Raw genomic sequence first — 56,407 nt, 5'->3', positions numbered from 1 at the left:
GAGGGCTTCGAATTCCTCCATAGATGCGTTGTGAGCCATGTGGTCTCGGGTTCCTTTATACGGTTCTATTCGGGCCGTGCGGTTGTCTCCGCCGGTCTGGAGTGATGCCCACCTTGGTGGGACAGGCTTCGTTGGTCAGGCGAATCGCAAAACGCTGAAAAGGGCCCGATTTTCGGACCCTGCTCGATACTTTCAGGTCTGCGGCGGAAAACGCCTTGGTGACAGACGCGCGTATATGCCCAAATGCCCTGAATGACAAGGGCGCGCCGCTTTAGCCGCCGCGCACGCGCTCCACCTCGGCGATCGCCGTGGCCACCGCCTGCTCGATCGTGAGCGTCGAGGTGTCCAGCAGGATCGCATCCTTGGCCGCCGCCAGCGGCGCAGAGGCGCGGGCGCTGTCGCGCGCGTCGCGCAGGCGCAGATCCTGCAGGACGTCGTCATAGCTGACATCGTGGCCCGAGCCCGTCAGTTCCGCAAGGCGGCGCGCGGCGCGCACATCGTCGGTGGCGGTCACGTACAGTTTCACCTCCGCATCGGGGCAGATGATGGTGCCGATGTCCCGCCCGTCCAGCACCGCGCCGCCCGACCGGCGGGCAAAGGCGCGCTGAAAGTCGATCAGCGCCTGGCGCACTTCGGGGATCGCGGCCACCCGGCTGGCCGCCTGACCCACTTCGGGCGTGCGCAGGTCGGGCGCCTTCAGATCCTCGGCCTTCAGGTTCTGGGCAGCCTCGACCGCGTCCAGCCCGTCCAGCGTGCGCCGCCCGGTCGCACGATAGAGCAGCCCGGTATCCAGATGGGCAAAGCCGAAATGCGCGGCCAGCAGGCGCCCCACCGTCCCCTTGCCCGCCGCTGCCGGCCCGTCGATTGCGATCGTGAATGTCATATGCGCCTCGCCGCTGTCTGTCCGCATGGGTAGAGCAAGGCGCAAGGCGGCTCAAGTCGCGGCATGCATTGCGGGCCGCAGGTTTCTTGCATTGGCCGGGCGATCCGGGTGATACTGCGGGCCTGATGCGCGTGGCGCATCCTGTCCTGCAGGCCTAACTTGAAAGTCCAAAATGACGATGACCCCGCCATGGTCCGGCATCTTTCCCGATGACGGGCGGCCGTTCGTCAAGATGCACGGGCTGCGCAACCATTTCATCATCATCGACGGGCGCGCTGCCCCCTACGCCCCGTCCGCCGCGCAGATCGCGCGGATCTGCGACGTTCAGATCGGCGTGGGCGGGGATCAGCTGCTGGTGATCGAACAATCGGCGCGGGCGGATGCACGGCTGCGCATCCTCAACATCGACGGGCGCGAGGTGGGCGCCTGCGGCAACGCCACCCGCTGCGCCGCCTGGCTGCTGATGGAGGAGGCCGGCACCGACGCCGTGACGTTGCAGACGGGCGCCGGTGTGCTGGCCTGCACCCGCGCCGCGGCGCTGGAGGTGTCCGTGCAGATGGGCCGCATCACCCATGACTGGGAGGCATTTCCGCTGACGCGCGCGGTGGACACGGCAGACCTGCCGCTGGTGCATGGCCCGCTGTCGCGCGGCATCGCGTCCTGGATCGGCAATCCGCACGTGACCTTTTTCGTCCGTGATCTGCCCACGCTCGACGTGGCCGCGCTAGCGCGTCCGGTCTTGACCGATCCCTTGTTTCCCGATCAGGTGAATGTCGGGCTGGCCGAGGTGCTGGGCCCGGCGCTGATGCGTCTGCAGGTCTATGAGCGGCCCGGCATCCTGACCGGCGCCTGCGGCACGGGGGCTTGCGTGGCGGTGCGGGCGGCGCAGATGCGCGGACTGGTGGACAAGGGGCCCGTTCGGGTTCAGATGGGGGCAGGCGCCGTAACGGTCGAGATCGGCGAGGACGGCAGGACCCTGATGACCGGGCCGGTGGCCTATTCCTTCAGGGGCCGCCTGCCGCGCGATATGGAAAGGACAGCATGAGCGAGCCGATGATCGTCATCGAGAAGGTCAGCAAGACCTATCACATGAAGGGGCGGGCCGATGTGCGCGCGCTGGACAATGTCAGCGCCACCATCGACCGGGGCGAGGTTGTCGTCATCATCGGTCCGTCCGGCTCGGGCAAATCGACGCTTCTGCGCGCGCTGAACGGGCTTCAGCCCGTCGATAGCGGACGCATCGTGATCGACGGGGTCGAGGTGACGTCGAAAAAGACCGACATCAACCGCCTGCGCGCCGAGGTCGGCATGGTGTTCCAGCACTTCAACCTGTTTCAGCACAAGACCGCGCTGGAAAATATCGTCCTGCCGCAGATCATCGTCGCCAAGCGGGGGCGCGCCGAGGCCGAGAAGATCGCGCGCGACCTGCTGGCCAAGGTCGGCCTGCCCGATCAGGAAAACAGCTATCCCGTCATGCTGTCGGGCGGCCAGCAGCAGCGCATCGCCATCGCGCGCAGCCTTGCGATGAAGCCCAAGGTGATGCTGTTCGACGAGGCGACATCGGCGCTCGATCCGGAAACGGTGGGCGGCGTGCTGGAGCAGATGCGCGCCCTTGCCGCCGAGGGGATGACGATGGCCGTCGTCACGCATGAGATGGGCTTTGCCCGCGAGGCGGCTGACCGGATGATCTTCATGGACGGCGGCGCCATCGTCGAGGAAAACACCCCGGCCGCGTTTTTCGACAACCCGCAGACGGACCGCGCCAAGGATTTCCTGAGCCAGATACTATAGACTGAAAAAAGTTCACCAAGGAGGAGAGACCAAATGAACCTTAAGAACCTGACTGCCGCATTGGCTGGCGGCGCGGTCATGGCCGCAATGGCCGCCGCGTCATGGGCCGAGACGACGATGGAAAAGATCGTGCGCACCGGCGAGATGACCATCGCCGTGCAGACCCAAGGCCCCCCCGTCAGCTTCATCGACAAAAACGGCGAGCGCACGGGCCTTGCCGTGGAACTAGCGCAGATGATGGCCGATGACATGGGCGTCAAGCTGGTCGTGCAGGATTACGACTGGAAGGGCCTGATCCCCGCGCTGACCTCGGGCAAGGCCGATTTCATCGCCGCCGACATGACACCGACCGCCCAGCGCTCGATGCAGATCATGTTCACCGAGCCGGTTTTCTTCGCCGAGACGGTCGCCTTCGTCAAGGAAGGCTCGGACTACACCAGCTGGGAGGATCTGAACAAGGCGGACGTGTCGCTCGCCGCGACGCAGGCGTCCTCCTATGCCTCCGCCGCGCGCAAGTTCCTGCCCGAGGCCGAGCTGAAGGAGTTCTCCGGCGGCACCGCGCAGGCGGTGCAGGCGGTGATGTCGGGCCGCGCGACGGCCGGTGTCACGGACAAGGCCACGCTGTCGGGCTTTCAGTCGTCGATTGAGGGGATCAAGCTGCTGGAGGGCGAGCTGAACCGCGAGCCGCTGGGCTTTGCCGTGCGCCCCGATTCGGTGCATCTGCTGAACAGCCTCGACAACTACATGCGCCTGATCCGCATCGACGGACGCCTGGATGAGAAGATTGCCTACTGGTGGAATTCCACCGATTGGGAAGCCGATCACAAGTAAGCGCAGCAGGCGGAGGGCGCCCCGGCGCCCCCGCCCCACACCTTCGAGCATCACAAGCAGGACCGCACCGCGCCGATGAATTGGCTTCAGGATTACTTCAATCTCCGGCTGGTGTCGGAATATGCGGATGTCTTTGCAGAAGGCATCTGGCAGACGCTGTGGATCTCGGCCGTCTGCCTTGCGCTGTCGCTGATCTTCGGCACGCTGCTGGCGCTGGCGCGCATGTCGAAAAATCCGCTGCTGTGGCGCCCGGTTGCGGGCTATATCCAGTTCATCCGCGCCACGCCGCTGCTGGTTCAGATCTACCTGGTCTATTACGGCCTGCCTACGATCATGCCCTCGGGGATGCTGTTTGACGAGGTGCAGTCCGGCATCATCGCGCTGACGCTGCACACGTCCCCCTATATGGGCGAGATCATTCGCGCCGGCATCGGCTCGGTCGCGCGCGGACAGATCGAGGGCGCGCTGTCGGTCGGGATGACGCCGCGCCAGACGATGCGTCATATCACCCTGCCGCAAGCCATCGCCAACGTGATGCCGCCGCTTCTGGGCCAGACGGCGGTGCTGATCAAGGATACCTCGCTGCTCAGCATCATCGCGGTGTTCGAGCTGCTGGGCGCGGGCCTTTTGATGTTCTCCGAAACGGTCGTCGCGACCGAAAGCTATGTCACCGTCGCTATCTGCTATCTGGCGATCTACGCGATGATGCTGGTCCTGTCGGGCATCGTGCAAAACCGTCTGGGCGGCAGCGCCTGGCAGGCGAATTGAGGGGGGCGGCGCATGGAATGGATCACTGACAAGTGGGACATCGTGGTTCAGCTTTATCCCTTCCTGCTGAAGGGGCTGTGGCTGACCTTCCAGATTTCGATCATCGCCATTCTCATCGGATCGACCATCGGCTTTGTGCTGGGCGTGGCCAAGACCACCGGCTTCAGGCTGCTGAACGGGGTGATCAATCTTTATCTGCACCTGCTGCGCGGCTCGCCCTACCTTGTGCAGCTCTACATCGTCTATTTCGTGCTGCCCGCGACCGGCATCGCGTGGCTGTCCTTCGACAGCTACATGGCGGCCATCGTGTCGCTGTCGCTCTATACCTCCAGCTACGTGACCGAAATCGTCGCCGCCGCGATCAATGCCGTGCCCAAGGGTCAGGCCGAGGCCGCGCGCTCGGTCGGCATGACGCGGGCGCAGACCTATCGCCATATCGTCGTGCCCCAGGCGCTGAAACTGACGATCCCGCCGATGGCCAGCATCTATGTCATCGTGATCAAGAGCACGGCGGTCCTGTCGGTGATCGGCATATCCGAGCTGACCCGTCAGGGCGAGGTGGCGATCATGCGGATGCCCGGCGACATCATGTTCATCTACAGCCTGATCGCGGTCTTCTATTTCATCTACTGCTATCCGATGCTGCGCCTGTCGAAATGGGCCGAAGGGCGCTTTGGCACCACGGGCGGCGGCGATACCTGACGGCCGCGATGCCCGTCGCGATGCCCGTCAGGCGCCATCCTCCATCGGCAGGTCCAGCGTGACGATCAGCCCCTCGCGCTGCCAGTCGAAGTTGAGCGCGCCGTTAGACGCCGCCACAAGGTTTGACACGATCCCGGCGCCGCTCTGGCGGGTCGGCTCGGCCACTTCGGGCCCGCCGCGTTCGCTCCAGATCATGTGGAACACGCCATCATCGGGCACGGTCCAGGTCAGATCGACATGCCCCTCGGCCGATCCAAGGCTGCCGTGTTTGACCGAATTTGTCGCCAATTCATGCAGCAACAAGGTCAGCGATGTGACCACCGCGCCCGAAAGCGATACCTCGTCGCCATGAAACCTCACCTGCCGCTCGCCCAGGGGCGCATAGGCCAGCAGTAGGGTTTCCGCCAGCTGCGCAAAGGTCAGCGCGGCGCCCGGCTCTGCCGATAGCGTCTGGAAATGCGATTGCCCCAATGCCTGAAGGCGCCCGATCACCTTGTCGCTGAAATCCTCGGGATTCTCCTCGCTGCGGCCGGTCATCTTGATGATGACGCTCATCACGTTGACGATGTTCTTGAGCCGGTGCAGCAGTTCGGACGTCCGCAATTCCGCCTCGCGGCGCTCGCGCTCGCGCGTGACCGAGATGTCCATCTGCGAGCCGAAGCGAAAGATCAGCTCGCCATCGTCGTTGTAAACCGGGCCCAGTTGCAGCGCGTTGATGAATTTCTCGCCATTCTTGCGATAATTCACGATCTCGATCATCGTCACCTCGCGCGCGTCCAGCGCCGCGCGAATGGCCTCGACGCTTTCGCGCGTTGTCTCCGGGCCTTGCAGGAAACGGCAGTTCTTACCGATGAAATCGTCCTCGTCATAGCCGGTCAGATCACAAAATGCCTGATTGGCGAAAACGATCGGCTCGTCCGGCAGGGTCGGATCGGTAATGCACAGTGGCAAGCGGCTGTGCTTGATCGCGTTGGCGAAAATGTCATTCCGGCGCAGCGTGTCAGGCGAAAGGCTGACCGCCTCTTTCAGGTCAAGTGACATACCGTTGGCCCATATCCGTTGGCAATCAGGCATTTATATGACGAATCGCGAAACGGGGGCAAGCGGCCGCTTGACAGCCGCCTGCTGTGGTCGCTCAGGTCGCCGCATCCAATGCCTGCTCCAGATCGTCGATCAGGTCCGGGGCATGCTCGATCCCGACGGAAAGGCGCAGAAGCGCCGGATGCACGTCAAAGCCGGGGCCCGACACCGTCTTGCGATGCTCGATCAGGCTTTCGACACCGCCGAGCGACGTCGCGGGATAAAACAATCGGCACGCCAGCGCCGTGTCGATGGCGGCGCGCTCGCCGCCCTTTACGATGATCGACAGCATGCCGCCGAACATGCCGTCCGTCTGACGCCGGGCGATGTCGTGGCCGGGATGGGACGCAAGGCCCGGATACAGCACCGCCTCCAGCCGCGGATCCCCCTCGAAATGCCGCGCGATGGCCAGCGCGTTTTCCGTCTGCCGCTCCACCCGCAACGTCAGGGTGCGCATCCCGCGGATCAAAAGCCACGCATCGAAACTGTGCAGGACCGTGCCCTGCAGCTTGCGCACATCGGCGATGGCATCCCACAGCGCGCCTGCCCGGCGCACCGAAAGCGCCCCGGCGGTCACGTCGGAATGGCCGTTCAGATACTTCGTCGCCGAATGGAACGAGATGTCGGCCCCCAGCTCCAGCGCGCGGGTGCAGCAGGGCGGCGTTGCGGTGCAGTCGGTAATCAGCCGCGCGCCTGCCTCATGCGCGATGGCGGCGGCGGCGGCGATGTCCGTCACGGTCCAGTCGGGATTGTTCGGCGTCTCGACCCAGATCAGCGCGGTCTGGCCGGGGCGGATGGCCGCCTTCATCGCGTCCAGATCGCCGGCGGTGTAATGCGTGATCGCAAGGCGCCCGGTGGTCTGGTGCTTTTGCATCTGTTGCAGCACGCCGTGATACATCACGCCCGGCGCCACCACATGCGCGCCGGACGGCAGCGCCTCCAGCACCGCGCCCGCGGCGGACATGCCGGAGGCGAACAGCAGCGTTGCCGCCGCGCCTTCCAGATCGGCGATGATCGCCTCGGCATGCTCGGTCGTCTCGTTGCTGTCGCGGCGGTAGATATAGGGCTGGCGCGGCGCATAATCGGCGCCGCGCGCATAGGTGGCCGACAGCTGGATCGTCGGGGTCAGCGCGCCGGTCCGCTCCTCCACGTGATGCAGCGCCTGGGCAAGGCGCGTGGCCGGGGACAGCGGGCGATTTTTGCGGTCGCTCATGGACGGTGATCCTTTCAGACGGCGCGGCTCTGGCGCGGCGGTCTCATGCGCCGCGCTTGCCATAGTAAAGGCCGACGACATGCTCGGCCTCGGCGAAGAAAAGCCAGCGCGAGGCGAAGATGCCCGCCACGTGACACAGCACCGCCAATGCCGCCGCCAGATGCGGCAAGGGCAGGCCCAATAGCAGGATCGGCAACACATAGCCAAGCGCGAAGGCGATGCTGCGCAGCTTTTGCGCATGGCGGCGCCCGACCACGTGGATGAACTCGCGCGTCAGATAGTTCGTGCCTGTATGCGGCGGCTCGAACGCGCGCAAGGTGCCGGCCCCGCCCAGCCCCGTGGCCGTCGCCAGGTCCGTGCCGGACCGCCCCAGCGCCCGGTCACCGCGCAGCCACCATGCGATCTGAACAAGCGCCGCGACCGGCAGAAGAACCAGCGCCAGAACCGTCTGCCCCGACAGCAGCGCACCTCCCGCCAGCGCCAGCGCAAGGAAAAGCGCGGGCGTCAGCCAGCTGCGCCAGCGCGGCACCGTGCGCATCTGCGCGTAGATCATCGAGGTGATGCCGACCACCCCCAGACACAGCGCCGCCCCCAGCCAGCCCAGCGGCGCCCAGCGCTGATCGAAGAACACAAGCCCCGCGCCATAGAGCGCCATCACCACCAGCGCCGCGACCGACACGCACGCCTCGCGGCTCAGCCAGCTGGTGCGCCATTGGGTGAATGCCTTGAGCGCGCGTTCGGGGCGCCCCAGATGAAACGCCGAGGCCATCAGCCCGCCCACCGCCAGCAGGTAGGCGATGACAAAGAAGGCGAACGCGACCCAGCCGGTCGGCACCAGCAGGCCCAGACCCAGCCAGACCAACAGGCCAAAACCAAGACCCGACAGCGTCGTGAATATGATGACGGACGGCGCCGGATGCATCTCAAAGCGCCTCCAGCGCGCGATCCAGCCATGCGGCGAACCCTCGCGGCTCCTCGGCGACGGGCTCAAGGAAGGGCGCCAGAATGTCTGTCTGCTCCAGAGTGTCGCGCGGACGGGGCGGCAGGTATTTGTTGACCGGCTTGGTGCCCTGCTCGGGCATCAGGTCAAACCCGCCGCGCTCGACGGTCAGGCGGCTGACATGGCTGCCGGGGTCGGCGAAATCGCCGAAATGGCGCGCGCCTGCGGGACAGGTGCGCACGCAGGCAGGCTCGCGGTCGATCTCGGGCAGGTTCTCGTTATAGATGCGATCGACGCAGAGGGTGCATTTCTTCATCACGCCCTCTGCCGCGTCCATCTCGCGCGCGCCATAAGGACAGGCCCAGGCGCAGAGGCCGCAGCCGATGCAGTCGGTCTCGTTCACCAGAACGATCCCGTCCTCCGCGCGTTTATAGCTGGCGCCGGTGGGGCAGACGGTGACGCAGGGCGCATCCTCGCAATGCAGGCAGGATTTGGGAAAATGCACCAGCTGCGCCGCCGGATGCGGCGCGGCGGAGGTGGCCAGCGGCTGCAACTCGTAGCTGTGCACGCGGTTGAGGAACGTGCCGCTGGGGTCCGCGCCATAGGGGCGCTGATCGCTGAGCGGCGCGCCGTAATTCTCGGTATTCCAGCCCTTGCAGGAAATGACGCAGGCATGGCAGCCGACGCAGGTGTCCAGATCGATGACAAGGCCCAGCTTGCGCTGGGTGGTTTCGGGAAGCCGGGTCATGATGCGCGGCCTTCGTGCAAGATGGCGCAGGCAGGCCGGGGCGCTGCCCCGGACCCCGGAGTATTTGCGCCAAGATGAAGACGGGCGCGCCTCATGGCCCCACCTTCCACGCCAGTTCCCCCGGCCCCTGCCCGACAGGCGACGCGATGCGCGGCATCGCCGGATAAGCCTGATCCGGGGCGGCGACCTTTTCGATCTTCACCCGCAGGTCGAACCATGCGGCCTGCCCCGTTACCGGGTCGGAATTGGCCCAGCGCAGGCCATCGCCCTTGGGCGGCAAAAGCTCGTGGATGATGTGGTTGAGCAGGAAGCCGCGGGTCCCCTCGGGCGCGCCGTCCCTCAGCGCCCAGGCGCCCTTGCGCTTGCCGATGGCATTCCATGTCCAGACAGTGTGCGGGTTGAGCGCGGCCATATGCGCGACCGGCACGGTGATCTCGCCATGGGCGGACGTGACGCACGCCCAGTCGCCATCGCTGAACCCGTGTTTCTGGAACAGGTTCGTCGGCAGGTAGAGCGGATTGTGCCCGTGGATCTGGCGCAGCCACGCGTTTTGCCCTCCCCAGGAGTGATACATCGCCATCGGACGCTGGGTGAGGGCGTGGATCGGGAATTCCTCGCCGTCCACGTGACCGTCCTCCAGTGCGGGATACCAGATGGGCAGGGGCGCCATCGTCGCCTTGATGCGCCCGCGCAGGGCATCGGGGGGCTGGTGCGCCCCGTGCCCTTCGGCGGCCAGCTGGAAACGGCGCAGCGGCTCGGAATAAAGATCGAAGATATAGGGCTGCGGCGTGTCGAAGATCCCGGTGCGCACGGCCCAGTCCTGATAAGCCATGTTCCACGGCTTGTAATATTGCGCCTCATCCGGGATGGGCAGCACGCAGAAGCTGCCGTTCTTGATATAGCTGTCCAGTTGCGCCGCGTTCGGCGCACCGCGCCCGTGGGTGATGCCATCATCGCCGATGCGCCAGCCCGCCAGCGGGCCGATGCCCGGCTTGCGCTGGTGGTTCGTGATGTAATCTGCGTAGTCGGCGTATTTCTGGCCGCCATCCTCGGTCACGAAGCCCGGCAGGTTCAGCCGCGCGCCCAGCTCGCACATGACCGACTGGAAGCCGCGCACATCGCGGTCCGGCGCGACCACCGGCCAGCGGATCGCGTCGGCGGCGGCGTCCGGCTCGCTGATCGGGCGATCCAGCAGCGAGATGCAGTCGAAACGCTCCAAATAGGTGGTGTCGGGCAGGATCAGGTCGGCATAGGCGACCATCTCGCTGGAGTAGGCATCCGAATAGATGATGCGCGGGATGACGTAATCGCCGTTCTCGCCCCTATCGGTCAGCATCTCGGTGACGCCGCCGACATTCATCGACGAATTCCACGCCATGTTCGCCATATAGAGAAACAGCGTGTCGATCCTGTAAGGATCGCCCGCATGGGCGTTCGAGATCACCATATGCATCAGGCCATGCGCACTGAGCGGGTTTTCCCACGTAAACGCCTTGTCGATGCGCGCGGGGCTGCCATCAGGCCGCAGGCACAGATCGTCCGGCCCTGCGGGATAGCCCAGGTGCGGGCCATCCAGCGGCGTGCCGGGGGCGCATTTGCTGTGCGGCCGGGGATGGGCGCTGACGGGCTTGGGATAGGGCGGCTTGAAACGCATGCCGCCGGGCACCTCGACGCTGCCCAGAAGGATCTGCAGAACGTGCAGCGCGCGGCAGGTCTGGAACCCGTTGGAATGGGCGGAAATCCCGCGCATCGCGTGAAAGCTGACCGGGCGGCCGGTCATTGTCCGGTGCGTCTCGCCGCGGAAATCGGTCCATTCCCGGTCCAGCGTGATCGCCTCGTCAAAGGCGACGCGGGCCAGTTCAGCGGCGATCGTCTTGATCTTTTGCACGGTCAGGCCGCAGCGTTCGGCCACCGCTTCGGGGGCGTATTTCGGATCGAGATATTGCTCGGCCATCAGGTGCATGACCGGCCGGTGCGTGACGCCCGCGGCGCGGTGCGTCGCGTGCAGATCGGGGCGGATGCCGGGCGCATCGAAGGCGGCCAGCTTGCCGGTGTTGCGGTCGATCACCAGCGGCTTGCCGTTCTCATCGCGCAGGAACAGGCCGTGGTCGGGCGACTTGGCATCGCCATTCACCAGCACCGGCGCGTTGGTGTAGCGCGACAGGTAATCGACGTCGATCTTGCCCGCCTTCATCAGCTCGTGGATAAGGCTGAGGATGAACAGCCCATCGGTGCCGGGCGTGATCCCGACCCAGTCATCGGCAACCGCGTTATAGCCGCTGCGCACGGGATTGACGCCGATCACCCGCGCGCCGCGCGCCTTGAGCCGGCCGATCCCCATCTTGATCGGGTTGCTGTCATGGTCCTCGGCCACGCCGAAGAGCATGAACAGCTTGGTATGCTCCCAATCGGGCGTGCCGAATTCCCAGAACGCGCCGCCCATCGTATAGATCCCCGCCGCCGCCATGTTGACCGAGCAGAACCCGCCATGCGCCGCGTAATTGGGCGTGCCGAAATTCTGCGCCCAATAGCTGGTGAAGGACTGCGACTGGTCGCGCCCGGTGAAAAACGCCAGCTTCTCGGGGGCCGTCGCGCGCAGCGGCGCCAGCCAGTCGGTCGCGAGGCTCAGCGCCTCGTCCCAGCTGATTTCCTCGAATTCGCCCGATCCGCGCGGCCCGACCCGGCGCAGGGGCGCGCGCAGGCGGGCGGGCGAATTGTGCTGCATGATGCCGGCGCTGCCCTTGGCACAGACCACGCCCTTGTTGACCGGATGATCGCGGTTGCCCTCGATATAGGCGACCTTGCCCGCCTTCATATGCACGTTGATGCCGCAGCGGCAGGCGCACATGTAGCAGGTCGTGCGGCGCACCTCGTCCGAGACGGGCGGGCTAAGGTCAAGCTCGGGCTGATGCTGCGTCACGGCGTTGCGGCCTTCCATCGGGCGGGCGGGAAATTGTCCTGTCCTTTTGCGAGGTAAGCAGAACTCGGTCCCGCTTGTCACCCACATTCTTGCAGCGCGGCGGCAATCAGGGCGATCCCGGCATTGATGCGCCCCGGCGGGATCGACGAATAGGCAAGGCGGTAGTAATTGCGCGGCGGCGCCGCGCCGTGAAAGAAGGACGCGCCCGGCTCGATCAGGACGCCCTGCCCGCGCAGCGCATCTGCAACGGCGCCCATGTCCACGTCTTCAGGGGCGCGCATCCAGATGGATGATCCGCCATGCACGCCGCGCCCGGCCACCGTCAGGCCATGCTGCGCCAGCGCCGCCTCCATCACGCGGCGCCGCTCGGCATAGGCGCGCGACATCCGGCGGATCAGGCTGTCGTAATGCCCCAAACTGAGGAAATAGGCCGCCGTGCGCTGCATCAGGCCGGGCGGATGGCGCAGAACGCTGGCCCGCAGCGCGCGCGCCTCGCGGATGAAGGGGCGCGGGCCCACCAGATAGCCAAGGCGCAGGCCCGGAAAGATCGACTTGGAAAAGCTGCCCACGTAAATCACCCGCCCGTCCCGATCGAGCGATTTCAGCGACGGGGACGGCGCGTTCAGGAACGCCATCTCGAATTCGTAATCATCCTCGACGATCAGCGCGTCCATGTCCCGCGCCGATGCCAGCAGCGCGCGGCGTCGCGCCATCGGCATGGTGGCATTGGTCGGGCATTGGTGGCTGGGCGTGGTAAATATCACGTCCGCATGGTCGGGCAGCAGATCGGGCGGCAGGCCGCGCGCATCCACCGGCACCGCGGCGGTATGGCAGCGCGATTGCGTCAGGATATCGCGCAAACCGTGATAGCACGGATCCTCGACCACCGCCGTGCGCCGCTGGGTCAGCAGCACCTGCGCGGTCAGCCACAGCGCGTTCTGCGCGCCCATCGTCACGAGGATCTCATCCGGCTCGGCCAGTATGCCGCGCCGGGGCAAGGTGTGGCGGGTGATGAATTCGATCAGCTTCGGGTCGTCCTGATCATAGTAATCGGTGGCCTGCGCGTGGAAATCGCGCGTGCCCAGCGCCCGCAGCGCGCAATGGCGCCAGTTGGCATGATCGAACAGCTTCGGATCGGTTTGCCCGTAGAGGAAGGGATAAGGGTAATCCGCCCAGTTCAGCGGCCGGTCCGGCGTCGCGCCCCCGGTAAAACGGCGCCCCAGCGCGCGCGACCAGTCGATGCGGTCCTCGCCGGCCGGGCGCGAGGCAAAGCGCGGCGGCTCGGGCGCGTTGGCGGAGATGTAATAGCCCGAGCGATCGCGCGCCGACAGATAATCGCTGGCCTGAAGATCGGCATAGGCCAGCGTCACCGTCATGCGGCTGACACCCAGATGCGCCGCCAGACTGCGCGACGACGGCAGACGCTCGCCCTTTTTCAGCCGTCCCGACAGGATGCCTTCGGCGATCATCTGCTGGATGCGCGCCTGCAAGGTGCCCTCGCCATCGGGGCCGAGGAAAAACGTATCAACCGGAATTGCCATGTTCCGACGCTAGACCGGACCTATGCCCGGCGCAATCTGGCCCGATGCCGGCGCCGGATTTTACGCGAAAAGCGTCAGCCCCAGCCGTCCGTGTATTCGTCGAACTTGCGCTTCTCGCGGCGCGACCAGTATTTCTTCCACCGCGCCCAGATGCCCCAGGCAAGGGCGGCAAGCAGGGTCAGCAGGATGATGTTGAACCACGGGATGATGCGCACATCCGGCCCCGCGACGGGTCTGACCGAAATCGCGTTCGGGAAGATCGACAGGAATTCGTTGCGCCAGCCGTAATGCGTGATCGACACCCACTGCGCCGACCCCGCGCTGCGCTTGGACATCAGATCCGACGCTTCGGCCTGCAGGTTCGAGGTGTCGAACTTGAAATAGGGCGGCCAGCCCCAGCCGGTATCCTCGTTGCGATAGATCATCGGCTTGTCGTTGGTCCGGAACGCCTGGATGAAAAAGACGTCGCGATTGGTTGGCGCGGCGGCGTTGCCGCTGTCCGAATTGGCCCAGAAAATCGAGTTTTCCCCGAAATCGACGCGTTTTTCATAAGTGTCCGTGATGCGCGCGATGTCGTGCTGAGGCAACGTGTAATGCAGGAACGCGATGACCGCGACCCAGAACACGCCCCAGAAAACCCATTTTACATAGACCATTCGGGCCCCCTCAATTGAAATTCGTAAAATACACGATGATCGCGATCACCGATACCGGCACCACGTAAACGCCCAAGATCAATTTTCGACGCAGCGAGCTGTCATATTCCTTTAGACCCCCCGCGACAAATGCCTCCTCGTCCCCCGGTCGGCCCGCGATCAGCCATTCGGCTTCCAGCTCGCCGCGCCGCACCCGGCGCGACCAGATCGACAGGACAACGTAGATCACCGTCAGGACGACGCCACCGATAACGATCAGTTTCAGCAATGCCAGCACGGGCGCGCCTTTCCTAGTCTGGTCCAGTCATGTCTATCGTCTGCGTCAGGATTGTCCATGATTCAGCGTTCGCGCATCGACCCCGGCCTCCTGTCCGGCGCGCGTATTGCCCGCTGATAATCCGTGACAGATGCCGCGCGCGTGATAGGCTGTCGGCATCAGCCATTCTCCAAGGAGTTCCGCCATGTGCAACGCCTGCCTTATGAACGCGGTCAAGGACCGCATGCTTTCGCGGCGCAGTTTCTTCACCGTCGCTGCGGGCGCGGGCGCTGCCACTGCGCTCGGCAGTGCGATCGCTCCGCCAGCCATGGCCGCGGGCCACGGCACGGTCGAGGATATGACCCACACGCTGAGCGATGCCTTTCCCACCTTCGACGGCGTGCCGGGTTTCGCAATGGACCAGCAATTCAACTTTGCCGATGACGGGTTCAACCTGTTCAACCTGCGGATTGCCGAACATACCGGCACGCATATCGACGCGCCTTTGCATTTTTCGGCCGACGGCGCCTCGGTCGATGAAATTCCCGTCAGCAGTCTGGTGGCGCCCCTATGCGTGATCGACATTGCCGCGCGCGCCGCCGAAGATGCGGATGCGCAGGTGACGCCGGACGATCTGAACGCCTGGATTTCCGCGAATGGGGACATTCCCGACAATGCCTGCGTTGCGCTTTATTCGGGCTGGGGCGCCAAGGTGGACAGTGACGGGTTTCGCAATTCGGATGGCGAAGTCATGCACTTTCCCGGTTTTCACGTCGAGGCGGCGCAGATGCTGATGGAGCAGACCGGCGCGCGCTCGATCGCGGTCGATACGCTGTCGCTGGATCATGGCGCCTCTACCGATTTCGCCACGCATTATGCCTGGCTTTCGTCGGGGAGGTTCGGAATCGAATGTGTCGCCAACCTCGACAAGATGCCGCCAAAGGGGGCCACGCTGATCATCGGCGCGCCCAAGCATGCCGGCGGCACCGGCGGCCCGGCGCGCATCATGGCAATGGTCTGACCGGCGGGCCCGCGGGCCCGCAATGACACGTCTGGGTTAATGAAAACAGGCGGCCCGATGCGGGCCGCCTGTTGTGTTCCGTCGCGGCCGGTATCTTACCCGACGACGTTGAAATCCGGGCCATAGGGATAGCCGGTAAGATCCTCGTTGCCGTCCTCGGTGATGATCAGCACGTCATGCTCGCGGTAGCCGCCTGCGCCGGGTTGATCGTCGGCGATGGTCAGCATCGGCTCCATCGAGATGACCATGCCGGGCTCCAGCACCGTGTCGATATCCTCGCGCAGCTCCAGACCCGCCTCGCGGCCGTAGTAATGCGACAGGATGCCGAAGCTGTGGCCATAACCGAAGGTGCGGTATTGCAGCAGCTGGCGCTCTTCCAGGAACTCGTTGATCTTGTGCGTCACCTCGGCACAGGTCGCGCCCGGCTTCAGCAGGCTCATGCCGTATTCATGCGCGGCGATGTTCGCCTCCCAGATCTTCAGCGATGCATCATCCACCTCGCCCACGAACATCGTGCGCTCCAGCGCGACGTAATAGGCGCTGATCATCGGAAAGGTGTTCAGCGACAGGATATCGCCATGCTCCAGCTTGCGGGCGGTGACGGGGTTGTGCGCGCCGTCGGTGTTGATGCCCGACTGGAACCAGACCCATGTGTCGCGGTATTCCGCATCGGGGAATTCCTTGGCAATCTCCAGCTCCATCGCGTCGCGGCCCGCGATGGCCACGTCAATCTCGCGCGTGCCGACCTTGATCGCGTCCTTGATGGCGTAGCCGCCCACGTCAGCCACCTTGCAGCAGCGACGGATCAAATCCAGCTCGGCCTGGCTCTTGTGCATGCGCTGCACCATCGTGGTGGGCGCGATGTCGACCGATTTGGACGGCTTGAGGAAGCTGTCCATCTTGGATTTCTGAAGCAGCGTCAGGTGATCGCCCTCATAGCCGATGACGCGCCCCTCGCCCGAGACCGACAGGATCGCGCGCCAGTAATTGTCGCGCTGCCAGTCGGTATAGGTGATGTTGTCGCCATGGCTGCGGCGCCAGGGCTGACCTGCGTCGATGCCGGCGCTGATGGTCACGTCCTGATCGGCCGTGACGACAAGGCCGTAGGGGCGGCCAAAGGAGCAGTAGAGAAAGCCGCTGTAATACGCGATGTTGTGCATCGAGGTGAACACGGCCACATCGACACCCAGATCCGACATGCGCGCGCGCAGTTTCGACAGGCGGGCGTCGTATTCGGACGCCTCGAACTGAAGCGGGGCTTTTTCGCCGTTGTGGAAACGGTACATTTCGGGACGATCAGTCATAAAAACCTTCCTTGAACAGAAAGGTCCCGGCGTTCAGGACTGTTGTGATATGCGGCCTTGGCCCGATCGGGGATCCCTGATTCGGGCGAGCGGCGCCACCGCTCCGGCCTGAGGCCGTTCTTGCCGATCCGGCGCAATCTGGCAAGATGTTTTGCACGCAGCAGGAGACATGCCAATGACAGCGCGCCCCGGACCGCTCAACCTGATAACCGACGTGGCGGGGCTGCGCGTCGGCAACGCGCAGGACGGCGCTCTGAAATCGGGCGTGACGGTGCTGACGGCGGATGCGCCGTTCACGGCCGGCGTGCATGTCATGGGCGGCGCGCCCGGCACGCGCGAGACGGATTTGCTGGCCCCCGACCGCACCGTGCAACAGGTGGACGCGCTGGTGCTGTCGGGCGGCTCGGCCTTCGGGCTGGATGCGGCATCGGGCGTGGCGGACGCGCTGCGCCGCGCCGGGCGCGGGTTTGCGGTGGGCGGCATGCGCGTGCCGATCGTGCCGGGGGCGATCCTGTTCGATCTGCTGAACGGCGGCGCCAAGGGTTGGGCGCAGAACCCGTATGGCAATCTGGGCGCGCAGGCACTGGCCGTCTGCGCCACCGCGTTCGATCTGGGCAGCGCGGGCGCCGGGACCGGCGCGCTGACCGCGACGCTGAAAGGCGGGCTAGGCTCGGCGTCCTGCGTTCTGCCATCGGGCCACACCGTCGGCGCGCTGGTGGCGGTCAATGCGCTGGGATCGGCCACCGTGGATGGCGGCCCGCATTTCTGGGCCGCGCCTTTCGAGATGGCGGGCGAGTTCGGCGGGCTGGGCCCGGCCCGCACCTTTGGCGACGTTCATCTGCCCCGCACCAAGATGGGCGGCGGCAGCACGACCATCGCCATCGTCGCCACCGATGCCGCGCTGGACCAGTCGCAATGCACGCGCATGGCCACCGCCGCGCATGACGGCATGGCGCGCGCCCTTTTGCCCTCGCATACGCCGATGGACGGGGATCTGGTCTTTGCCGCCAGCACCGGCGCGCGCGACGCGGGCGGCGCAGGCACCCTCCTGCTGGGCCACGCCGCAGCAAACTGCCTTGCCCGCGCCATCGCGCGCGCGGTCTATCTGGCACGCCCCGCCCCCGGCGACACCCTGCCCAGCTGGTCCGCGCGCTTTCCCGGTTAGCGCCGGACGCGCAGCAGAGACTTGCGCCAAGCGCGCCAAATCCCGATAACGCGTCCATTCTGGCAAAAAAAGGGAGGCCGCACGCCTTGCCGACATATCGCATTCGCATACTCACCCGGACGCTGGCGCTGATCGCGGCCCTCTTTCTGGGCGCGCTGCCCGGCTGGGCGCAAGATAGCTCAGACAGCGCCGAGCCGTCCGCCGGCCCGCTGGTCATCGCCACCAAAAACGCGCCGCCCTTCGCCTTTGTCGATCCGGACGGCGCGTGGGCCGGGATCGCCATCGACGCGGTCACCGCCATCGCCGCCGATCTGGGCCGCGTGGTGGAGTGGCGCGAGGATACGCTGGACGGAATGCTGGACGCCGTGAAGGCGGGCGAGGTGGACGCGGCCGCAGCCGCAATCACCATCACGCCTGCGCGCGAAGCGGATCTGGATTTCACCTTTTCCTACTATACCACCGGGCTGGGCATCGCCGTTGACCCGGACGCCAGCGGCGGCTGGTTTCAGGTGGTGCGCAACCTCTTCACCTGGCAGTTCGCGGTCGCCATCGCCACGTTGTCGGCAGTGCTTCTGGCCGCGGGCGCCGCGGTCTGGGCGTTCGAGCGGCGCAGCAACGAGGAATTCCCGCGCAACCCGGCACTTGGTCTGGGCGACGGTTTCTGGTGGGCCGCCGTCACGATGACGACCGTCGGCTACGGCGACAAGTCGCCGCGCACATTGGGCGGGCGGATCGTGGGCGTCATCTGGATGTTCACCGCCATGCTGATCGTGGCCAGCTTTACCGCCGCCATCGCCGCCTCGCTGACCGTCGGCAGCCTTGGCGCCCCGATCCAGAGCTCGGCCGACCTGAAGAACTACCGCGTCGGCGTGGTCACCGGCACCACCGGGGCCGAGGAAATGGCCCGGCGCGGCGGACGCCTGACGCGGTTCGAGACGATCAACGAAGGCTTTGACGCCCTGCTGGAGGGCCAGATCGGCGCGGTCGTCTATGACAAGCCGCTGATGCAATGGATTGCCGCGCAGGACTATGACGGCGACGTGCGCATTCTGGAGGATACGCTGGGCCGGCAGGATTACGGCATCGCCCTTCCCACGGATTCAGACCTGCGCGAGCCCATGAACCGCGCGCTTCTGAGCTATCTGCGCAGCGAAGCCTGGGCGCGCGTGCAGTCGCGATATCTGGGCGATAACTGACCGGCGCGGCGCCGCAGATCTGGACAAGCGCGGCGCAAGGTGCTTTGGCTGCGCATAAATACAACCCGAAAGGATGCATGACATGAGCAAGACCGATCTGAAATCCCTGCTCAAGGATCCCGAGCTTCTGGCCGACAAGGCCTATGTGAACGGCAAGTGGGTCAGCGGCGACAAGACGTTCGACGTCAAGAACCCCGCGCGCGGCGACGTGATCGCGCAAGTGGCCGACCTCAGCCGCGATCAAGTGGCCGAGGCGATCGCCGCCGCCGAAAAGGCGCAGAAGGAATGGGCCAAGTGGACCGGCAAGGAGCGTGCGAACGTCCTGCGCAAATGGTTCGACCTGATGATGGAGCATCAGGACGATCTGGGCACCATCCTGACCGCCGAGCAGGGCAAGCCGCTGGCCGAGGCCAAGGGCGAGGTCGCCTACGGCGCCTCCTTCATCGAGTTTTTCGCCGAAGAGGCCAAGCGTGTCTACGGCGAGACGATCCCCGGCCACCAGCGCGACAAGCGCATCACGGTCATCAAGCAGCCCATCGGCGTTGCCGCCTCGATCACGCCCTGGAACTTCCCCAACGCGATGATCACGCGCAAGGCCGCGCCCGCACTGGCCGCCGGCTGTGCCTTTGTCGGACGCCCGGCCGCTGAAACGCCGCTGTCGGCCACCGCCATGGGCGTTCTGGCCGAGCGTGCGGGCATCCCGGCGGGCGTGTTCAACATCGTCACCTCGTCGCGCTCGTCCGAAGTGGGCAAGGAGTTCTGCGAGAATCCCGCCGTGCGCAAGCTGACCTTTACCGGCAGTACCGAAGTGGGCCGCATCCTGCTCAAGCAAGCCGCCGATCAGGTCATGAAATGCTCGATGGAGCTGGGCGGCAACGCGCCCTTCATCGTGTTTGACGACGCCGATCTGGATGCCGCCGTCGAGGGCGCCATCATGTGCAAGTTCCGCAACAACGGCCAGACATGCGTCTGCGCCAACCGGATCTATGTGCAGGCGGGCGTCTATGATAAATTCGCCGAGAAACTGAAGGCCGCGACCGAAAAGCTGAAGATGGGCGACGGTCTGGAAGAGGGCGTCACCCTCGGCCCGCTCATCAACGCCGACGCAATCACCAAGGTGCAGGAGCATGTCGCCGACGCCAAATCCAAGGGCGGCAAGGTCATCCTCGGCGGCGGCGAGCCGGCCCAGCGCGAGGGGCACTTCCTGCCCCCGACCATCATCACCGGCGCCACGCAGGACATGCAGTTCGCCACGGACGAGACATTCGGCCCGCTCGCGCCGCTGTTCAAGTTCGACGATGTGGATGACGTGATCGCCATGGCCAATGACACGATCTTCGGCCTTGCCAGCTATTTCTACGCCAAGGATCTCAGCCGCGTCTACAAGGTGGCCGAGGCGCTGGAATATGGCATCGTCGGCGTGAACACCGGCATCATCTCGACCGAGGTCGCGCCCTTTGGCGGCGTCAAGCAGTCCGGCCTTGGCCGCGAGGGCAGCCATCACGGCATCGAGGATTACCTGGAGATGAAATACATCTGCATGTCGGTCTGATGCAGGCCGGTCCCGGAAAATTCGCAGAATTTTCGGGACCGGTTTTCTTCGCGAGGAAAACAGCGCGCCCCGCCGGATATCCGGCGGGGCGCTTGCGTCTCAAGGCGTTTCGCTCTCGCTGATGGCTCAGGTTGAAAGCGACACGCTTTAGTTTACCGATTTCGCGTCAACGACATCCTTGTCGCTTGCGCCGCTCGATTCGATCGCGATGCGGCGCGGCTTGAGCGCTTCGGGCACTTCGCGCACCAGATCGATGTGCAGCATGCCGTCGGCATGGGTCGCGCCCGTCACGCGGACATGATCGGCCAGCTGGAAGCGCCGCTCGAATGCGCGCGTCGCGATACCGCGATGCAGATACGTGCGCTCTTCACGCTCTTCGGCCTTGCGGGCGGCCACGATCAGCGCGCCTTGCCGCAATTCGACCGATAGATCGGCCTCGGCAAAGCCTGCGACGGCGATGGAAATGCGCCACGCATCGTCCGCGGTCTTTTCGATATTGTAGGGGGGATAGGTCGGCTGTGCGACATCGTTGGTCAACACGCGGTCCATCATGTCCGCGATCTGGTCAAAGCCGACAGTGGCCCGGTAAAGCGGGGCCAGATCAAAGTTTCGCATGGGTCATCCTCCATTGAGCGATACCATTATGGATGCCTTCCCGAATGGGACAGGCAGAGGTTTGCGCGGACCCGTCAGGCGTCCGGCCTTCCTAATCTGGGGAAGCGGCGCGGCAGTTTCAAGTGTCGCGCGCGCCTCACGGCTTCTGGAATTTCGCGCCGATGCCGCCGCCGCCCTGTCCCACCTGCACCCGGCGCGGCGCTGCCGTGGTGATGCGTTTTGCGGCGCGCATGGCCTGTTTCAGATCGGCCACGATGCCGGGCAGCTCCATGCCATAGGCCGCGTCCTGCCCGCCCGATGAAATCAGCGACACGATGCGCGCGTTTCCGCCCGCCGCGCGCATGAAAACCGGCGCGCCGGAGGATCCGAAAGTGACATCGCAGTCAAACTGCATCACGCCCCTGTTCATCGCGATGATGCCGCAATCGCGCTGCCATGACAGCGCCGCGTCGCGCCCGCGCCCGTAAGACACCACGCTGACACGCGCGCCTGCCCGGCCCGCACCCGCCAGCGCGAAGGGGCCGGCCACGGCCGATGGGATCGGATCGGCCAGCTTCAGCAGCGCCACATCGTGCCGCACCATCTCGCCCGTCAGGGTCGCGCCGGGCGCATAGCCCGGATGCGCCACCACCTGCGCCACGCCGCTTTGCGAGATGAACTCGCCATCGCGCAGCCCCGCGCGAAAGGTCATCGCCTCCGCCGCGATCGGCGCGTGGCTCTTGTCATAGACGCAATGCGCGGCCGTCAGCACAAGGGCCGGCGCGATCAGCGAGCCGGTGCAATACCCGGCCGCGCCCAGCTCCAGCCGGCCGACCGCCTCCCAGCCGAACAGATCATCGCGGTCGGTCAGCCGGATCAGCCCGCCCGCCGCCGCAGGAAGCGCCGTCACCGCGCAGAGCAGCGCCGCACAAAATGACGCCGCGCGCAGCCTCATGGCTTGGCAAACTTGGCGCCGGTCTCGCGCGCGTGCCCGACCACGGCCATGTAGGGCCCGCTGCCCGCGCGGCGGTCGATACCCTGCGCCAGCTCGGCGCGCAGCATCTCAAGCGGCACCTCCAGCTGCGTGCCCAGCGACACCTTGCGCCCGTCCACCTCGGCCATCGCCGAGACCACGGACACGACCCGCGGCGCGCCGCCGTCGAACGTGAAGATCGGCGCGCCCGAGCTGCCGTAATCCACGTCGCAGGACATGACCAGAACGCCCTCCTGATTGGCCATCACGTCGCAGACCTCCTGCAAGGACGGCACCTCGGACCGGCCGCGCGCATAGCTCACAACGCCGACGCGCTGGCCGGTCTGGGGGCGCTTGTCAGTGCCGAACGGCACGACGCGGGCGTTGCGAATGGGATGGCGCAGCTCCAGCAGGGCGACGTCATTGCGCACCCGCTCGGCCGCGATATCGCCGCCGAACGCATAGGAGGGATGCACAACCGCCCGCCTGACCCAGCGATAGGCCGAGGCGCGGCCATTGCGCCAACCGGCGAGAAACTCGATCTTCTCATCGCTCAGCCGCGCGCCCGTTTCCTTGTCAAAAAGGCAATGCGCCGCCGTCAGCACCAGATCGGGCGCGATCAGCGCACCGGTGCAAAACCCCCGCCCGGCCAGATCGAGCCTGCCCACAGCCTCCCAGCCGCGCCCGTCATCGCCGGTATCCAGCCGCTTCAGCCCCGTATCCTGCGCCTTGAGCGCGGTGACGGACAGGGCCAGCGTCAGGGCCGCAATCAAGGCGCGCAGCATGCAAGTCTCCGGAAATCAGGAAGGCGTGCCCATGCGGATACAGACGCTTTAAGGCGAAATTTAGGCATCGGTCACACGGCCCTCCAGCGCGGGCGGCAAAGGTCCGCCGGTCGCCCAATCCAGCAGTTGCACCGTATGCACCACCGGCACATCCGTTCCGCCGCCGATCTGCACCATGCAGCCGATATTGCCCGCCGCAATCACGTCCGGCGCGCGCGCCTCCAGCGTGCGAATCTTGCGGTCCTTCAGCTGGCCGGAGATTTCGGGCTGCATCAGGCTGTATGTCCCCGCCGAGCCGCAGCACAGATGGCTGTCCGCAGGCTCGACCACGTCAAAGCCGGCGCGGCGCAGCAGATCCTTGGGCAGCCCCTTGATCTGCTGGCCATGCTGCAGCGAACAGGCGGCGTGATAGGCCACGCGCAGCCCCTTGGGCGCCCCCTCGGGCAGATCCAGCCGGGCCAGCAACTCGGTCACGTCCATCGCGCGGGAGGACACCCTTGCCGCATCCGCAGCCAGGGCATCGCCGCGCAGCATGTGGCCATAATCCTTGACCGTCGTGCCGCATCCGGAGGTGTTGATCACGATCGCATCCAGCCCCTCGCCATTCATCTCCGCGCTCCACGCGCGAACATTGGCGGCGGCGGCCCGGTGGCTTTCGCCCGCCTTGCCCATATGGTGAACCAGCGCGCCGCAACACCCTGCGCCGCGTGCCACCACCACTTCGCAGCCCAGCCGGGTCAGCAGGCGGATGGTCGCATCGTTGATGTCCGTGTCCAGCGCCTTTTGCGCGCAGCCCGTCATTAACGCGACACGCATCCTGCGCGCGCCCCGCGGCGCAAAGCTCTGCGGATCGTCGTTGCGGCTGACCGGGGGGATGCGCCTCGGCGCCGCGTCCAGCATCGCGCGCAGGCGCGCGTCGGGCACCAGCCGCGCAAAGGGGCGCGCGAGCCTGGCCCCCAGAAGGGCCACGCGAAAGCGCATCGGATAGGGCAGGATCCGCGCCAGCATCCAGCGCAGCGCGCGCTCGCCCATCGGCCGTTTGTAGGTCTGTTCGATATAGGCGCGGGCATGATCGACCAGATGCATGTAATGCACGCCCGACGGGCAGGTCGTCATGCAGGCAAGGCAGGACAGGCAGCGGTCGATATGCTTGACCGTCTTCGCATCCGGCACACGGTCGTTTTCCAGCATGTCCTTGATCAGGTAGATGCGGCCCCGCGGGCTGTCCAGCTCATCGCCGAGGAGCTGATAGGTCGGACAGGTCGCGGTGCAGAAGCCGCAATGCACGCAGGCGCGCAGGATCTCGTTGGAGCGGGCGGTATCGGGATCGGCCAGTTGCTCGGGCGTAAAGAATGTTTGCATCAGGCGGGCCTTTCTTCCGGCGGCGACATCAGGCCGGGGTTCAGGATGCCGCGCGGATCGAACCGCGCGCGCAGACCCGCCGCAATCGCGGCGAGCGGCCCCGCCTGCGGCGCAAAGACGCCCAGCCGCGCCTTGGTGTCCGGCGCCCCGCGGATCAGCGTCGCGTGACCATCGAACGCGCCCAGCGCGGCGCGCAGGTCCGTGCCCTCCGGCACCGCCAGCCAGATCAATCCGCCGCCCCAGTCAAAGACGGCCACCGCGCCCGGCACAAGCGCGGCCAGCGCCGGGCCGTCCGACGGGCGCGCCGACACGCGCCAGACATCGCCGTCGCCCAAGACCGATACGTCGCGCACGCCGCGCCACAGATCCCCCGCCTCCGGCAGAACCTGCCAGTCGCCGAACTCCGCCAGCAGGCGGCACAGCCGCTCCGCGCGATACCGGGCCGAGGCGGCGAACCCCTCCAGCCGGATCAGCGTGCGCGCCTGCCCCGCCGCCACATGCGCCGCGCCCGACACCTCGAAAGGCGAGCCCAGCGCGCGCGCCAGCGCCTCAACTGCGCGCCCGGGCGCCAGCCCCTCCAGCGCCAGGGTTGCCGACGCGCGCGCCACCGGCAACACCTTGAGCGACACCTCGCTCAGCACGCCCAGGGTGCCATGACTGCCCGCCATCAGCCGCACCAGATCATAGCCGGTGACGTTCTTCATCACGCGCCCGCCATTTTTCAAAACGCGGCCCATCCCGTCGACGAACCGCACGCCCAGCAGGAAATCGCGGCAGGCCCCCGCCGCAATCCGCCGCGGCCCCGACACATTCGCCGCCACCACCCCGCCGATCGTCGGCGTCCCTTGCGTGCCAAGCAGCCCGCGATGGTCCATCGGCTCGAACGGCAGGCACTGCCCCTCGCGCGCCAGCAGCGCCTCGACCTCGGCCAGCGGCGTGCCGGCCTGCACCACCAGCGTCAGCGCCCCCGGCTCGTAGAGCGTCACGCCGCCCAGCCCGGCGGTCGACAGCACCTCGCCCAGCGCCACGCCATAGCTGCGCGTGCCGCCGCCAATGATGCGCAGCGGTCCTGCCGCACCGGCCACCATCTGTGCAAGCTCATGCTCTGTGCCCGGGCGCATCACTTTCTTCTTGCCTCAAATATCCAAAAACGCCCGCCACCGGCGCAGGCTCCCGCGGTCATTCCGCCGCCATCCGCCGCGCGGCGCTGCTTGCCAGCGGAAACACCTTTGCCGGGTTCAGCAGCCAGCCGGGATCGAACGCGTCCTTCACAGCCATCTGGATGTCCAGATCCTCGGGCGAATATTGATAGCCCATCAGATCGCGCTTCTCTATGCCCACCCCATGCTCGCCGGTCAGGCATCCGCCCACCTCGACGCACAGCTTGAGGATCTCGGCCCCCAGCGCCTCGCATTTCTCCTGCTCGCCGGGGGTGTTGGCGTCATAGATGATCAGCGGATGCATGTTGCCGTCGCCGGCGTGAAACACATTACCCACCTTCAGCCCGAATTCGCCCGACAGCTCGCCGATCCGGCGCAAGACGAAGGGCAGTTCGCTGACCGGGATCGTGCCGTCGAGGCACATGTAATCGCCCATCTGCCCCATCGCCCCGAAAGCCGATTTGCGCCCCAGCCAGATCCGCGCCGCCTCCTCCTCCGACGCGCTTTCGCGCAGTTCCACCGGATCATGGCGCCGCGCGATGTCGAGGATGATCGCCAGCTGCTCGTCGATCTCGGCCGGGCTGCCCTCGACCTCGACGATCAGCAGCGCCTCGCAATCGGGATAGCCAGCGCCCGAAAACGCCTCGGTCGCGGCGATGCAGGGGCGGTCCATGAACTCGATCGCGACGGGCAGGACGCCCGCCTTGATGATGTCGGACACGCAGGCGCCCGCCACCTCTGAGCTGGCATAGCCGATCAGCACCGGGCGCGCGCCCTCGGGCTTCGGCAGGATGCGCAACGTCGCCTCGGTCACGACGCCCAGCTGCCCCTCGCTGCCGCAGATCAGCGCCAAGAGGTCCAGCCCCCCGGCATCCAGATGCGCGCCGCCGATCTTGTGAATGGTGCCGTCCATCGTCACCAGCGTCACGCCCAGCAGGTTGTTGGTGGTCACGCCGTATTTCAGGCAATGCGCGCCGCCCGAATTCATCGCGATATTGCCCGCAATGGCGCAGGCCAGCTGGCTGCTGGGGTCGGGCGCGTAGAAAAATCCGTCCGCCTCGACCGCCCCGGTCACGCTCAGGTTCGTGCGGCCCGCGCCCACGCGGATGAACCGGTTCGCGAAATCCGTCTCAAGCACCTCGTTCAGGCGCGCGACGCCCAGCACAACGCAATCGGCGGTGGGCAGCGATCCACCGGCCAGCGACGTGCCCGCCCCGCGCGGCACAACCGGCACGCGCATCTCGTGGCAGAGGCGCAGAACGGTCGCGACCTCTTCGGTCGTGCGCGGCAGCGCGACGGCCAGCGGCGCGCAACGATAGGCGCTGAGCGCGTCGCATTCATAGGCGCGCGTTTCTGCCGCGTCGGAGATGATCGTGCCCTCCGGCAGCGCATCCGTCAGGCGCGCGACGATGCGCGCCTTCTGCGCGATGATGTCCGCTCGCGGTTCCGGCATTTCCATCGGCCATCCTCCTGCCCGAAGCGTAGGCCCCCGCCGCATCCAAGGCAAGACACCGCAGGACGTGCGCCCGCGCTGCCTGCTGTGTAAAAGGGCGCCATGAAACCGATTCGGTGCCTGCTGCTTGCCGCCCTTTTGCCATCTGCCGCCACGGCCCAGCCGCCCCGCATCACCGGGGTCGATATCGCGCGTGACGGCATGGGCTGGAAATTCAGCGTGACGATCCGCCATCCCGATACCGGCTGGGATCATTACGCCGACGGTTGGGAAATCCTGGGCACCGGCGGCACGGTCCTGGCCCGGCGGCCGCTGCATCATCCGCATGTGGACGAGCAGCCGTTCACCCGCAGCCTGCGGCAGGTGATGCTGCCGGACGGCACGCGGCAGGTGCGGGTCCGCGCCTTTTGCTCGGCCGGCGATGTGTCGGACACGGCCGCGCCGATCGACCTTCCCTTTTGACGCAGCGCGCCATTGCGGCTGTGCGGATGCGTGACGACAAGGCGCGCATCCTGACCGAAGCGGATTTTCTCGCCGCAGGCTGACACATCCGACGCGCGCAGCCTCAGCGGCGCCCCTCGCGCAACCATGCGCCGGTCACCAACGCGCCGATCACGATCAGCACCAGCCATGCCGGCAGCAGCGCCGTCTGCGTCACGCTTTGCGTCACGTAGGCGCCGCGCGGCGTGATCCCCAGCCAGCCGCGCCCGGCCGCCGGGCGCCCCTCGCGCACAACGCGGATGGCGGGCAGGCCGTCCTCGATGGCGCGGATGCCGCCATTCGTGCCCTCGATCAGCGGCGCCAGCGCATCGCCGCTGGCGATGGTCTGCTCGAACTCCACCGGGGCCGCGGGGCCAAGGCCGATGACAGCGCTCTGATCGCCGCTGACCAGTCGGTAAAGCCCGATCTGCGGGCCGTCATACTGCGCCTCGAACCGGCCCGGCGCGACCTCCTCCAGCGGCAGCACGACGTCGCTGCCATCGGGCGCGGTGACGGTGACATCCCCGGCGCTGCCCTTCAGCGTGCGGCGGATGATGCGCATGCGCTGGCCCGTCGCCTCGGCCCAAAGTGCCTCTTCCTCCAGCTCGGGTTCCTTCATCATCCAGTGGGCAAGGCGGCGCAGCAGCTCCAGCTGCGGCCCGCCCCCCTCGTAGCCGCGGTTCCACAGCCACGCATGATCTGACGCCAGCAGCGACACGCGCCCCTCGCCCACGCGGTTCAGCATCAAAAGCGGGCGATCGCCGGCGCCCGACATCACCACATCGCCCTGCGGCGCCTCTACCTCGATCTGGCGCAGCCAGCGGCCCCATTCGCCGTCATGCATCTGCGCCAGCCCCGCCGTCACCGGATGCTTTTCGCCCAGCTCCGTGACCTTGGGCCGATACGCCTCGTCCACGACGCGGGCGGTGGGGCGCGCCGGGACGATCGCCTCCAGCGGCGAGCGATAAAGGCTGCTCGCCCCGGCAAAATCCGGCCCTGCGGCGAAGAGGACCGCGCCCCCCTTCTGCACGTAATCCACCACGTTTTGCAGATAGAGCGCGGGCAGGATACCGCGCCGCTTGTAGCGGTCGAAGATGATCAGATCGAAATCGTCGATCTTCTCCAGAAACAGCTCGCGCGTGGGGAAGGCAATCAGGCTCAGCTCCTCCACCGGCACGCCATCCTGCTTTTCGGGCGGGCGCAGGATGGTGAAGTGCACCAGATCGACAGAACTATCCGATTTCAGAAGGTTACGCCACGTGCGCCCGCCCGCATGCGGCTCGCCCGACACCAGCAGCACGCGCAGCCGGTCGCGCACGCCGTTGATCTGCACAAGGGCGGTATTGTTGCGCGCGGTCAGCTCGCCCGCCGCCTCGGGCGTGGTGAATTCCAGCACGTTGCGCCCGCCATGCGGCAGCACCAGCGGCAGCTCGATGGACTGGTCCACCGGCACGTTGAAGCGTTGCGGCGCCTCGCCGTCGATGGAGATGTCCAGCGGCACCTCGCGCACGCCCTCGGGGGCGGCGCCGCTATCCTCGATCCGCAGGGTCAGGGTGATTTCCTCGCCGAGGATCGCGAAGGCCGGCGCGCCTTCGACGATCAGGCGGCGGTCCCAATCCTCGCTGCGGCCCGTGTGCAGCAGATGCAGCGGCGCAGGCAGCGGCGGGGCGCGCTCCAGATCGTGCAAGCGTCCGTCGCTCAGCAGGAAGAGGCCCGCGACGCGGCCCTGCGGCTCGGTCGCCAATGCCTCGGCCAGCGCGGTCATCAGCTGCGTGCCGCTGTCATCGGCGCCGTCGCCGACCTCGACGCGCCGCACGTCGGTGCCGCGTGCGGTCAGCCGCGCCTCCAAATCGTCGGCGGCGCGCGCGGTCATCCCGGGCCGGTCGGCAAGGCGCTGGCTCGCGCTGGTATCCTCGACGATGATGGCGATGTCGCTCAGATCTTCGCGGTCCTCGCGGCTGAGCGTCGGGCCCATCAGCGCCGCAAGGATGACCGCGGCGCCAAGCCCGCGCAGCGCCCAGCCCGACAGCCCCCGCCACGCGGCCAGCGCGACCAGCGCCAGCGACGCACCGGCAAGGCAGGCGATGATCCAGAGCGGCAGGACCGGGTCGAAAAGGATGCCGTGCGTCATTGGCCAAGCCTGTCCAGAAGGGCGGGCACATGCACCTGATCGGATTTGTAATTGCCGGTCAGCACATGCATTACCAGGTTGACGCCGAACCGCAGCGCCATCTCGCGCTGCCGCTCGCCCGCATAGCCGCGCCCGACGGGGCGCAGCGGCGCGCCCACCTCGTCCACGGCCCATGCGGCGACCCAGTCATTGCCGCCGATCACCACCGGCGTCACGCCGTCGTTGAGATCGCGAAACGGCATGCCGGGCGCCTGGCGCGCGCCCTCCGGCGCCGCCTCGACCCAGACGGGGCGCCCCGCATAGCGGCCCGGAAAATCCTGCAAGAGGTAGAAGGCACGCGTCAGCACATGATCGCTGGGCACAGGCTCCAGCGGGGGGATATCCAGCGGCGCGGCCAGCCGTTGCAGGCGCGCGCCGTTCTCTGACGAGGCGCTGAAACCGGCGATATCCGCATCGCGCGTATCGAACAGGATCAGCCCGCCACTGCGCAGATAGGCGTTCAGCTTGGCATAGGCCGCATCCGACGGTATCGGCTGCGCCGGGGTGACTGGCCAGTACAGCAGCGGGAAGAACGCCAGCTCGTCAGCCTCCAGATCGACGCCGCGCGGCGGGCTCGGCTCGACGGTGGTGCGATAAAACAGCGTCTCGCCAAGGCCGCGAAGCCCGGCATGGGCCAGATCGTCCAGCGCCTTTTCCCCGGTCAGCACATGCGCCAGCGTCACCTCGTCGGCCAGAAGCTCGGGCGCGCGCTCCTGTGCGACGGACGGGTCGGGCAGCATCAGCAGACCGGCCAGCAGGGCGGCGGCGCGCAGCGGCATCAGCCGCCCCGACAGCGCCAGCGAAGCGATAACATCGCCCCCCAGAAGCAGCAGCGCGGCGGCCAGGATCCAGCCGGCAAGCGGTGTCTCGGCGGTGCGCTCAAGCCCTTGAATGTCGGTCCCCTCCGGCCATTGTGCGGCCGCCAGCGTATCCTCCGCACCCAACACGCTGCGCGCGATGCGCCGGTCCTCGCCCTCATAAATTCCGGGCCGCAGATCGGGGCCAAGCGGCGCGGTCAGCAGCGCCTCGCCCGCGACGCCCGGCAACGTGCCTGCATCGCGCAGCGTGCCGAACCCGTCCAGCACCTGCAGCGCCTGCCACGTCGTACCTGCCATATCCTCGGCCACCGGGGCCGCCGCGCCCGACGAGATCGCCAGCCGCTCCAGCATCTGCACGAAAAGGCCGGACAGGGGCAGGCTGCTCCATTCGGCATTGGCGGTGACGTGGAACAGCACGACCTGCCCCTGCCCGATACGCTTGCGCGTCACCAGCGGCGTGCCGTCGCCCAACTGCGCGATCACGCGGCTGGCCAGCGTCGGGTCGGGCTGGGCCATGACCTGCGCGCTGACCGTCACGTCATCGGGAATTGCAAGGCCGACAAAGGGGCTGTCCTCGGCAAAGGGCGCCAGCACCTTGGGCGCGCCCCAGCTCATCGCGCCGCCGACACTGCGGCCGCCGGCGCGCAGGCGCACCGGCATCAGCGGATCCTCGCGGCCGCGCGATATGTCACTCGCGGCCAGACGCGGCCCGGCGAACCGCAGCAGCATGCCGCCCGCGTCCGTCCATTCCAGCAGGGCGGCGGTTTCGCCCTCCGACAGGGTGGCGACATCGGCCAGCACGATCACATCGGGCCGCGCGGGCAGCACCTCCATCAGCGCGCCGCCCATCAGCGCGGCGTTGGGTTCAAGCGCGCGCTCAAGAAAGTGCAGCGGCGACAGCAGCTCCAGCCCCTCGCGGTCCTCACGGCCCGCGATCAGCGCGACCTCGCGCCGCCGCAGGCTGTCATCGGTCAGCGCGACGGCGCCCGCGTGGCCCTGGCCCGCGATCTCGAAGCGCGACAGGCGCGCGCGCAGCTCTCCGGGCAGGTTCAGCGCGCCGGTGGCGTGCCTCTCGCCCTGCGCAAACCGCAGCGGCAGCGTGGCCAGAACGCGCGGCGTGCCAGCCGGATCGCGGCCATGCGCCAGCACCGTGATGTCGCGCGCAGGCCCCGCCGCAAGGCGCTGCGCCGACAGCTCCAGTGCGCCGTCCACGGACGCAGGCGGCGCCAGCGCCAGCAGCGGCTGCCCGGTCTGGTGAACGCGCACCGCGCCGGCCGTCTCCAGCGCCTCCAGCAGCGCGCCGCGCCCGTCACGCGCCAATCCGTCAGACAGCCAGAGCGTGTCGAACGCCTGCCCGTCCAGCAGATCGGCGGCCCGGCGCATCATTTCGGCACGCGGTGCCCATGCGGACGGCTCCAGCCCCGCAAGGCGGCTGCGCCACGCGTCCGCGGCCTGAAATTCGGGGGGCTGCGGATCGCTCAGCCGCATCAGCGCGACAGGGCGCCCGTCGCGCCCCGCCTCGGCCAGAAGGCCATCCAGCAGATCGCGCTCGGCCTCCCAGTCGCGCGCGCTGGCCCAGCTGGCATCCATTAGCACCAGCAGCTTGCCGGTGCTGCGCACCTCATCGGCGCCGCGCGGGTTCAGCACCGGCCCCGCCATGGCGACAATCACCGCCGCCAGCGCCAGCATCCGCAAGAGCAGCAGCCACCAGGGCGTGCGGTCCGCCGCGCTGTCCTCGTCCCGCAGGCCCAAAAGCAGCGCGACGCCCGGAAACCGCCGCCGGATCGGCGCGGGCGGCACGGCGCGCAGCAGCACCCACAGGACCGGCAGCAGCACCAGCGCAACCAGCAGCCATGGCGCAGTGAAACCTATCGCGGCGAGGTTCATCGCCCCGCGCCCCCGCCCAGCGCGCCGTACAGCCAGAGGAGCGCCGCCTGCGCCGGGGCATCAGTGTGATGGCAATGATATTGCCAGCCGACCGCGGCGCAAAGGCCGCGCAGCGCGTCCTTGCGCTCGGCCAGACGCGTCAGATAGCGATCGCGCAGATCATCCGCCTTCAGCGTCTCATGCGAAAGCGTGCCGCCGACGGAATCGAATATGGCGCGGCCGCGATAGGGAAACGCCTCCTCCACCGGGTCCAGAACCTGCATCAGCACGCCCCGCACGCCGCGATCCGCGGCGCCGGTCAAGGCGCGGCGAACGGGCTCGATATCGCCCAGACAATCGGAGACGAACAGCGCATGGCCCTGCGGCGCCAGACCGCGCGCATCGGGCGCGCCATAATCGGCCCCGGCCTCGGCGCCCGCCAGCATTGACGCCAGCCGCGCGATCTGCGCCGCGCCGCGCCGCGGGGGCAACGCATGGCCCGTCAGGCCCACACGCTCGCCGCCCTTGTCCAGCAGGATCGCGGTGGCCAGCGCCAGAAGCTGCGCGCGATCCGCCTTTTCCGGCAGGTTCCTGTCGCTGGAGAACCGCATCGATGCGGCCCCGTCGACCCAGATCATCAGCGTCTGCGCGATCTGCCATTCGCGCTCGCGCACGAATTCGGCATCGCTGCGGGCCGAGCGGCGCCAGTCGATCTGGCGGCGCTGGTCGCCTTCCTGAACCGGGCGGTATTGCCAGAAATCATCGCCCTGCCCGGCACGCCTGCGCCCATGCTGGCCCAGCAGGACGGACCCCGCCAGATGCTGCGCACGCGCCAGAAGCGGCGGCAGGCGCGCCGCCTCGGCCTCGGATCTGGCGCGCAGGGTTGCGGATGGGGCGGCGGGCTGGCTCACGCAGCGGCCTTGCCCCGGTCCAGCCCGGCCACGGTGTCGGCGATCAGGCGGCTCAGGCTGTCGCCCCGCGCCCGCGCCGCAAAGTTCAGCGCCATGCGGTGGATCAGCACCGGCTGCGCCATGTCGGCCACGTCCTCGGCGCTGGGGGCAAGCCGCCCCTGCAGCAGCGCGCGCGCCCGCACCGTCAGCATCAGCGCCTGCGCCGCGCGCGGGCCGGGACCCCATGCGACGCTGTCCTGCACCCGCTCGGACGCGCCCGGCTGATCGGGGCGGAACGCGCGCACCAGATCGAGGATCATGTCCATCACCCCCTCGCCCACCGGCATCCGCCGCAAAAGCGTCTGCGCCGCGATCAGCTCGGGCGCAGTGAACACCGCCGTCGCCGCCTCCTCGGCCACGCCGGTGGTGGCCAGCAGGATATCGCGCTCGGCCGTGCGGTCCGGATAGGGCACGTCGATCTGCACCAGAAACCGGTCAAGCTGCGCCTCGGGCAGCGGATAGGTGCCCTCCTGCTCGATCGGGTTCTGCGTGGCAAGCACGTGAAACGGCGGCTCAAGCGTGCGGTTCGCGCCCGCGACCGTCACCTGCCGCTCCTGCATTGCCTGAAGCAGCGCCGATTGGGTGCGCGGGCTGGCGCGGTTGATCTCATCGGCCATCAGAAGCTGGCAGAATATCGGGCCTTCGATGAACTTGAACGCGCGGCTGCCGTCCGCCCCCGTCTCCAGCACCTCGCTGCCCAGAATATCGGCCGGCATCAGGTCGGGCGTGAACTGCACCCGATTCGTGGCCAGCCCCATGACGGTGCCCAGCGTCTCGACCAGCCGCGTCTTGCCCAGCCCCGGCAGGCCCACCAGCAACCCGTGCCCGCCGCTCAGCAATGCCGCCAGCGACAGGTCCACGACCCGCTCCTGACCGATGAAACGGCGCGCGACCTGCCCGCGTGCTTCGGCCAGCCGCCCTTGCAGCGCGTCTATGTCGGCGACCAGATCGGCACTGTCTGTCATGGAAAATCTCCGGCTTGGGCTATATGTTGGTGCTGAGTGTATAGCGCGTGGCGGAAATGGCAAAAGCAATGAGCGAAAACAAGATCACGACAGCGTCACCCGCCCCCTCGGCCGAAGGCATCGCCGCCGCCGCGAAGGCCGCCCAGAAGGGCCGCGCCCTGCCCCCGGTGGACAAGTGGAACCCGGAGTTCTCCGGCGATCTGGACATGCGCATCGCGCGGGACGGCACGTGGTTCTACCTTGGCACGCCTATCGGGCGCCCAGAACTGGTGCGCCTGTTCTCGACCATCCTGCGCAAGGACGGCGATGATTATTTCCTTGTCACACCCGTTGAAAAGGTCGGCATCACCGTCGATGACGCGCCCTTCGTCGCCGTCGATTTCGAAGTCGAGGGCGAGGGGCAGGCGCAGAAACTGACCTTCCTGACCAATGTCGGCGACAGCACGATGGCCGGCCCGGACACCCCGATTCGCGTGGAGCGCGATCCCGAAACGGGCGAGCCGTCGCCCTATATCCTCGTGCGCGCCAATCTCGAGGCGCTGATCGACCGCAAGAGCTTTTACCGGCTGGTGGATATCGGAACCCACCATGACGGCTGGTTCGGCCTATGGTCACAAGGCGCTTTCTTTGGCCTGATCCCCTCGGCGGAGCTGCCGCAGGGCTGAAAGGGCGCCCGCCTGACTGGCCCTATGCAAGAGCGCGAACTGGACCTATCGCCAAACACCGTCCTGGGATGGTATGATGGACAGTATATGCCCTTCCCCGGCGCATCCCCGCCGGGCCTGCACACGATGGAGAATCCCCATGGACGGCAAATTTCTGGACAATGATATCGAAAAGGTCGTCGCAGCCGACCGCGCCCATGTCTGGCATCACCTGAGCCAGCACAAACCCTACGAGACGTCCGATCCCCGCGTCATCGTCGAGGGCAAGGGCATGCGCGTCTGGGACCAGCACGGCAAGGAGCATCTGGATGGCGTGTCTGGCGGTGTCTGGACCGTGAACGTCGGTTACGGGCGCGAGCGGATCGCCAACGCCGTGCGCGACCAGCTGATCAAGCTGAACTATTTCGCAGGCTCCGCCGGATCGGTCCCCGGCGCCATGTTCTCCGAGCGCCTTATCGAGAAGATGCCCGGCCTGACCCGCGTCTATCACACCAACTCCGGCTCCGAAGCCAACGAGAAGGCATTCAAGATGGTCCGCCAGATCGCGCACAAGCGCCACGGTGGCAAGAAGCACAAGATCCTCTACCGCGAGCGTGACTATCACGGCACCACCATCGCCTGCCTTTCGGCCGGCGGCCAGCCCGAGCGCAACGCGCAATACGGCCCCTTCACCCCCGGTTTCGTCGAAGTGCCGCATTGCCTTGAGTATCGCGCGCAATGGGATCTGACCGGCGAGGAGTACGGGCTGGCGGCGGCCAACGCCATCGAGGAGGTCATCCTGCGCGAAGGCCCCGACACCGTCGGCGCGCTCTGCCTTGAGCCGGTGACGGCAGGCGGCGGCGTGATCGTCCCGCCCGAGGGGTACTGGCCGCGCGTGCAGGAAATCTGCCGCAAATACGACATCCTCCTCCATATCGACGAGGTTGTCTGCGGCCTCGGGCGCACCGGCACATGGTTCGGCTACCAGCATTACGGGATCGAACCGGATTTCGTGACCATGGCCAAGGGCGTCGCCTCGGGCTACGCCGCCATCGCCTGCTGCGTCACGTCCGAGCGCGTCTTTGACATGTTCAAGGACGACGCCACCGATCCGCTGAACTACTTCCGCGACATCTCCACCTTCGGCGGCTGCACGGCCGGCCCGGCGGCAGCGCTGGAGAACATGAACATCATAGAGGAAGAGGGCCTGCTGGAAAACACCGTCAAGATGGGCGATTACATGCTGGACCAGCTGCACGCCCTCAAGGACAAGCACGAGGTCATCGGCGACGTGCGCGGCAAGGGCCTGTTCCTGGGCGCCGAACTGGTCAAGGACCGCAGCACAAAGGAGCCGATGGACGAGAAATCCGTCGCCGCGGTCACCGGCGATTGCATGGCCCAGGGCGTCATCATCGGCATGACCAACCGCTCGCTGCCCGGCTTCAACAACACGCTGTGCTACTCGCCCGCGCTGATCGCCACCAAGGACGACATCGACGAGCTGATCACGGCCACCGACAAGGCTCTGACCAAGGTCTTCGGCTAAGAGCACCCGCATCCGCCGCCCCGGCGCGGCGGATGCGCCGCTTGCACCTCTCCAAAACATTCCGCTGCCATGTGACGGGCACGGCAAAATGGAACCCGCGTGGCACAGCGACTGTTCGATACCCATAGACGGGACCATTGAACAGAAAAGGGTATCGGCATGGAACATGGCACGCGGGAACAGGAAAACCGGGGCGGCATGGGGTACGGGCGGTTCGCGGCCATGATCGCGACATCGACCATCGTCATGTATGGCCTGATGTATCTCAACACCTACGCGCTCGATCACGTGTTCTTTTCGCAAACGCGGATGTGGATGGCGCTTTACATGGGCGCGGCGATGGCGGTCATCATGCTGGCCTTCATGCTCGGCATGTATACAAACCGGACTGTCAACATCGCCATTTTCATCGGCGCCATCGCCGCCTTCGCCCTGTCGCTATGGCTGGTGCGCAGTCAGGAAACGGTCGAGGATCTGGCATGGATGCGCGCAATGATCCCGCACCACTCCATCGCCATCCTGACCAGTGAGCGCGCGAATATCTCGGACCCGCGCGTGCAGGAGCTGGCCAATGCCATCATCGAGGCGCAGCGCGGCGAGATCGACGAAATGAAGCGCTATATCGCCGATATCGAGGCGAATGGCGACGCCCCTGCAGGAACGCCCCGCGACAAGACAGAGTAAGCGCAGCGCCCCGCGTCAGACCTTGGCGGGATCCCAATCGGCAAGAACCTTGGAATTGTCGTCGCTGTCATACTCATACAGCACCTGTTCGCGCACACCAGGAAGCGCCCCGAATTCGGCGGCCAGCGTCTTGGGCAGCCAGGTCTGGCTGATCTTGCCGGGGAAAAGCTGTGCCAGAATGCTGGACGTGCTGCGCGAGCATTGCGCCTGCGGCACCGGGCCATAGGCGCCGGCCAGTTGCATCGCACGCTCGGCAATCTCGGGCGTCACGTCCAGTTCCTGAATCTGCACGTGAAAGGTCTTGCGCGCGTGAAACCGGGTATAGACGTCCGCCACCATCGGCGTGACGCCATAAATCACATCGTTCCGCTCGGGAATCGTCTCATGCTTGAACGATCCGGCGGGATCCCAGATCACCCGCTGCGAGCCGTTGATCATCAGCGACGTATGCGCGCCCGCGCCGGAATTGTTGTTGAGCATGGTGAACAGCGTCAGCCGCGGCGGCCCGTCATGGCGGTATGCGGCGCGCGCGACATCCTCGTCACTGGCCCAGACGCCCGGAGGGGCGGCGCACCCGGCAAGGCCCAGAACCCCGATCAGGGCCAGTATCGCAAAGCGCATCATGTGATTTCCCAAACAGACCATCGAGCCCCGGCACGCGCCGGGCGGTGCGGCTTAGCCGTTGACCAGCGCCATGAAGATCAGCGCGCAGATGGCAACGATCGCCACGCGCGTCGACCATTTCACGAAGGCGTCGAAGGTTTTCTCGTGGACCGTAATGTCCATTTCACCATGTTTGTGAGGCTCGCCCATGTGAATTCCCGTCCTTTGAATGCCGAATTACCCGGCTGGTTAAAGCGTTTCGCCGGAATTCTCAATCACGAATGAATTCCCGCCCGCAAATAATGATGCCTCGCGCGCCGCGACGGGCGCCGCGTCACTCCTTTTCCAGATCCGCGACCAGCTGGAAGCCGATCCGCTCCGGCTCGGCCTGCGCCTGGGGCTTGGGCACGGCGCGCAGAAGGACGCTCAGCTGGCTGACATGCTGCACCAGCTGCGTCTTGATCCCTTTCACGTCGCTGCCATAAAAGGTGACGATATCTGGGTCGAAATACCCCATCCCTTCGATCTTCAGCACGCCGGTATCGCCGCCGACAAAGCCCATGGCGACTTCATGTTCGCTATCGAGCGTCTTCTCGAAATTCTTGATATAGAGCGCCAGCCGCTCATAGGCCCATTTCGCCGCGCTTTTCTCATCCACGGGCTTCGCCTTGAGCGCGGCGGGCGCATGCTCGGCCGGGCTGGTCCGCGTCCTGCCGCTGATATGCACCTCGTGGCAGCGGGGCAGCGCGTCGGCCTCCACCAGTTCGGCCGTGGTCTGTATCTCGTTGCTCATGCACCCTCTCCCTGCGTCTGCCACTCCCACGCGCCATCCTCGCGCAGGCGGCGCGTCACGCGACCCAGCTTATGCAAGTGGTTGAGATGTGCAACCGCCTCGACCAGCGCCAGACCGTATGTGCCCGCGTCGATCCGCCGTTTGAACAGCGGGGCAAAACATTCCGCCGCCGTGTGCGGCTGCGCCAGATGCGCCTCAAGCCGCCGCAGCGCGCCGTGGTGATTGTCGATCAGTTGCTCCATGCGCAGCGGCAGGCCCGTAAAGGGCAGCTTGTGCCCGCCCAGCACCAGATGATCCTCGCGCGCATGGGCGGCCAGCCGGCCGCATGCCTCCAGCCAGTCGGCCAGCGGATCGGCCTCCGGCTCGGTCGGGTAAACGCCGATATTGGGGCTGATCGACGGCAGGATCTGATCGCCCGCGATCACCAGGTTGCAATCCGTGCTCCACAGCGTCAGGTGCTCGGGCGCATGGCCGCCGCCCATGCGCACGTCCCATGTCCGGCCCGCGGCCTGCAGCGTGCCGCCCTCCTGCAGGCGCGTATAGCCAACCGGCAGGGGCGCGCAGACATCGGCAAAGTTGTAGGGCCGCGCATCGCGCCGCGCGGCGAATATCTCGGCGTCCATGCCCGCGCGCCGCCAGAATTCCAGCGCCTGCGGCGTCGGCCGCTCCTCGACATCGAGGATCAGCATGCGCGCCATCAGCCATGCGGTGCGCGACGCCAGCAGATCGCAGCCGAAACGCGCCATCAGCCAGCCCGCCATGCCGACATGATCGGGATGGTGGTGCGTGACGATCACGCGGCGCACCGCGCGCCCCTTGAGCGGACCGGCAAGCAGCGCCTCCCAGATCGCGATGCTGCGCCGCGAGCGGATGCCGGTATCGACGATGGTCCAGCCGTCCGGCTCTTCCAGCGCGTAGACATTGACGTGATCCAGCGCCATCGGCAGCGGCAGGCGCATCCACAGAACGCCCGGCGCCACCTCGGTCGCGCGGCCCTCTTCGGGCGGGGCGGCCCAGGGATGGCGCAGCCCGGTCCGCTCGGCGGCAATGCTCGCTTGGGCCATGCCCGGCCTCCTTCTTGGCAATCACGGCGGCGCGCGCTAAGCAGGCCGCGCGCCCTGTCTAACCGCATGTTGCCAAGGAATCCAACGCCCGTGCAGACCCGCCTGCTCTCCGCCGACGACACCGGCATCGCCGCCGCCGCGGCGCTGCTGGCCGCGGGCGATCTGGTCGCGATCCCGACCGAGACGGTCTATGGCCTTGCCGGCGACGCGCGCAATGGCACCGCAGTGGCCCGCATCTTTGAGGCCAAGGGCAGGCCCAGCTTCAATCCGCTTATCGTTCATGTCGCCGATGCCGAAATGGCGCGCGCCTACGCTGACTGGACGGATACCGCGCAACGCCTCGCGGATGCGTTCTGGCCCGGACCGCTGACCTTGGTGCTGCCGCTCCGGGCCGGCTCGGGCCTGTCTGCGCTGGTCACGGCCGGGCACGGCAGCGTCGCGCTGCGCGTTCCCGCGCACCCGGTCGCGGGGGCGCTGCTGCGCAGCTTCGGCGGGCCGCTGGCGGCGCCGTCGGCCAATCCATCGGGCCGGATCAGCCCGACAAGCGCCGCGCATGTCGCAAACGGGCTGGGCGGCCGGATCGCGGCCATTCTGGACGGGGGCGCCTGCGATGTGGGCGTCGAATCCACCATCGTCGGCCTGACCGGCGCCCCGACCCTTCTGCGTCCCGGCGGTTTGCCCTCTGAGGCGATCGAGGAGGTCATCGGCACGCGCCTGACGCGCAGGCATGGGGACGCCGCAATCACCGCGCCCGGGCAGATGTCATCGCATTATGCTCCGAACGCGCAGATCCGGCTGAACGCGGGCAGCGCCCGTCCGGGCGAGACGCTCCTCGGCTTCGGCGCCACCGAGGGCGCGGCGCTTAACCTGTCGCCCAGCGGCGATCTGACGGAGGCTGCCGCCAACCTTTTCGAATATCTGCACCGTCTGGACCGGGACGCGCGCGCCATCGCGGTGGCGCCCGTCCCGGACCGGGGTCTTGGGCGCGCCATCAATGACCGCCTTCGCCGCGCCGCCGCGCCGCGCGGCATCTGATCGTCCGGCTTTCAACTTTCCGAAAAATGCGCGCGCCGAACGCGCCCCACGTCAGGCCGTGCCGGCCTCCGCCGACAGCACCAGCGGATCCACGCCGAGGACCGCCAGTGCGGCGCTCCACTTGGCGCCATTGGACGTGCCGAACACCAGATCGGCGCTGGCATCGCAGATCAGCCAGCCGTTGCGCCCGATCTCGTCCTCCAGCTGGCCGGGGCCCCAGCCGGCGTAGCCCAGCGCGATCAGCGCCCGGCCCGGCCCTTCGCCCGCGGCCATGTCCTCCAGGATATCCAGCGTCGCGGTCATGGAAAACCGCGCGTCGACCTCCAGCGTCGAGATCGACGACTGATACCCCGCCTCATGCAGCACGAAGCCGCGCCCGCTCTCGACGGGGCCGCCGAAATGGATGGGCATCTGCCGCGCGCCCGGCGCGGCCTCGATATCCAGCTGCTCCAGCAGGTCGCTGAGCTTCAGATCGTCGGCCAGCTTGTTGATCATCAAGCCCATCGCGCCCTCGTCCGAATGGGCGCAGATGAACACGACCGATTGGGCGAATCGCGGGTCCTCCATGCCGGGCATGGCGATCAGGATGCGGCCGGTCAGGTCCATCATCGGGGGCGGGTCTGTATCTGTGCGCGTGGACATACCTCTGACAATGGGTGCTGGCGCACGACAAGGCAAGGGGCCGCGCCATTACAGCGCGCTGACCGGAATGTGAGTTGGCTTTTGCCGCGCGGCGCGGCATTTGTGGATCATGAGACATATCCTGATGCCCCTTCTCACCGCGCTTGGGCTTGGCGCTCTCGCGGCTGCCGCGCCTGCTGCGGCGCAGACGACCGATGCGGTCACCTCGGCGCGCGTGCTGCCGGGCTGGCGCATGGCCGACGGCACCCATATGGCCGCGGTCGAGCTGCGCCTCGCGCCGGGGTGGAAGACCTATTGGCGCGCGCCGGGGGATCTGGGCATCCCGCCACGCTTTGACTGGCGCGGCTCGGACAATCTGGCCGGGGTCGATATCCGCTGGCCCACGCCCGGGCTTATCCAGCAGGGCGGCGATGTTGCCATCGGATATCACGATGTTCTGGTGTTGCCGCTGCATGTGCTGGCGCGGGACGCGGGCGCGGGCGTGACGCTGAAAGGCACTGTCGATCTGGGCGTGTGCCGAGATGTCTGCATGCCGCTGACGCTGGCGCTGAACGCCGATCTGCCCGCGGATGCAGCGGCCAGGGACGGGCGCATCGCCGCCGCGCTGGCCGACCGGCCCCTGACCGCTGCAGAGGCCGGCGTGCGGGCCGTCAGCTGCACCGTGTCGCCCGGCAAGAACGGCCAGCTCAACCTGCGGGCGGTGGTGACCCTGCCGCCCACCGGCGCGCCGGAGACAGCCATCATCGAGGCGGGCGATCCGAACCTGTGGATCGCGCAGCCCAGCCTGCAGCGGCGGGGCGATACCCTGATCGCGGAAACGCGCCTGTCGCATGGCCAGGGGCGGGCCTTCGCGCTCGATCGCTCGAAACTGCGGCTGACCATTCTCGGCGCGCGGCAGGCGGTGGATATCCAGGGCTGCCCGGCGGGCTAAGATCTCAGCCGCGCCGCGCGCGCAGAACCTGCGCCGCGCCCAGCACGACATACATCGCCAGCGCCAGCGCTGCCGCGCCCGCTGCGAACACCATAAGCGCCACCGCCATCGGCGCGATGGCGCTGGCGGTCGGCAAGACCGCCGCGATCCACCCCGGCACCGCGCCCAGCACCATCGCCGCGCCCATGGTCGCCGCGAACCACGCCCCCAACCCCAGCGCGCCCCCGACCAGCGCCGCACGGACCCCGCCCGCGCGAAACCGCAGGCCGCGCCGCAGCGCCGCCATCTGCCGCGCCAGATCATGCTGCACCCCGATCAGCGCGGGCACGACCAGCAGCACCAGCAACATGCCGAAGCCCAGCCCATAGACCAGCGTGATGACCGTCGGCTTGAGGAACTGCGCCTGCTGGCTGCGCTCGAACAGCAGCGGCGCAAGGCCCATGACCGTGGTCAGCGTGGTCAGCAACACGGGGCGCAGCCGGTCGGCGGCGCCGTCGATGATGGCGGGGATCAGGCCGCGCTCCTCGGCATATTCGTCGATTGTCGTCACCAGAACGATGGAATCGTTGATGATGATGCCCGTCATCCCCAGAAGACCGACAACCGTGAACATGCTCAGCGGCACGTCCCACGCGTTATGGCCATAGATCGTGCCGACAAGGCCGAAGGGAATGATCGCCATAACCACCACGGGCCGCGTCCAGCTGCCGAAGACCAGCGCCAGCACCAGGTAGATGCCCACCAGCGTCAGGATCAGGCCCAGAAGCGCGTCGTTCAGAAAATCGCTCTCCTGTTCGGCCAGCCCGGCCATTTGCCAATCGACCTGTCGCTCGGCCGCGATGCGCGGCAGGATGTCCGAGCGCAGCAGCGCCTGGATTTCCGCCGCGCGGGCCGGATCATCCTCGGATATGTCGCCCCGGACGCTGATCAGGCGCACGCCGTTCTCGCGCCGCACGGTGGAAAACCCGTCGCGCCGCTCGGCGGTGACGATGCTGGCCAGCGGGACATAGGCGCCGCCGGGCGCGCGCAGCTGCGTGCGTTCAAGGAAATCGGCCGTCAGCTCGCCCTCGGGCAGCTCTACCCGGATTTCGGCGCTGCGCGGCCCGGCGGGATAGGTCGCCGCCTCGATCCCGCCCAGACGCGCGCGCAATTCGCGCCCCAGCGCGTCGATGTCAAAGCCCAGCGCGGCGCCCTGCGGCGTCAGGTCCAGCACCAGCTCCTGCTTGTCATAGGCCAGATCATCCTCGATCCCGATCACTTCGGGAAAGCGCAGCGTCGCCTCTTTCAGATCCTGCGCGGCGGCCTTGAGCGTCGGCGCATCCGCGCCGGAGAATTGCACGTCCAGCGCATCGCCCCTCGGACCACTGCGCCAGCCACGGAAACTGACCGTTTCGGCCAGCGGATGCTGCACCACGCGCTCCTGCAGGTCGGCGACAAAGGCAAAGCTGCTATAGGGGCGCAGGTCGGAATCGATCAGCTCGATCGAGATACCGCCCAGCTGGTCCGGCTCCTTGTTTTCGGTCCCGGCAAGGCCAAAGCCCGCGTTTCCACCAATCTCGGCAATGACATAGCTCAGCGGGTTCAGCCCATGCTCGGCCTCGTATTCGGCGGCCAGCGCATTTGTCGCGCGCTGCATCTCGTGCATCATCGCCAGCGAATCCGCGCGCGTCGCGCCCGGCGCCATGGCAAAGTTTCCGGTCACGCTGCCCTGTTCGGGGGCGTCAAAGAAACGCCACGTCACGTCGCCGCGCACGAACAGCGCCGCCTGCGAAGCCAGCAGCAGAACGACCCCCGCCAGCACCGGATAGCGCGCGCCGATGACCCCGGCCATGAGCGGGCGAAAAAGGCGTGCGCGCGCCCACTCGAACCCGGTGTTCACCACGCGCGAGGGCGCGTCATACCAGTGCCGCCGCGTGGAGGCGGTCAGCGCATGGCTCATGTGATGCGGCAGGATCAGGAAACACTCGGCCAGCGACGCGGTCAGCACCACGATCACGGTAAAGGGAATATCGGCGATCAGATCCCCGAACCGCCCGGCGATCACCGTCAGCCCCAGAAACGCGATGACGGTGGTCAGGGTGGCGCAAAAGACCGGCATCGCCATGCGCCGCGCGGCGTTTTCGGCGGCGACGACGGGCGGCTCGCCATAGGCCTTGACGCGGGCATCGGCATGCTCGCCCACGACGACGGCATCGTCCACCACGATCCCCAGCGTGATGATCAGCGCGAAAAGCGAGATCATGTTGATCGTGATCCCCGCCGCATACATCAGCGCCACCGCCGCCAGCAGCGCCACCGGAATGCCCGCCGCCACCCAGAACGCGGTGCGCGCGTTGAGAAACAAGAACAGCAGCGCCACCACCAGCCCAAGGCCGATCACGGCGTTGTCCAGAAGCGTCTGAAGCCTGCCTGAAATCTGCTCGGACCGGGTGCGGATCAGATCGACGGACACGCCGTCCGGCAGGGTGCGGGCCATGTCGCGCGCGACCTGCTCGACCTGTTTCTGAATCCCGATCGCGTCGCCATCGGCCGAGCGGTCGACGCGCACCGACATCGCCGGATTGTCGCCGACGAAATACCCCCTCTCGCGCGCCGCCCCTTCGGTGCGGATGGTCGCCACGTCCCCCACCGTCAGGCGCGAGCGATCCGGGTTGACGCGCAGCGTGATCGCCGCGATCTGATCGGGATCGCGCTTTTCCACGCCGGTGCGCACGCGGGTGTCGGCGCCGGTCACGTCGCCCGCGGGGGCCGTGTTCACCTCGGCGCGGATGGCGGCGGCGATCTCGGACAGGGTCACGTCATAGGCCATGAGCGATGTCGTCGGCACCTCGATCACGGTCTGCGGCGCCGCGACGCCGCGCACGGTGGTACGGGTGACGCCTACGGCAAAAAGGCGCGTGATCAGCTCGTCCGCGTAAAGGCCCAGCTGGTCCACGCCCACGGGGCCGGTGATGACGACATCCGTCACCCTGTCGGTCCAGCTGCCGCGCCGCACGGTCGGCTCTTCGGCCTCGTCCGGCAGGGTGGTGATGGCATCGACCGCCGCCTGCACGTCGCTTGAGGCGCGCGACATGTCCCAGCCCGGCTGAAATTCGATGGTGATGGTGCCGAAATTCTCGCGGCTGGCGGCGGACGTGCTCTCCACCCCCTCGATCGCCTGCATTTCAGGCTCAAGCAGCTGGATGATCGCGGCGTCTATATCCTCGGCCCCCGCCCCGTCCCATTCGACCGAAACGGAGATGTTGGCGATCACCACATCGGGCAGGAACTGCGCGCGCATGTTGGGCACGGCGGCAAGGCCCATCACCACCATCACGACCAGCAGCAGGTTTGCCGCGGTGCGGTGGCGGGTAAACCAGGACAGGATTCCCCCTGCGCCTTTCGCCAGACGGCGCGCCATCCCCTAGCCGCCCATCCGGTTTTCCAGACGCTCGACCACGCTGGCAGGCACGCGGGCCTGCGCAAGCTGATCCAGCAGCCGGTCGCGCATGTCGGCAGACATGTCGCGGCTGCCCTCGACATAGGCGACCAGCCGCGCGCGGCGCTCCGCGCTCAGCTCCAGCATCGCCTGCGGCTCGGGCGCCGCCCCGGCGTCGCCGCCAAGGGGGCGCACCTTGATCCCGGCGCCCAGCAATGGCGAGCGCTGCAGGACCACCCGGCGGCCCGCCAGCGGCGGCGCGCCCTCAGTCGCGCGCATCAGCACATCGTCGCCCTGCCTGCGCAGCAGCGTGACCGCCAGCGGCTCCAGCCGGTCCTCCGCGCCCAGCGCCAGAACCGCGCCATCGGCGCCCAGCGCGGTGGCAGGCAAGCGCACGACATTGTCCAGCAAAGGCTCGGCCACCTTTACGGTGACGAAATCGCCGGGCTTGAGCCCTTGCGCGCGGTCCAGCTGCGCAAAGACCAGCCGCCCGGTCTGTCCCTCGCCCACGGCGGCGCTGGCGCGCGTGACGGTGCCGGACGCGGTCAGATCGACGCCGAACGCCTCCAGCGAGGCGGTGACGGGCGCGCGGCGCAATGTGCCGTCCTCCTCCAGAAGCCGGGCGAATTGCGGCGTCGAGACGCGAAAGGCGACCTCCAGCGCGCCGGGGTCGATCAGCGTCGCCAGCCGTTCGTTGACCGACACGACGCCGCCCTCCACCACGGCCACATCGCTGAGCGCGCCTGAAAACTCGGCGGTCATAATGGTATCGGCCAGCCGCCGTTCGGCCTCGGCCAGCGCGATTTCGGCACGCGCAGCCCGCGTCGCGGCCTGATCGACGCGCGCCTCGGCGCCCGCCACCGCCTGCCTGCGGGTCAGAACGGTGCCGCGCGCCGCCGCCGAAGTCAGCTCGGCCGCCTCGACAGCGGCGGTGGTGCCGACGCCGCGCTCCTCCAGATCGCGCTGGCGCTGATAGGCGCGCTCCTGCAGATCGGCCTGATCGCGCGCCGCCTCCAGCTCGTCCTGCGCCAGATCCAGCGCGCGGGCCGCATCGCGCCCCTCGGCGCGCGCATCCATCAGATCGCTGGTGGCGCGGTCCAGCGCCGATTGCGCATCCGCCGGATCAATCCGGGCCAGGAACTGCCCCGCCTCCACCTGTCCGCCATCCTCGACCACCTCGGCCAGATCGGTGATCGTGCCGGACGCCTTGGCGCGCAGTTCCAACGAGCGGCGGCTGCGCACCTCGCCGTAAACGGTCAGAACCGGCGCGATCGCCTGCGGCTGGACCCGCTCGGTATTGACCGCGAACATCCGCTCCTGCCGCGCGCCCCCGTCCGGCGTGCGCGACATGCGCGTCTGCACGGCGCTGTTCACGACGTAGCCCGCATAGGCCAGCAGCGCCAATGTCAGCGACATCAGCAGCAGGCCTGTCAGGCTACGGCGCAGAAATTGCATGTCCGGGCGGTCCTCGGTCGGGCGGCATCGGCCGCAAAGCTATAATGTAAGCCCCGCGGCCGGAATGCCAAGCGCGTCACTTGCGGCGCTGATGTTCGTCCAGACGCGGCATGATCTCGACAAAGTTGCAGGGGCGATGGCGGTAATCCAGCTGCGGCAACAGGATTTCGTCCCACGCATCCTTGCACGCGCCGGGGCTGCCGGGCAGCGCGAACAGGTAGGTGCCCTGCGCCACACCGGCGGTTGCGCGGCTCTGCACCGCGCTGGTGCCGATCTTGGCCATGCTGACATGGGTGAACACGGTGCCGAAGGCGGTGATCTCCTTTTCATAGACGTCGCGATGCGCCTCGACGGTCACATCGCGGCCCGTCAGGCCCGTGCCCCCGGTCGAGATGATGACGTCGATCCCCTCATCGGCGCACCACGCGCGCAGCTGCGCGGCGATCTTGCCGCGCTCGTCCTGCACGATCTTGCGCGCGGCCAGCAGATGCCCGGCCGCCTCGATCCGCTGCGCCAGCGTATCGCCCGAGCGGTCATCGGCCTCCGCGCGCGTGTCGCTTACGGTCAGCACGGCGATGCGCACCGGGATGAAGTCGCGGCTTTCGTCAATACGGCTCATCTGTCACGCCCTTTCCAGTATCGCCAGCCGCACGGCCAGCGCGGTGAATATCCCCGCCGAGGCAAGGCCCAGACCGCGGTTCCAGCGCTCGGATCCGGCGACAAGGCGGCCAAGACTGCCGGCGAACACGCCGACGGCGCCGTTGATGATCAGCCCGCCGAACCCCAGTATCGCGCCGAACACTAGGAATTGCGGCAGCAAGGCGCGCGCCGGATCGACGAATTGCGGCAGGAAGGCCAGCACGAAGAAGATCACCTTCGGATTGGTCAGGTTCACCGCCAGCCCCTCGCGGAACGCGCGGCCCGCGCTCATCGCGCGCCCCTTGGCGCGCATCGGCCCCGCACGCAGCGCGCCCAGCGCCAGCCACATCAGGTAGGCCACGCCGATCCAGCGGATCACGTCAAACAGCCACGGCACCGCCGCCACCAGCGCGGCCAGCCCAAGCGCCGCCAGCGCCGCATGCACCAGAACGCCCAGCGCCACGCCGGCGCTGGCGGCATTGCAGGGCGCGGCCCGGCGCGCAGGCCCTGCCCGAGGCAGAACATCATGTCCGCCCCCGGCGTCAGGTTCAACGCCAGCGCGGCAGGCACGAAGGCCAGCAAGACCCAAGGGTCGATCACGCCACCCCCTCCCGCAATTTCGCCTGAACCGCCAGCAGGTCGGCCCATGCCGCACGCTTGGCCGACGGGGTCCGCAGCAGATAGGCGGGATGCACCATCGGCATGACGGGCTTGCCCCACGCCTCGGCCCATTGGCCGCGCAGCTTGGTGATGCCGCGCGTCTGCAGAACCGTCTGGCAACTGACATTGCCCATCACGATCAGCAGATCGGGCGCCGCCAGGGCCACGTGACGCTCGACAAAGGGGCGCATCATGTCGATCTCGTCCGGCTTGGGATCGGCATTATGCGGCGGGCGCCACGGCATGACGTTGGTGATATAGACATTCTCGTCCCGGCTCAGCCCGATGGCGCCCAGCATCCGGTCCAGAAACTGCCCCGCCTGCCCGACGAAAGGCTTGCCCGCGCGGTCCTCCTCGCGCCCCGGCGCCTCGCCGATGATCATCACCCGCGCGCCCGGCACACCGTCCGAAAACACCAGATTGCGCGCGCCGCGCTTCAGTTCGCAATGTTCAAAGGCCCCCAGCGCCGCGCGCAGCCCCTCCAGATCGCGCGCCGCGCCCGCGGCCTTGCGCGCCGCGGCGACCGCATCGCCCTCGGCGCCGCGCGACGGAGATGTCGCCGCCACAGCCACAGCCGCCGCTGGCGGGGCCGCCTGCGGCGCCTTGGCGGGCGTCTCGTACCGGTTCACGGGCGCGTCCCCGATCGCCTCGTCGGCGCCCAGCTCGATCTGCCATTCCAGCAGACTGCGCAGCGTATGAAAATCCAATGCCGAATCCATGCGCCAAGGCTACTCCGCCTCCGCCACCGGCGAAAGCGGACAATGCGCCGCCCCGGTCTTCATCCTGGGGCAAATACTCAAATCGCAGCGCCCGCCGCGCCCCCCGGGGCTTGCCGATTGAACGCAGCCGCGCCGCATGCGATAACACGAGCGCACCCAACCCGGAGCCGCGCCTTGTCCTTCGACCACGCCCACCTTCTGGGGATCGAGCCTCTGGCCCCCCGTGACATCACCACGATCCTCGATCTGGCCGACCAATACGCCGATCGCGGCCGCAGCGCGGCGAAATACGGCGATGCGCTGGCCGGTCTCACCCAGATCAACATGTTTTTCGAGAATTCTACCCGCACGCAGGCCAGTTTCGAGCTGGCGGGCAAGCGTCTGGGCGCCGACGTGATGTCGATGGCGATGCAGGCCAGTTCCATCAAGAAGGGCGAGACGCTGATTGATACCGCCATGACGCTGAACGCGATGCACCCCGATCTTCTGGTCGTGCGGCATCCCCATTCGGGCGCGGTGAACCTCTTGGCGCAGAAGGTGAACTGCGCCGTGCTGAACGCGGGCGACGGGCGCCACGAGCACCCTACGCAGGCACTGCTGGATGCGCTCACCATCCGGCGCGCCAAGGGGCGGCTGCACCGGCTGAACATCGCCATCTGCGGCGATATCGCCCACAGCCGCGTGGCGCGCAGCAACATCATCCTCTTGGGCAAGATGGAGAACCGCATCCGCCTGATCGGCCCGCCCACATTGATGCCCGCGGGCATCGCCGAGTTCGGCACCGAAGTGTATGACGACATGAAAAAGGGGCTGGAGGGCGTCGACGTGGTAATGATGCTGCGCCTTCAGCGCGAGCGCATGGACGGCGGTTTCATCCCGTCCGAGCGTGAATACTACCACCGCTATGGGCTCGACGCCGAAAAGCTGGCCCATGCGGCGCCCGACGCCATCGTCATGCATCCCGGCCCGATGAACCGCGGGGTCGAGATCGACGGCGAGCTGGCCGATGACCTGCGCCGCAGCGTCATCCAGCAGCAGGTGGAAATGGGCGTGGCGGTGCGCATGGCGGCAATGGACCTTCTGGCGCGCAACCTGCGCAGCCGGGCAACCACGGAAACGGTAATGGCATGAGCGACAAGATCGAAATCACGGCACATGAGACAGGCGTCGTGCGCGTCTTCGCGGTGGATATTCCCGCCGACCAGATTGCCACCTTCACGGCCCGCAACGACCGCTGGCCCCTGCGCGACGCGCTGGGGGCCGAGACGCTGGATCCCGATCATATCGACGTCTTCGACACCGCCGATCTGACCGGCGTCGGCCTGCCCGGCTATCTGGCCGAAGGGCACGCCATCCCCGAGGACCAGCTCGCCCCGATGCGCGAGCGGCTGGCCGCGCAGACCGGCGCGGTGATGGTCGTCACCTCCCGCGCCTTTGCAGGCACGGCGCAGACGCTCAGCCCGCGCGCGCCCCTCAGCCTCATTGCCAGCTTTTCCGAGGCACGCAGCCCGATCACCTTCGGCGCGCTGCCCGATGCCTCGGCCCAGCCACAACAGCCCGAGCCGGAAGCGCAGGCGCCGCGCAAGAAGCCCTCGGATGCGGCCATGTCGGGGCGCATCGCGATGATCGTCCTGCTGGTTCTGGCGGTGCTGGTGGCCGTCATGGTGTGGATCGCGGCGTGAGCGAGATCGAGCTGCGCCAATCGCTGCCGCCGCTGGCAGCGGATGAGACCGTGCGCCAGACCTTCCGCGCCGATCGCGGCGCCTATTGGCGCGATCACGCGTGGATGGCGGCGGCGGCAATGGCGGCAGGGATGGCGATCCTGGCGGCGCTGGGCAATCCGCATGTCTGGACCGGCGCCGTCGGCGGGCTGGCCGCGATTGCGCTGCGCGCGTTCTATCTGTCGACCGATGCGCTGAAATCCGAATGGCAGCTGACCGACCGCCGCCTGCTGGGCCCCGGCCCCACGGCGGTCGCGCTGAGCGATATCGGCAAGGTGCGCGGGATCGGCTCGGCGGTGCAGGTCATCACCCGGTCTGGCGACAAATACCTGCTGAAATTCCTGCCGGACCGGTCCGCGGCGCAGGCGCGCATCGCCTCGGCGGCCGGTGTGGCGGGCTAGGCACGCCGTATGCGGCGGGGCGCAAGAGGTTTCACCGCCGCAGTTTATGTCCTAGAAACGCGTCAGCGAAATCCCGGCGGTATTCCATGACCCAGACCCTCATCACCAACGCCATCCTGATCGACCCCGAAGCCGGGACGGAAGCGCGCGGCAGCGTCCTGCTGGACGGCGCCAGCATCGCGGCGATCCTGCCGGACGGCAATGGCGGGCCCGCGCCAAAGGCTGCGCGCGTGATCGACGGGGGCGGCAAACATCTGGCGCCCGGGATCGTCGATATCGGCGTGAAGGTCTGCGAGCCGGGCGAGCGCCACAAGGAAAGCTATCGCTCCGCCGGGCTGGCCGCTGCGGCGGGCGGCGTCACCACCATTGTGACGCGCCCCGACACGCTGCCTGCCATCGACAGCCCCGAGGTGCTGGAATTCGCCCGCCGCCGCGCGAACGAGGCGGCGCCGGTCAACGTGCTGCCCATGGCGGCGCTCACCAAGGGCCGCCTGGGCCGCGAGATGACCGAGATCGGGTTCCTGATGGACGCGGGCGCCGTGGCCTTCACCGATTGCGACCATGTCGTTCAGGATACCAAGGTCTTCGCCCGCGCCCTGACCTATGCCCGCGCGCTCGGCGCGCTGGTCATCGCCCACCCGCAGGAGCCGGGGCTGTCGGCCGGTGCCGCCGCCACCTCGGGCAAGTTCGCGTCTCTTTACGGCCTGCCCGCCGTGTCGCCCATGGCCGAGCGGATGGGCCTTGACCGCGACATCGCGCTCCTGGAGATGACCGGCGCGCGCTATCACGCGGACCAGATCACCACCGCCCGCGCCCTGCCCGCGCTGGAGCGCGCCAAGCGCAACGGGCTGGACATCACGGCGGGCACGTCGATCCACCATCTGACCCTCAACGAGCTGGACGTGTCCGGCTATCGCACCTTCTTCAAGGTCAAGCCGCCCCTGCGCAGCGAGGAGGACCGCCACGCCGTCATCGCCGCGCTGCGCGATGGGCTGATCGACACGATCAGTTCCATGCACACCCCGCAGGACGAGGAAAGCAAGCGCCTGCCGTTCGAGGAGGCGGCGTCAGGCGCCGTCGCGCTGGAGACGCTGCTGCCCGCCGCGCTGCGCCTCTATCATTCGGGCGATCTGGATCTGCCCACGCTCTTTCGCGCGCTGTCGCTGAACCCGGCAAGGCGGCTGGGCCTGCCCTCGGGGCGGCTGGCGGCGGGCGCGCCCGCCGATCTGGTGCTGTTCGATGCGAACAAGCCCTTCGTGCTGGACCGCGCGACGCTGCGCTCGAAATCCAAGAACACGCCCTTTGACGGCGCAAGGATGCAGGGCCGCGTTCTGGCGACCTGGGTGGCCGGCGCAAATGTATACGAGGCCGAATGATGCCGCTGTTTGAAACCTCCGCCGCGCTGCTGATCTTCTGGACGATTGCCGGATATCTGCTGGGCTCGATCCCGTCGGGCATGATCCTGGCCCGCGCCCTCGGCCTTGGCGATCTGCGCAGCATCGGATCGGGCAATATCGGCGCGACGAACGTCCTGCGAACCGGGTCCAAGGGCGCGGCGGCGGGAACGCTGCTGCTGGACGCGGCGAAGGGCGCGGTGGCGGTGCTGCTGGCGCGGTGGCTGGCGGGCGGGGATGCGGCGCAAATGGCCGGGCTGGCGGCGTTCGTGGGCCATTGTTTCCCCGTCTGGCTGGGCTTTCGCGGCGGCAAGGGGGTGGCGACATTTCTGGGTGTGATGCTGGCGCTGGCGTGGCCGGTGGGGCTGCTGTGCTCCGCTGCGTGGCTGGTGGCGGCGCTGGTGACGCGCATATCGTCGCTGTCGGCGCTGGTCGCGGCGGTGACGGCGCCGCTGTGGATGCTGTTGCTGGGATACTGGTCACTGCTGGCGCTGGGGATCTTGCTGGCGGCGCTGATCCTCTGGCGGCACCGCGCGAACATCGCGCGGCTGCGCGCCGGGACGGAGCCGAAGATCGGGCAGAAGTGAAGTCATGCAACGTAAGTCGGCCGAGCGCCTGCCCGTGGGCTGGCGTCGCAACGGTCATGACAGACAGCTTATGCCGGCCAAGCTGCTCCAACATCTGAACGACACATCCGGTCTCCCAAGCGCCTGCCCGCCGGACGGGCAGGCGCGCGCCCGGCGGGCTGCGCCCTTGATTCCGGGCGGATCTACGCCAACGCCCCGATCATCTGCCGATGCAGCAGCGGCCCCGCCGCGACCATGCCATCCACCTGCGGCACCGCATTGTTGAAGCGCAGGAGCTGCCCGCGCCGGTCGGTCGAGATCGCCCCCGCCTCGCGCAGGATCAGATCGCCCGCGGCCACGTCCCATTCCCACGTCTTGCGCAGCGTCAGCATCGCGTCGAACCGCCCCTCGGCCACCAGGCTGAGCCGATAGGCCAGCGACGGGCGGTGCTCGCGCTTGAAGGCCGGCACCACACCGCGCCAGTGGCGCGCCTCCAGCATCGGGCGCGCGGCCAGAAGGGTCGCACCCTCGACACTGTCCGTCACGCTGGCGTGGATCGGCACGCCGTTCAGCGTCGCGCCCATTCCCGCGGCGGCGGCATACATCAGGTCCAGCATGGGCAGATAGACGACGGCGGCGGTCACCTGCCCCTCGTCCACCACGGCCAATGCATGCGCCCAGGCGCGGCTGCCGTCGATGAAACTGCGCGTGCCATCGATGGGATCGATGATGAAGGTGCGCGGCGCGGCGGCGCGCAGGGGGTCATGCGCGCTCTCCTCGCTGAGCCAGCCATAGGCCGGGCGCGCGCTGCGCAGCTTGGCCTCCAGCACATCATTGACGGCCAGATCGGCCTCGGTCACGGGGCCCGCATCTTCGGGCTTGTCCCAGCGTTTTACGGTGGCTCCGATGAACGATGTCGCCGTCTCGCCCGCCGCGCGGGCGGCGTCGATCAGCAGCGGCAGGTCACGCGCCGGCAAGGGTCATGCCCTCCACCAGAAGCGACGGCACGACCGAGGACAGGTGCGTGCGCGCATCATTGGCAGGCGTCAGATGCATCAGCATGTCATGCAGGTTGCCCGCGATCGTCAGCTCGTTCACCGGATAGGCAATCTCGCCGTTCTCGATCCAGAAACCGGACGCGCCGCGCGAATAATCACCGGTGTTCGGGTTGATCGTCGAGCCGATCATCGACGTCACCAGCAGGCCGGTGCCCATCCCCGCGATCAGATCGTCGCGGGTTGCCTCGCCTTGGGTCAGCGCAATGTTCCACGTGCCGGGACGGGGCGGTCCGGACATGCCGCGCTTGGCATTGCCGGTGGAGTGCATCCCCAGCTGGCGCGCGCTGGCCAGATCCAGCACCCAGCCGGTGAGCACGCCGCGATCCACGATCGCGCGCCGCTGCGTCGGCAGCCCCTCGCCGTCATAGGGGCGCGATCCGGCCACGCGCGGGCGGTGCGGATCCTCGATGATGCTGAGGGCGTCCGGCAACACCTGTTTGCCCAGCCGATCCCGCAGCCACGTGGCGCCCCGCGCCACGGCGGCGCCATTGGCCGCGCCCAGAAGATGACCGATCAGCGAGGTCGAAATGCGCTCGTCGAACAGCACCGGATAGGCGCCGGTTTTGGGGCGGCGCGCGCCCAGACGCTCGGCGGCGCGGCGCCCGGCGCGGGCGCCGATATCCTCGGGACTGCGCAGATCGGCGTCCCAGATCCGCGCATCGCCGTCCGAGTCGCGCTCCATCCCCGCGCCGGTCCCGGCGATGGCGGCGCAGGAGACATACCAGTCCGTGCGCTGGTGATCGGCGACAAACCCGTTCGTGGCGGCAAGGCGCACATGGCGCCACTCATAGCCCGCCGTGGCGGCCTGCACCTGGCTGACGCCGGGCACCGCCAGCGCGGCGGCCTCGGCGGCGGCGGCGCGGCGCTGCAGCTCGGCAGGGTCCGGCTCGGGGCCGGTATCGCACAGCTGCAGCGCGCCGATGTCCCAGCCTTGCGCCAGTTGCGCGGGATCGGCCAGCCCGGCATGGGGATCCTCGGGCGCCTCGCGCGCCATGGCGACGGCGCGCTCGGCCAGGATATCCAGCGTCTCCGTCCGGATATCGGAGGAGGATATGTTGGCCTGCCGCTGCCCCACCAGCACGCGCAGGCCGATATCGGCAGATTCCGAACGCTCGGCCTGCTCCAGCGCGCCGCCGCGCACGTCGATCACCTGACTCGCGCCATTGGCCACGATCGCGTCGGCGGCATCGGCGCCCGCGCGGCGCGCGGCGTCCAGAATGGCGCGGGCCAGATCGTCAAGAGGAGGAAGCGTCATGCGGTGCCTTTCAAATCATGGGCCATGAGGTAGTCCGCAGGCCCGCCTGGCGCAAGAGGCACGGGGGGCGGCACGGGGGAGGCGGCAGGCGCAGCACGCATTGCGGGCCGGGAAAGGCCCCGGCCCGCATGAACGCCCGCGCCCCACCGGGACGCGCGCCGGAAACAGATGCCTTATTTCAGGCGCTGGCCATTGGCCAGGATCTGCCCCTCTTCGGTGAACTCGATCTTGGAATTCAGCGTGTCCTCGCCTTCGACCGGCACGGCGAACACGCCCATCATCATGCGCATGCCCATCACCTGATCTTCGGGAATCATGCCCATCTCGACCAGCGTGTCCAGAACCGCATTGGCGCCGGTCAGCTTGAGCTGCACGTCGCCCACAGGCTTGGGCATGCCGTCATATGTCTCGGTGTCGTCATTGTCGAAGGTGAGATCGCCCGCGCCGGTCAGCTCGGCCCCGATCATGCGCACGACCAGGTTCTGAAGCGTCAGCGCCTCCACCTCGGCCGGCACTTCATCGCCTTCCTCGTAGCTGGCCATCATCGCGGGATCCAGCAGATCGCCCAGCAAACGCACCTTGGCGGCCAGTTCCACCGCGACGGTCGCGGGATCGCGCGGCAGCTTGCCCTGGGGGTCGAACATCGCCCAGATCGCCTCGCTCAGCGTCAGTTCGCTCAGGTTGAAGCTCAGCGCCGCGTCCTGCGGCTCTTCGCCTTTCATCAGCGGCATCACAAGGTCGAACTTGGCCTCCTGCATTTCCATCGTGACCGGGAACGGCAGGTTCGGCGTGACGACCTCGACGGCCAGATCGCTGGTGCCGCCGCCATATTCGATGCCGCTTTGCCCCATCATGAAGGCCAGGTTGCCGCCGCCGCTTTTCGTGGTGCCGCTTGTGACGCTGTCCTCTTCGGTGAACGCGAAAGTGCTGCTTCCCGGACCGGCGACGATATTGCCGTCCAACGCAAAGCCCGCCTTGATGGCGGCCGCCATGTCCGCCGTACCGACCTGCGCCGGAACGCTGGACGCGGCGTTCA

The 56,407-nt window shown here is 67.5% G+C and carries 53 protein-coding genes and 1 pseudogene (2 of these 54 only partly in view); 20 read left to right on the top strand and 34 right to left on the bottom strand.

Annotated elements, in window-relative coordinates:
- Together rpsA and DC366_RS13320 are read right to left on the bottom strand one after the other, a co-directional pair.
- On the bottom strand, window positions 1–39 hold the 5' portion of the coding sequence (rpsA, locus tag DC366_RS13325; protein ID WP_108692702.1) for a 30S ribosomal protein S1. The gene continues 1,644 nt to the left of window position 1, outside the view; only the first 39 of its 1,683 coding nucleotides appear in the window; its start codon is at window positions 37–39; its stop codon lies off the left edge, out of view.
- 232 nt (window positions 40–271) lie between these two features.
- Window positions 272–883 (bottom strand): (d)CMP kinase, encoded by a 612-nt coding sequence (locus DC366_RS13320; protein ID WP_108692737.1) that lies wholly within the window; start codon window positions 881–883, stop codon window positions 272–274.
- 172 nt (window positions 884–1,055) lie between these two features.
- Between DC366_RS13320 and dapF the strand changes: the two genes are divergently transcribed.
- The 5 genes from dapF (at window position 1,056) to DC366_RS13295 (ending at window position 4,975) form a co-directional block, all read left to right on the top strand.
- Window positions 1,056–1,928: a diaminopimelate epimerase gene (gene dapF, locus DC366_RS13315; protein ID WP_207768717.1), complete on the top strand. Its 873-nt coding sequence runs from the start codon at window positions 1,056–1,058 to the stop codon at window positions 1,926–1,928.
- Window positions 1,925–2,674, top strand: coding sequence for an amino acid ABC transporter ATP-binding protein (locus DC366_RS13310; protein WP_279305761.1), 750 nt, complete (start codon window positions 1,925–1,927; stop codon window positions 2,672–2,674). The genes dapF and DC366_RS13310 overlap by 4 nt, the downstream gene beginning before the upstream one ends.
- Before the next feature lie 33 nt (window positions 2,675–2,707).
- Complete coding sequence (locus DC366_RS13305; protein ID WP_108692701.1) at window positions 2,708–3,505, top strand: ABC transporter substrate-binding protein; 798 nt, start codon at window positions 2,708–2,710, stop codon at window positions 3,503–3,505.
- Between the two features lie 75 nt (window positions 3,506–3,580).
- Window positions 3,581–4,273 (top strand): amino acid ABC transporter permease, encoded by a 693-nt coding sequence (locus DC366_RS13300; protein ID WP_108692700.1) that lies wholly within the window; start codon window positions 3,581–3,583, stop codon window positions 4,271–4,273.
- Window positions 4,274–4,285: 12 nt separating this feature from the next.
- The gene (locus tag DC366_RS13295) at window positions 4,286–4,975 is read left to right on the top strand and encodes an amino acid ABC transporter permease (protein ID WP_108692699.1); all 690 of its coding nucleotides are present in this window, start codon (window positions 4,286–4,288) and stop codon (window positions 4,973–4,975) included.
- A gap of 27 nt (window positions 4,976–5,002) precedes the next feature.
- Here the strand turns inward: DC366_RS13295 and DC366_RS13290 are convergent, their stop codons facing one another.
- From DC366_RS13290 to DC366_RS13255, 8 genes are all read right to left on the bottom strand, one after another.
- Complete coding sequence (locus DC366_RS13290) at window positions 5,003–6,016, bottom strand: PAS domain-containing protein (RefSeq protein WP_165802911.1); 1,014 nt, start codon at window positions 6,014–6,016, stop codon at window positions 5,003–5,005.
- 94 nt (window positions 6,017–6,110) lie between these two features.
- Complete coding sequence (locus DC366_RS13285) at window positions 6,111–7,268, bottom strand: trans-sulfuration enzyme family protein (protein ID WP_108692734.1); 1,158 nt, start codon at window positions 7,266–7,268, stop codon at window positions 6,111–6,113.
- A gap of 43 nt (window positions 7,269–7,311) precedes the next feature.
- The gene (locus DC366_RS13280) at window positions 7,312–8,190 is read right to left on the bottom strand and encodes a dimethyl sulfoxide reductase anchor subunit family protein (RefSeq protein ID WP_108692697.1); all 879 of its coding nucleotides are present in this window, start codon (window positions 8,188–8,190) and stop codon (window positions 7,312–7,314) included.
- Window position 8,191: 1 nt separating this feature from the next.
- Window positions 8,192–8,956 carry a 4Fe-4S dicluster domain-containing protein gene (locus DC366_RS13275; protein WP_108692696.1) on the bottom strand — a complete coding sequence of 255 codons (765 nt, stop codon included), beginning with the start codon at window positions 8,954–8,956 and terminating at the stop codon, window positions 8,192–8,194.
- Window positions 8,957–9,047: 91 nt separating this feature from the next.
- A complete protein-coding gene (locus DC366_RS13270) occupies window positions 9,048–11,876 on the bottom strand; it encodes a molybdopterin oxidoreductase family protein (RefSeq protein WP_108692733.1) in 2,829 nt (942 codons plus the stop codon).
- A gap of 77 nt (window positions 11,877–11,953) precedes the next feature.
- Complete coding sequence (gene pdxR / locus DC366_RS13265; protein WP_108692695.1) at window positions 11,954–13,417, bottom strand: MocR-like pyridoxine biosynthesis transcription factor PdxR; 1,464 nt, start codon at window positions 13,415–13,417, stop codon at window positions 11,954–11,956.
- 74 nt (window positions 13,418–13,491) lie between these two features.
- Entirely contained in the window at window positions 13,492–14,073 is a 582-nt protein-coding gene (locus DC366_RS13260) for a DUF1523 family protein (protein WP_108692694.1), read from the bottom strand.
- Window positions 14,074–14,083: 10 nt separating this feature from the next.
- Window positions 14,084–14,350 (bottom strand): hypothetical protein, encoded by a 267-nt coding sequence (locus DC366_RS13255; RefSeq protein ID WP_108692693.1) that lies wholly within the window; start codon window positions 14,348–14,350, stop codon window positions 14,084–14,086.
- Between the two features lie 184 nt (window positions 14,351–14,534).
- Here DC366_RS13255 and DC366_RS13250 point away from each other — a divergent pair, with 184 nt between their 5' ends.
- Window positions 14,535–15,350 (top strand): cyclase family protein, encoded by an 816-nt coding sequence (locus tag DC366_RS13250; protein ID WP_108692692.1) that lies wholly within the window; start codon window positions 14,535–14,537, stop codon window positions 15,348–15,350.
- Window positions 15,351–15,445: 95 nt separating this feature from the next.
- Here the strand turns inward: DC366_RS13250 and DC366_RS13245 are convergent, their stop codons facing one another.
- Window positions 15,446–16,654 carry an aminopeptidase P family protein gene (locus DC366_RS13245; RefSeq protein WP_108692691.1) on the bottom strand — a complete coding sequence of 403 codons (1,209 nt, stop codon included), beginning with the start codon at window positions 16,652–16,654 and terminating at the stop codon, window positions 15,446–15,448.
- Between the two features lie 175 nt (window positions 16,655–16,829).
- Here DC366_RS13245 and DC366_RS13240 point away from each other — a divergent pair, with 175 nt between their 5' ends.
- From DC366_RS13240 to DC366_RS13230, 3 genes are all read left to right on the top strand, one after another.
- On the top strand, window positions 16,830–17,819 hold the full coding sequence (locus tag DC366_RS13240; RefSeq protein ID WP_108692690.1) for a P1 family peptidase: 990 nt from the start codon (window positions 16,830–16,832) through the stop codon (window positions 17,817–17,819).
- An 86-nt stretch (window positions 17,820–17,905) separates the two neighbouring features.
- Window positions 17,906–19,015, top strand: coding sequence for a transporter substrate-binding domain-containing protein (locus tag DC366_RS13235; RefSeq protein ID WP_165802910.1), 1,110 nt, complete (start codon window positions 17,906–17,908; stop codon window positions 19,013–19,015).
- A gap of 82 nt (window positions 19,016–19,097) precedes the next feature.
- Window positions 19,098–20,567, top strand: a complete 1,470-nt coding sequence (locus DC366_RS13230; protein WP_108692688.1) for an NAD-dependent succinate-semialdehyde dehydrogenase — start codon at window positions 19,098–19,100, stop codon at window positions 20,565–20,567.
- 147 nt (window positions 20,568–20,714) lie between these two features.
- Here the strand turns inward: DC366_RS13230 and DC366_RS13225 are convergent, their stop codons facing one another.
- From DC366_RS13225 to DC366_RS13200, 6 genes are all read right to left on the bottom strand, one after another.
- Window positions 20,715–21,182 carry an Hsp20 family protein gene (locus DC366_RS13225; RefSeq protein ID WP_108692687.1) on the bottom strand — a complete coding sequence of 156 codons (468 nt, stop codon included), beginning with the start codon at window positions 21,180–21,182 and terminating at the stop codon, window positions 20,715–20,717.
- Window positions 21,183–21,318: 136 nt separating this feature from the next.
- A complete protein-coding gene (locus tag DC366_RS13220) occupies window positions 21,319–22,116 on the bottom strand; it encodes a trypsin-like serine peptidase (RefSeq protein WP_108692686.1) in 798 nt (265 codons plus the stop codon).
- Window positions 22,113–22,919 carry a trypsin-like serine peptidase gene (locus DC366_RS13215; RefSeq protein WP_108692685.1) on the bottom strand — a complete coding sequence of 269 codons (807 nt, stop codon included), beginning with the start codon at window positions 22,917–22,919 and terminating at the stop codon, window positions 22,113–22,115. Before DC366_RS13215 ends, DC366_RS13220 begins: the two co-directional genes overlap by 4 nt.
- A 60-nt stretch (window positions 22,920–22,979) precedes the next feature.
- Window positions 22,980–24,281: a glycolate oxidase subunit GlcF gene (gene glcF / locus DC366_RS13210; protein ID WP_108692684.1), complete on the bottom strand. Its 1,302-nt coding sequence runs from the start codon at window positions 24,279–24,281 to the stop codon at window positions 22,980–22,982.
- A complete protein-coding gene (locus tag DC366_RS13205) occupies window positions 24,281–25,402 on the bottom strand; it encodes an FAD-binding protein (RefSeq protein WP_108692683.1) in 1,122 nt (373 codons plus the stop codon). Before DC366_RS13205 ends, glcF begins: the two co-directional genes overlap by 1 nt.
- A 58-nt stretch (window positions 25,403–25,460) precedes the next feature.
- Entirely contained in the window at window positions 25,461–26,900 is a 1,440-nt protein-coding gene (locus tag DC366_RS13200; protein ID WP_108692682.1) for an FAD-linked oxidase C-terminal domain-containing protein, read from the bottom strand.
- Between the two features lie 96 nt (window positions 26,901–26,996).
- On the opposite strand from DC366_RS13200, the gene DC366_RS13195 reads away from it, so the two are divergent.
- Window positions 26,997–27,356: a hypothetical protein gene (locus DC366_RS13195; RefSeq protein ID WP_108692681.1), complete on the top strand. Its 360-nt coding sequence runs from the start codon at window positions 26,997–26,999 to the stop codon at window positions 27,354–27,356.
- 103 nt (window positions 27,357–27,459) lie between these two features.
- Here DC366_RS13195 and DC366_RS13190 read toward each other — a convergent pair whose 3' ends face one another.
- Genes DC366_RS13190 through DC366_RS13175 form a run of 4 tightly spaced genes read right to left on the bottom strand, consistent with a single transcriptional unit; the run spans window position 27,460 to window position 34,143 of the window.
- Window positions 27,460–29,505: a hypothetical protein gene (locus tag DC366_RS13190; protein ID WP_108692680.1), complete on the bottom strand. Its 2,046-nt coding sequence runs from the start codon at window positions 29,503–29,505 to the stop codon at window positions 27,460–27,462.
- Complete coding sequence (locus DC366_RS13185) at window positions 29,502–32,249, bottom strand: DUF4159 domain-containing protein (RefSeq protein ID WP_207768715.1); 2,748 nt, start codon at window positions 32,247–32,249, stop codon at window positions 29,502–29,504. Before DC366_RS13185 ends, DC366_RS13190 begins: the two co-directional genes overlap by 4 nt.
- A complete protein-coding gene (locus DC366_RS13180) occupies window positions 32,246–33,139 on the bottom strand; it encodes a DUF58 domain-containing protein (RefSeq protein WP_108692678.1) in 894 nt (297 codons plus the stop codon). Before DC366_RS13180 ends, DC366_RS13185 begins: the two co-directional genes overlap by 4 nt.
- On the bottom strand, window positions 33,136–34,143 hold the full coding sequence (locus DC366_RS13175) for an AAA family ATPase (protein WP_108692677.1): 1,008 nt from the start codon (window positions 34,141–34,143) through the stop codon (window positions 33,136–33,138). The genes DC366_RS13180 and DC366_RS13175 overlap by 4 nt, the downstream gene beginning before the upstream one ends.
- A 68-nt stretch (window positions 34,144–34,211) precedes the next feature.
- Here DC366_RS13175 and DC366_RS13170 point away from each other — a divergent pair, with 68 nt between their 5' ends.
- The 3 genes from DC366_RS13170 (at window position 34,212) to DC366_RS13160 (ending at window position 37,017) form a co-directional block, all read left to right on the top strand.
- Window positions 34,212–34,808 (top strand): DUF1285 domain-containing protein, encoded by a 597-nt coding sequence (locus DC366_RS13170; RefSeq protein ID WP_108692676.1) that lies wholly within the window; start codon window positions 34,212–34,214, stop codon window positions 34,806–34,808.
- Between the two features lie 139 nt (window positions 34,809–34,947).
- Window positions 34,948–36,333, top strand: a complete 1,386-nt coding sequence (locus DC366_RS13165) for an aminotransferase family protein (RefSeq protein ID WP_108692675.1) — start codon at window positions 34,948–34,950, stop codon at window positions 36,331–36,333.
- Window positions 36,334–36,492: 159 nt separating this feature from the next.
- Window positions 36,493–37,017: a DUF305 domain-containing protein gene (locus DC366_RS13160; RefSeq protein WP_243405127.1), complete on the top strand. Its 525-nt coding sequence runs from the start codon at window positions 36,493–36,495 to the stop codon at window positions 37,015–37,017.
- A gap of 15 nt (window positions 37,018–37,032) precedes the next feature.
- Here the strand turns inward: DC366_RS13160 and DC366_RS13155 are convergent, their stop codons facing one another.
- From DC366_RS13155 to DC366_RS13140, 4 genes are all read right to left on the bottom strand, one after another.
- A complete protein-coding gene (locus DC366_RS13155) occupies window positions 37,033–37,638 on the bottom strand; it encodes a hypothetical protein (RefSeq protein WP_108692731.1) in 606 nt (201 codons plus the stop codon).
- Window positions 37,639–37,692: 54 nt separating this feature from the next.
- Window positions 37,693–37,830 (bottom strand): aa3-type cytochrome c oxidase subunit IV, encoded by a 138-nt coding sequence (locus DC366_RS13150; RefSeq protein ID WP_108692674.1) that lies wholly within the window; start codon window positions 37,828–37,830, stop codon window positions 37,693–37,695.
- 124 nt (window positions 37,831–37,954) lie between these two features.
- Complete coding sequence (locus DC366_RS13145; protein WP_108692673.1) at window positions 37,955–38,413, bottom strand: DUF6173 family protein; 459 nt, start codon at window positions 38,411–38,413, stop codon at window positions 37,955–37,957.
- The gene (locus DC366_RS13140) at window positions 38,410–39,477 is read right to left on the bottom strand and encodes an MBL fold metallo-hydrolase (protein ID WP_108692672.1); all 1,068 of its coding nucleotides are present in this window, start codon (window positions 39,475–39,477) and stop codon (window positions 38,410–38,412) included. The genes DC366_RS13145 and DC366_RS13140 overlap by 4 nt, the downstream gene beginning before the upstream one ends.
- Before the next feature lie 66 nt (window positions 39,478–39,543).
- Between DC366_RS13140 and DC366_RS13135 the strand changes: the two genes are divergently transcribed.
- Window positions 39,544–40,512, top strand: coding sequence for an L-threonylcarbamoyladenylate synthase (locus DC366_RS13135; protein ID WP_108692671.1), 969 nt, complete (start codon window positions 39,544–39,546; stop codon window positions 40,510–40,512).
- A 51-nt stretch (window positions 40,513–40,563) separates the two neighbouring features.
- On the opposite strand, the gene DC366_RS13130 is transcribed toward DC366_RS13135, so the two are convergent.
- Entirely contained in the window at window positions 40,564–41,154 is a 591-nt protein-coding gene (locus tag DC366_RS13130) for a YqgE/AlgH family protein (protein ID WP_243405126.1), read from the bottom strand.
- 124 nt (window positions 41,155–41,278) lie between these two features.
- Here DC366_RS13130 and DC366_RS13125 point away from each other — a divergent pair, with 124 nt between their 5' ends.
- A complete protein-coding gene (locus DC366_RS13125; RefSeq protein ID WP_243405125.1) occupies window positions 41,279–42,085 on the top strand; it encodes a protein-disulfide reductase DsbD domain-containing protein in 807 nt (268 codons plus the stop codon).
- Window positions 42,086–42,089: 4 nt separating this feature from the next.
- Here DC366_RS13125 and DC366_RS13120 read toward each other — a convergent pair whose 3' ends face one another.
- The 5 genes and pseudogenes from DC366_RS13120 to DC366_RS13100 all read right to left on the bottom strand — a co-directional run bounded on the left by DC366_RS13120 (window position 42,090) and on the right by DC366_RS13100 (window position 48,976).
- Window positions 42,090–45,485 (bottom strand): efflux RND transporter permease subunit, encoded by a 3,396-nt coding sequence (locus DC366_RS13120; RefSeq protein WP_108692669.1) that lies wholly within the window; start codon window positions 45,483–45,485, stop codon window positions 42,090–42,092.
- A 3-nt stretch (window positions 45,486–45,488) separates the two neighbouring features.
- Entirely contained in the window at window positions 45,489–46,958 is a 1,470-nt protein-coding gene (locus DC366_RS13115) for an efflux RND transporter periplasmic adaptor subunit (protein ID WP_108692668.1), read from the bottom strand.
- A 76-nt stretch (window positions 46,959–47,034) separates the two neighbouring features.
- Window positions 47,035–47,577 carry a molybdenum cofactor biosynthesis protein B gene (gene moaB / locus DC366_RS13110; RefSeq protein ID WP_108692667.1) on the bottom strand — a complete coding sequence of 181 codons (543 nt, stop codon included), beginning with the start codon at window positions 47,575–47,577 and terminating at the stop codon, window positions 47,035–47,037.
- 3 nt (window positions 47,578–47,580) lie between these two features.
- Window positions 47,581–48,197, bottom strand: a pseudogene (locus DC366_RS13105) (LysE family translocator).
- The gene (locus DC366_RS13100; RefSeq protein ID WP_108692666.1) at window positions 48,194–48,976 is read right to left on the bottom strand and encodes a uracil-DNA glycosylase; all 783 of its coding nucleotides are present in this window, start codon (window positions 48,974–48,976) and stop codon (window positions 48,194–48,196) included. The pseudogene DC366_RS13105 and the gene DC366_RS13100 overlap by 4 nt, the downstream one beginning before the upstream one ends.
- Before the next feature lie 174 nt (window positions 48,977–49,150).
- On the opposite strand from DC366_RS13100, the gene DC366_RS13095 reads away from it, so the two are divergent.
- From DC366_RS13095 to plsY, 5 genes are all read left to right on the top strand, one after another.
- Window positions 49,151–50,107 (top strand): aspartate carbamoyltransferase catalytic subunit, encoded by a 957-nt coding sequence (locus DC366_RS13095; RefSeq protein ID WP_108692665.1) that lies wholly within the window; start codon window positions 49,151–49,153, stop codon window positions 50,105–50,107.
- Window positions 50,104–50,658 (top strand): hypothetical protein, encoded by a 555-nt coding sequence (locus DC366_RS13090; RefSeq protein ID WP_108692664.1) that lies wholly within the window; start codon window positions 50,104–50,106, stop codon window positions 50,656–50,658. Before DC366_RS13095 ends, DC366_RS13090 begins: the two co-directional genes overlap by 4 nt.
- Window positions 50,655–51,098 carry a hypothetical protein gene (locus DC366_RS13085; RefSeq protein WP_108692729.1) on the top strand — a complete coding sequence of 148 codons (444 nt, stop codon included), beginning with the start codon at window positions 50,655–50,657 and terminating at the stop codon, window positions 51,096–51,098. Before DC366_RS13090 ends, DC366_RS13085 begins: the two co-directional genes overlap by 4 nt.
- 86 nt (window positions 51,099–51,184) lie before the next feature.
- Window positions 51,185–52,474 carry a dihydroorotase gene (pyrC, locus tag DC366_RS13080; protein ID WP_108692663.1) on the top strand — a complete coding sequence of 430 codons (1,290 nt, stop codon included), beginning with the start codon at window positions 51,185–51,187 and terminating at the stop codon, window positions 52,472–52,474.
- On the top strand, window positions 52,474–53,079 hold the full coding sequence (gene plsY / locus DC366_RS13075) for a glycerol-3-phosphate 1-O-acyltransferase PlsY (protein WP_108692728.1): 606 nt from the start codon (window positions 52,474–52,476) through the stop codon (window positions 53,077–53,079). Before pyrC ends, plsY begins: the two co-directional genes overlap by 1 nt.
- Window positions 53,080–53,261: 182 nt before the next feature.
- On the opposite strand, the gene DC366_RS13070 is transcribed toward plsY, so the two are convergent.
- From DC366_RS13070 to DC366_RS13060, 3 genes are all read right to left on the bottom strand, one after another.
- Window positions 53,262–54,035 (bottom strand): 3'(2'),5'-bisphosphate nucleotidase CysQ, encoded by a 774-nt coding sequence (locus DC366_RS13070; RefSeq protein ID WP_108692662.1) that lies wholly within the window; start codon window positions 54,033–54,035, stop codon window positions 53,262–53,264.
- Window positions 54,022–55,371, bottom strand: coding sequence for a TldD/PmbA family protein (locus DC366_RS13065; protein WP_108692661.1), 1,350 nt, complete (start codon window positions 55,369–55,371; stop codon window positions 54,022–54,024). The genes DC366_RS13070 and DC366_RS13065 overlap by 14 nt, the downstream gene beginning before the upstream one ends.
- A 173-nt stretch (window positions 55,372–55,544) precedes the next feature.
- Window positions 55,545–56,407: the 3' portion of a DUF2125 domain-containing protein gene (locus tag DC366_RS13060; RefSeq protein ID WP_108692660.1), read on the bottom strand. It continues 658 nt past the right edge of the window; only the last 863 of its 1,521 coding nucleotides appear in the window; the start codon falls outside the window, past its right edge; it ends in the stop codon at window positions 55,545–55,547.

Origin of the sequence: Pelagivirga sediminicola, assembly GCF_003072125.1 — a bacterium.
GTDB classification, from domain to species: Bacteria; Pseudomonadota; Alphaproteobacteria; order Rhodobacterales; family Rhodobacteraceae; genus Roseovarius; species Roseovarius sediminicola.
The sequence above is the reverse complement of the archived record's forward strand: the minus strand, read 5'-3'. Positions and strand labels throughout refer to the sequence as shown.

Coding starts and splice junctions, on each gene's coding strand:
- DC366_RS13310 (WP_279305761.1), top strand. CDS start 1,925: ATGAGCGAGCCGATGATCGTCATCGAGAAGGTCAGCAAGACCTATCAC.
- DC366_RS13295 (WP_108692699.1), top strand. CDS start 4,286: ATGGAATGGATCACTGACAAGTGGGACATCGTGGTTCAGCTTTATCCC.
- DC366_RS13130 (WP_243405126.1), bottom strand. CDS start 41,154: ATGTCCACGCGCACAGATACAGACCCGCCCCCGATGATGGACCTGACC.
- DC366_RS13135 (WP_108692671.1), top strand. CDS start 39,544: ATGTTGCCAAGGAATCCAACGCCCGTGCAGACCCGCCTGCTCTCCGCC.
- DC366_RS13215 (WP_108692685.1), bottom strand. CDS start 22,919: ATGCTGCGCGCCTTGATTGCGGCCCTGACGCTGGCCCTGTCCGTCACC.
- DC366_RS13115 (WP_108692668.1), bottom strand. CDS start 46,958: ATGCAATTTCTGCGCCGTAGCCTGACAGGCCTGCTGCTGATGTCGCTG.
- DC366_RS13165 (WP_108692675.1), top strand. CDS start 34,948: ATGGACGGCAAATTTCTGGACAATGATATCGAAAAGGTCGTCGCAGCC.
- DC366_RS13220 (WP_108692686.1), bottom strand. CDS start 22,116: ATGAGGCTGCGCGCGGCGTCATTTTGTGCGGCGCTGCTCTGCGCGGTG.
- DC366_RS13230 (WP_108692688.1), top strand. CDS start 19,098: ATGAGCAAGACCGATCTGAAATCCCTGCTCAAGGATCCCGAGCTTCTG.
- pdxR (WP_108692695.1), bottom strand. CDS start 13,417: ATGGCAATTCCGGTTGATACGTTTTTCCTCGGCCCCGATGGCGAGGGC.
- DC366_RS13275 (WP_108692696.1), bottom strand. CDS start 8,956: ATGACCCGGCTTCCCGAAACCACCCAGCGCAAGCTGGGCCTTGTCATC.
- moaB (WP_108692667.1), bottom strand. CDS start 47,577: ATGAGCCGTATTGACGAAAGCCGCGACTTCATCCCGGTGCGCATCGCC.
- DC366_RS13300 (WP_108692700.1), top strand. CDS start 3,581: ATGAATTGGCTTCAGGATTACTTCAATCTCCGGCTGGTGTCGGAATAT.
- DC366_RS13225 (WP_108692687.1), bottom strand. CDS start 21,182: ATGCGAAACTTTGATCTGGCCCCGCTTTACCGGGCCACTGTCGGCTTT.
- DC366_RS13290 (WP_165802911.1), bottom strand. CDS start 6,016: ATGTCACTTGACCTGAAAGAGGCGGTCAGCCTTTCGCCTGACACGCTG.
- DC366_RS13145 (WP_108692673.1), bottom strand. CDS start 38,413: ATGAGCAACGAGATACAGACCACGGCCGAACTGGTGGAGGCCGACGCG.
- DC366_RS13100 (WP_108692666.1), bottom strand. CDS start 48,976: ATGGATTCGGCATTGGATTTTCATACGCTGCGCAGTCTGCTGGAATGG.
- DC366_RS13200 (WP_108692682.1), bottom strand. CDS start 26,900: ATGGAAATGCCGGAACCGCGAGCGGACATCATCGCGCAGAAGGCGCGC.
- glcF (WP_108692684.1), bottom strand. CDS start 24,281: ATGCAAACATTCTTTACGCCCGAGCAACTGGCCGATCCCGATACCGCC.
- DC366_RS13175 (WP_108692677.1), bottom strand. CDS start 34,143: ATGACAGACAGTGCCGATCTGGTCGCCGACATAGACGCGCTGCAAGGG.
- DC366_RS13170 (WP_108692676.1), top strand. CDS start 34,212: ATGAGCGAAAACAAGATCACGACAGCGTCACCCGCCCCCTCGGCCGAA.
- DC366_RS13240 (WP_108692690.1), top strand. CDS start 16,830: ATGACAGCGCGCCCCGGACCGCTCAACCTGATAACCGACGTGGCGGGG.
- DC366_RS13120 (WP_108692669.1), bottom strand. CDS start 45,485: ATGGCGCGCCGTCTGGCGAAAGGCGCAGGGGGAATCCTGTCCTGGTTT.
- DC366_RS13205 (WP_108692683.1), bottom strand. CDS start 25,402: ATGCGCCCGGGCACAGAGCATGAGCTTGCACAGATGGTGGCCGGTGCG.
- DC366_RS13320 (WP_108692737.1), bottom strand. CDS start 883: ATGACATTCACGATCGCAATCGACGGGCCGGCAGCGGCGGGCAAGGGG.
- DC366_RS13245 (WP_108692691.1), bottom strand. CDS start 16,654: ATGACTGATCGTCCCGAAATGTACCGTTTCCACAACGGCGAAAAAGCC.
- DC366_RS13305 (WP_108692701.1), top strand. CDS start 2,708: ATGAACCTTAAGAACCTGACTGCCGCATTGGCTGGCGGCGCGGTCATG.
- DC366_RS13190 (WP_108692680.1), bottom strand. CDS start 29,505: ATGACGCACGGCATCCTTTTCGACCCGGTCCTGCCGCTCTGGATCATC.
- DC366_RS13090 (WP_108692664.1), top strand. CDS start 50,104: ATGAGCGACAAGATCGAAATCACGGCACATGAGACAGGCGTCGTGCGC.
- pyrC (WP_108692663.1), top strand. CDS start 51,185: ATGACCCAGACCCTCATCACCAACGCCATCCTGATCGACCCCGAAGCC.
- plsY (WP_108692728.1), top strand. CDS start 52,474: ATGCCGCTGTTTGAAACCTCCGCCGCGCTGCTGATCTTCTGGACGATT.
- DC366_RS13140 (WP_108692672.1), bottom strand. CDS start 39,477: ATGGCCCAAGCGAGCATTGCCGCCGAGCGGACCGGGCTGCGCCATCCC.
- DC366_RS13155 (WP_108692731.1), bottom strand. CDS start 37,638: ATGCGCTTTGCGATACTGGCCCTGATCGGGGTTCTGGGCCTTGCCGGG.
- DC366_RS13285 (WP_108692734.1), bottom strand. CDS start 7,268: ATGAGCGACCGCAAAAATCGCCCGCTGTCCCCGGCCACGCGCCTTGCC.
- DC366_RS13150 (WP_108692674.1), bottom strand. CDS start 37,830: ATGGGCGAGCCTCACAAACATGGTGAAATGGACATTACGGTCCACGAG.
- DC366_RS13195 (WP_108692681.1), top strand. CDS start 26,997: ATGAAACCGATTCGGTGCCTGCTGCTTGCCGCCCTTTTGCCATCTGCC.
- DC366_RS13065 (WP_108692661.1), bottom strand. CDS start 55,371: ATGACGCTTCCTCCTCTTGACGATCTGGCCCGCGCCATTCTGGACGCC.
- DC366_RS13250 (WP_108692692.1), top strand. CDS start 14,535: ATGTGCAACGCCTGCCTTATGAACGCGGTCAAGGACCGCATGCTTTCG.
- DC366_RS13125 (WP_243405125.1), top strand. CDS start 41,279: ATGCCCCTTCTCACCGCGCTTGGGCTTGGCGCTCTCGCGGCTGCCGCG.
- DC366_RS13280 (WP_108692697.1), bottom strand. CDS start 8,190: ATGCATCCGGCGCCGTCCGTCATCATATTCACGACGCTGTCGGGTCTT.
- dapF (WP_207768717.1), top strand. CDS start 1,056: ATGACGATGACCCCGCCATGGTCCGGCATCTTTCCCGATGACGGGCGG.
- DC366_RS13185 (WP_207768715.1), bottom strand. CDS start 32,249: ATGAACCTCGCCGCGATAGGTTTCACTGCGCCATGGCTGCTGGTTGCG.
- DC366_RS13160 (WP_243405127.1), top strand. CDS start 36,493: ATGGAACATGGCACGCGGGAACAGGAAAACCGGGGCGGCATGGGGTAC.
- DC366_RS13260 (WP_108692694.1), bottom strand. CDS start 14,073: ATGGTCTATGTAAAATGGGTTTTCTGGGGCGTGTTCTGGGTCGCGGTC.